Raw genomic sequence first — 55961 nt, forward strand, 5'->3', positions numbered from 1 at the left:
CTTCGCTCGCGCTGCCATGCTCGACCTCAAACCGTCAGGAAGTCCGGCGCCGCCGGGATGGATGACATTTTATTGCACCAACGCCAAATCGAAGTCGTTTCCTGGCTTTTGTCAGTTGATGAAAAGCGCCTGCATACTTTTCATGAAATATATTGCACAAATAAGGGATATCGAGCGGCAGCGGGTGAGCATCTTGATGTTCATATAGACCTGGAAACCAGGCGAGTATCACCATTCCCTGAAGATGTTCTTCAGCGCTTGCAGTCAATAGAAAAAGAGTACGCAAGGTTTCCAAGACCTGACAAGCTTGGTAGCACCATCAGGGCCCCAGTCAGGTAAGCTGTGCCGATAGTATCAACAGGTCTGACAGTACGGAGTTAAAAATGAAAATCGTCTTTCCCCTGATGTTCGCTTCAGCCCTGCTCGTTTCCGCCTGTTCAAGTGCTCCGCAGGTGAGTGGGGACGACAGGGTGCCTGCGGCGGCAGCGGCCTCAGTACATAAGTATCAGTGCAAGAGCGGTGAAATGATTGCTGCCACCTATCCATCCACCGACTCAGCTACGATCAACTACAAGGGTAGTGACTACAGCATGCAGATTGCAGTTTCTGCCAGTGGCGCGCGTTATGTTGGAGGTGGGTTTGAGTGGTGGACCAAGGGTTCTGGCGCCGGATCCGAGGCCATCCTTTTCCATCACATGGCGGATGACACCTCGGGTTCGATCGTCGAGCTTTGCTCGGAGTCCTGAGCGAGCCCCAGTCTGGCTGTTGAATACGCCCGCTTAGGATTTCGGATTCGGTGGCTCAGAGCCCGACTTCTCAGCTTTGGCTTCTTCTTCCATCTTCTTTTTTGCGTAAGAGACGACAAGATTCACCACTACAATCATCACTCCGGCAACCAGAAGTATATAAAGCATTGAAGCTCTATTGCTGGTGTCCGGCTGCGTCGCATTCGTGCTCTTGATTTCTTTCCCTGTGGTGTTTCCCTGGTTTTCAGACGCTGGCGGGCTGGCCGCTGTATTTTCCGATTGAGCGGTTGCGGCCAGGGTGACTCCACTCGAAAATAAAAAAATGAAACTCATCAACACTGCCGTCAGGTACTTCATGTAGCGCCTCGTTCTTCGGTCTTGCCATCTACGACGGCATGATTTTGCAAAGTTTTCAACACGCAGAGCCGCAGTTCGTGTCCCCAGGGCTTGGCGACATCGAGCTTTCCGTTCCTTAAACGCCGATAGCCGGGATGAAGGGCGGGGTATTGTCGGTCCCCGTGTCACCTGGGCGAGGCGGGGACGTTGTTTGGCGCAATGCCCAGAAAGCGTCCGAAGCACGCTCATTTGCGCTCAGTGCTTCTTCGACAGCCCCTGCATCGCGCGTGACAGACCGTCCAAGGTCAGCGGATACATGCGCTGGTGCATGATCTGGCGGATGAGTCCGATGGACTGGCGGTATTCCCACAGGGGCTCGGGTTCGGGGTTCAGCCAGGCCGCGGCCGGATAGGCGTCGAGCAGGCGGCGCAGCCACACGGCGCCGGCTTCGGCGTTCATGTGCTCGACCGAGCCCTGCGGGTGCAGGATCTCGTAGGGGCTCATGGTGGCGTCACCGACAAAGATCAGCTTGTAGTCGGAAGGGTATTTATGGATGACGTCGAGTAGCGGCATGCGCTCGGTGTGGCGACGGTCGTTGTCGCGCCACACGCCTTCGTAGACGCAGTTGTGGAAGTAGAAATATTCGAGGTGCTTGAATTCCAGCCGACAGGCGGAAAAGAGCTCTTCGCACACCTTGATGTGGTCGTCCATCGAGCCGCCAACGTCGAGAAACAGCAGCACCTTGACCGCGTTGTGGCGCTCGGGCCGCATCATCAGGTCCAGCCAGCCCGCGTTGCGTGCGGTGGCGGTGATGGTGCCATCGAGATCCAGTTCGTCGGCCGCACCCTGGCGCGCAAAACGGCGCAAGCGGCGCAGCGCGACCTTGATGTTGCGCGTGCCCAGCTCCACCGAATCGTCGAGATTGCGAAACTCGCGCTTGTCCCAGACCTTGATTGCGGTGCGATTGCCGGCCGAATCGCCGCCGATGCGGATGCCTTCGGGGTGGGTGCCGTGGTTGCCGAAGGGTGAGCTGCCGCCGGTGCCTATCCACTTGTTGCCGCCCTCGTGACGGCCCTTCTGTTCGGCAAGACGCTTGCGGAACTCGTCCATCAGCTTGTCCCAGCCGAGCTTTTCAAGCTTGGCGCGCTCTTCGGGCGTGAGGTGCTTCTTCGCCATTGCACGCAGCCAGTCCTCGGGCAGGTCCACGTCCAGTCCGGGGAGGGCGGTGACGCCCTTGAAGTATTCGCCGAAAGCCTGGTCGAAGCGGTCATAGAGTGATTCGTCCTTGACCAGGCAGGCGCGCGAGAACACATAGAAGTCGTCTAGCGAGGGTTCGCACACGTGCTCGCGCAGGCCTTCGAGCAAGGTCAGGAACTCGCGCGTCGACACCGGCAGCTTGCGTGCCTTCAGGTGCAGGAAAAAGTCGATCAGCATCGCGGCGATCTCCGTGAGGGTTCAAGCGCGGCGCAGGGCCTCACTGCTGCACTTCCAGGGCCCAGGACAAGGCCTGCATGTGGCTGAGGGAGGCCTGCTCGGCGCTGACCGCGCAGCGCTCGGCAGCTTGCTGCATGCGCTCCGGTTCGAGGTCGCCGCGTTCGCAGGCGATGGCGAGTTCCAGCAAAGGGTAGAGCGGGCCTTCACCTTCTTGTAATGCGGCGCGCACCTCGGTGGTCAATGCCAGCGGCGCGAGCGCCTTGTCGAGCGGCACCTGCATGATCACGTCGGCGAGCGAAAGCAGACCGAGCAGGAACAGCGACTCGCGCTCGGTCGTGCTTTTTTCTGCCGCCAGCAATTCCATCATGCGTGCGCGCACCAGCGCGGTCTCCAGCGCCGCGGCGGCGCGCCCGCTGTTGCCGTCGGTGCTGCAGGCCAGCAGCACCAGCCAGCGGTAGAGGCGCTCCTCGCCCAGCAGGGCGAAGGCGTGCTCGATGGAGGCAATCGGTTTGGTCTGGGCGTTGGCCGCCGAGTTGACGTAACGCAGCAAGCGCAGCGACAGGGCGCCGTCTTCCTTGAGCAAGGCCGCGATTTCACGTGCATCGCCGTTGCTGCGCAGGCGTCCGATCAGGGTGGCGATGCGCAGGGTGTTCGGCCCCAGATCACGCTCGCTCCAGTCCTCGCGACCAGTGATGAATGGGCCCTGGAACAGACTGGCGCCCATCTTGTAGGCGAAGCGGAAGTCCTCCAGCGAGGGCAGGTCGCGCACCAGCAGGCGTGCCTGCGGGCTGGCATCGGCAACGAAGCGCGTGAGCCGCAGGCCGAGGGCTGCGTCCAGGGCCGGCGAGCGTACGATGACCATGTCTGCCTGCGGCAGCAGGGCTGAGAAGTCGTCAATGAGCATTGGATCAAGAAGCCCGAGACGAAACCCGGCCTGGCGTAGGCGAGCCACCGTTTGTGCCAGCTCGGTTGGATCCGGGCCGCTGGCCTCGGAGTGTGGCGTCGGGATCAGCACGATATTGCGTGCCGGGAGGTTAGCGAGGCAGGGGTGAGACAGGAAGGAGTCAGGAACCTCAATGGCGGCAAAGCGATGCCCCAGCAGGCGACCGATGTCTGCGCGTACGAGATTGCGCACCAGTATTTCGGCATACAGGTGATGCACGCGACGACTGCTGTTGCGGATGCGGTTGCGCGTGCCCTCGTGCAGCATGAACTGGTAGCCGGCAATGCGCTGGTCCCGCCCCAGCACGGCTTCGCGGCACAGATAGGTGACCATCGCTGGCGTGTGGTCTGTGCCGTCGGTGCTGTCGTCCGTTGCGCTGCTTGCCGTCCTGGCGGGCAGGCCTGGAGCCGTGCCCGCGCTGCCCCCTGCGCGCAGCGGCGCATCACGGTTGAGCTGGGCGAAATCCTGCGGGTTCGTAAGCCGGGGGGACGCTGGCGGAGTCGCTTGCTGGCGCCGGAACAGCCAGTCGAAGAAGGCTTTCAACATTTTTTGTCCGTCCGTTCAGCGATGCTTGCGCGCCATCATCACCAGGCGTTCGAACAGATGCATGTCCTGTTCGTTCTTCAGCAGTGCACCGTGCAGGGGTGGCATCACCATCGTGCTGTCCTGACTACGCAGGGCCTCGGCCGGGATGTCTTCGGCCACGAGCAGCTTGAGCCAGTCCAGAAGCTCGGAGGTGGAGGGCTTCTTCTTCAGCCCCGGAACCTCGCGCAGGCCAAAGAACACCTCGAGCGCCTCGCTCAGCAACTGCTTGCGGATGCCCGGGAAGTGCACATCGACGATGCGCTGCATGGTGTCGCGATCGGGAAAGCGGATGTAGTGGAAGAAGCAGCGGCGCAGGAAGGCGTCGGGCAGTTCCTTTTCGTTGTTCGAGGTGATGAAGACGATGGGACGGTGGCGCGCACGCACGGTCTCGCGCGTCTCGTACACATGGAACTCCATGCGGTCGAGTTCGCGCAGCAGATCGTTGGGGAATTCGATGTCGGCCTTGTCGATCTCGTCGATCAGCACCACGGTCGGCTCGTCGGCCTCGAAGGCCTGCCACAGCACGCCCTTGACGATGTAGTTGGCGATGTCCTTGACGCGGTCGCTGCCCAGCTGTGAATCGCGCAGGCGCGAGACCGCGTCGTATTCGTACAGGCCTTGCTGGGCCTTGGTGGTGGACTTGATGTGCCACTGCAGCAAGGGCAGGCCGAGTGCGGCTGCGACCTCTTCGGCGAGCATGGTCTTGCCGGTGCCGGGTTCGCCCTTGATCAGCAGCGGCCGTTGCAGGCGGATGGCGGCGTTGACGGCCAGCATGAGGTCTGGGGTGGCGACGTAATCGCGTGAGCCTTCAAAGCGCGGCATGGACATGCGGGATTCCTCTGATTATTTCCAAACGATTATACGGCTAGCGTTACGGAAAACCGGCGAGGCGTCTGCGGCGCGGGCTTGTCCATGTGGTGCGGACTGCCCACTTCGAGCTGCAGGCGATCGACAAGAGTTGATGCAGCATCTCCCCCAACGGAGGACCCACCATGCAGGGACGTTTTCTGGTTTGTGGCTTGGCGCTGCTGGTGATCGCCTTGCCGGCGCGCGCGCTCGAAGGCGACGCCGAGGCGGCGAAAGCCAAGATCTCGATGTGCATTGGCTGCCACGGCATCGAAGGCTATCGCACCAGCTTCCCCGAGGTGTACCCCGTCCCCAAGCTGGGTGGCCAGTATCCCGAATACATCGTCGCCGCACTCCAGGCCTACAAGGCGGGTGAGCGCAGCCATCCCACCATGCGCAGCGTCGCCGCTGGCTTGTCCGAGCAGGACATGGCCGACCTTGCCGCCTACTATTCCGCTGCACGCTGAGGGAGACGCGCCATGAGCTCACACTCCATTGCCCCGGCCCTGCGCCTGATCGCGGTGGTCGCGGCCAGTGTCGTGCTTGTACCTGCCCAGGCTGCGGGCGACAAGCAGCGCGGCGAGGAAAAGTCGCAGATCTGCGCAGCGTGTCACGGTGCCGACGGCAACAGCCCCACGCCCGCCTTTCCACGCATCGCCGGCCAGCATCCCGATTACCTGTTGCAGGCGCTGTTCGATTACAAAGCCGGCAAGCGCAAGAACCCCATCATGGCGGCACAGGTTGAAGCCTTGTCGAAGCAGGACATGAGCGATCTTGCCGCCTGGTTTGGTGCGCAGCAGGGGCTCTACGTGAAGCGCTGACGGCGCTGCGCGTCGGTGCTAGCATGCTGGCCCCATGCGCATCGAAACTTTCCGTGCCCGCCTGCAAGACCTGGGCGCCAAACCCTGCCACGAAGACCGCCTGATGCGTGCCTGGCTGCAGCGTCTGGCGCTCGATGGCGGCCCGCGTCCGCAGCAACACTTCCTGCCCTTGGCGGTGCGCGCGGCCTTGCCCGCACTCAAGGCCGAATTCGACGCCTTGGCGCGCTTGCGCTCGCAGCACCCTGGCGAGGACGGCTCGTCCCGCCTGCTCGTCGAGCTGGCTGACGGCCAGACGGTGGAGAGCGTGCTCTTGCCGCGCGACGGCCTGTGTGTGTCCACCCAGGTGGGCTGCGCGGTGGGCTGCGTGTTCTGCATGACGGGCAAGGACGGCCTGCTGCGCCAGCTCGGCAGCGCCGAGATCGTCGCCCAGGTGGCGCTGGCGCGTAGCCTGCGCCGGGTGCACAAGGTGGTGTTCATGGGCATGGGCGAGCCCGCGCACAACCTCGACAACGTCGTCGAGGCGATCGAGACCCTGGGCACGGACGGCACCATCCCGCACAAGAACCTGGTGTTTTCCACCGTCGGCGATCGGCGCGTGTTCGAGTGCCTGCCCCAACTGCGTGTGAAGCCTGCGCTCGCCCTGTCGCTGCACACCACCCGTGCGGACTTGCGCCTGCAGTTGCTGCCACGTGCACCGCGCATCGATCCCGAGGAGCTGGTCGAGCTCGGCGAGGCCTACGCACGCGCCACCGGCTACCCCATCCAGTACCAGTGGACGCTGATCGAAGGGGTCAATGACAGCGCCGAAGAGCTCGAAGGCATCGTGCGCCTGCTGGCCGGCAAGTACGCGGTGATGAACATGATTCCGTTCAACCCGGTCGAAGGCCTGGAATTCCGCCGTCCGAGCTGGGACAAGGCGGCCGCGATTGCGCGCTGGCTGCACCAGCACCACATCCTGACCAAGCTGAGACATTCGGCCGGGCAGGATGTGGACGCGGGCTGCGGGCAGCTGCGCGCGCGTGAGATCAAGATCGGCTTCGTCGCGCGCGAACGTCGGCTCGTCGAGCGCGACGCACAGCCTGCAGGCAGCTCAGCGCCGCACCCTTGACGGCGCTCGCCAGGCGCCTGGCCTGGCGCGGACGGGAGAGTCGTGCGTTGTCCTGAGCGCTGTGACTACCCGCGCTGCGCGTGCTTTGTGGCTCAGTGGCGGGCGAAGACCGCGCGCTTGCCTGCGCTGTCGAAGCTCACGACATCGTATCGCTCGGCCGCATAGGGGCCCTCCATGCCGGGCGAACCGAGCGGCATGCCGGGTGCGGACAGGCCGGTGATTGCCGGCTTTTGCGCCAGCATGCGCTTGACGTCGGCTGCCGGTACATGGCCTTCGACGATGTAGCCACCGACCTTCGCCGTGTGACACGAAGCCAGCGCCTGCGGCACGCCGGCCTCGTGCTTGACCGCATCCATCTCGCGCGTCGCGACCTCCTTGACGCGGAAACCGTTGGCGCGCATGTGTTCGGCCCATTTGCCGCAGCAGCCACAGTTCGGGTCCTTGAACATGGTGAGCTCGTCGTCGGCGGCCAGTGCGGGGCCGAAGGTGGCCACGCTGAGCAGGCCGGCAGCGAGCAGGGTGCGCAGGGCGTTGGGGGTAGCAAACATGGAAAATCTCTCGAGAGTGGAAGAAAGGGGCTCGGGCCTGTGCGCCGCAGATGCGCCACGGCGCTCAGTCGTGAGCTGTAGATTGAAGTGCCGCCGCACAGTTCCCCATGCGACGGCTGGCCTCGATCTCTGGTGTCACCGCCTCAGCGCATCTCGAAGGCCTCACGGTGAAAGCGTACGCGCCGTCGCCACAGTTGCTTCAGACCGGCTTTGAGCTGATCGCCCAGGCTGGGCGGGCCGCAGAACCAGACTTCCGTGTGCCCGCCATCGCTCTGAGTGCTGGCCAGGGTATCCGCCGTCAGACGTGCCCCGGTCGCACTGTCATGGATGTGCAGGCGCACTGCGGGCAGCGCTGCGCATAGAGCCTGCAGGCGGCCGACGAAGGGGTCTTGCGCGGCGCTGCGCGTGCCGTAATGCAGATCCACAGGCGTTGCCGCGCAGCTTGCAGGCTCGGTGTTTGCACGCAACTCGTCCAGCCAGGCAAGGAAGGGCGTCACGCCGATGCCGCCGGCAACCCAGATCTGACGGGCCTTGCGGTTGCGGCGTTCGAGCACGAAGCGTCCGTAAGGGCCTTCGACCGTCACCGCCTGCCCGACCTGAACTTGATGCGCGACCCGGCGCGTATGGTCACCCAAGGCCTTGATCTGGAAGCTCAGCAAGCGGTCGCCGTGATCGGCACTGGCGATGGTGAAGGGATGGGCGCCTTCGAGATGATCGAGGCCGACGAAGCTGACGAAGGCGAATTGTCCGGCGCGATGGCCACGCCATTCACCGCCGAGACGACACACCACCTCGGTGATGTCCGCTGCCGGTGAAGACACGGCGGTGACCACGCCGTGCACACGACGATCGTGGCCGATGCGTCCGCTGAGCGTGATCACCGCGGCGACCACACCCGCCGCCAGCAGTACTGCCAGCAAGACTCCCACCGGCTGCGACCAGTAGTCGGGCGGTGCCAGCACCGCGGCGTGAAACGCCAGCACCAGGTAGAGCGCCGGCATGGCGCGGTGGAGCAGGCGCCAGAATTTGTACGGGAAGCGCTTCCACAGGCTCAGCACGATCATGGCCAGCACCACATAGATGGCGAACTCGCCCAGCGCCTCGCCCGCATCACGCAGGGCTTCATACACACTGCCGAACTCCATTTTCGGTGGCCGTCCAGCACGCCCATACACGGCCTTGATGAGGTCGTCGGACATCTCGATCAGCCAGTGCAGGGCGGCGAACACGGCGGCGAGAATACCCGCCCACTTATGTACGCGGAAGATGCGGTCCATGCCGCCGAGCGGGCGTTCGAGGATCACCGGCCGCGTGGCCAGCACCATGGCCAGCGACATCAGACCGATGGACAGCAGGCCGCTGAGATAGAGACCTTGTTCGCGGATCAGCCATGGCAGCGTGGTCTGGCTGGCGTCGAGGCTGACGGCGTTCACTCCCCAGGCAAGGGTGAGGACGGCGAGGAAGGCGGAGAGGAGGGGGATCACGGCGCGGGCTCCTGGGTACGATGTAAAAAAGGGGCGCCAGCGTGGCCGGCGCCCCTGCGTCAGGGCCTTACTTGTTGCGTTTGACTTCCGTCTTGAGGATGTCGCCCGTGATCGGGTCGAGGTCGAGTTCGACGCGCTGACCTTGCGCGTCGGTGGCCTTGACTTCGTACTTGTTGCGCTCGCGGTCGATTTTCTCGAAGTCGCGGTAGCCGGCGGCTTCGAGCTTGCTCAGCACCTGCTGCATCGTCAGCGTCTGCTGCTGGGATGCCTGGTTCACCGCAGCGGACTGGGCAAAGGCCGGGACGAGCGCCGCACTGGCGCCGAGGATGCCGCCGGTGAGGGCGAGGGTGGCGATGAGAGTGGTGGCACGCATGATGGTTTCTCCTTGGAAGATCCGCGGTCTGACTTGGACCGTGGTGCCATCATGCGTGGGGCTGGCTGAACGCAGGCTGAATGCAGATTGACTGCGCCCGTCGTGCTGCATCGGCCTCAGTCGAGGGTGTCGAGTGCGCGCTCCAGGTTGGCCACCGTGCGCTCGATCGCATGCAGCTTGTCGAGACCGAACAAGCCGATGCGAAAGGTCTTGAAGTCGGCGGGTTCGTCGCACTGCAGCGGCACGCCGGCTGCGGTCTGCAGGCCAGCGGCGGCGAACTTCGCGCCGCTCTTGACGCCCTCGTCCGTGGTGTAGCTGACGACCACGCCCGGTGCCTTGAAGCCTTCGGCGGCGACGCTGCGCATGCCGCGCGCTTCAAGCAAGGCACGCACGCGGCGCCCGAGTTCGAGTTGCTCCGCCTTCACCTTGTCAAAGCCGTAGGCCTCGGTCTCCTTCATCACCTCGTGCAGGCGTGCGAGCGAGTCCGTGGGCAGGGTGGCATGGTAGGCATGGCCGCCGGCCTCGTAGGCTTCCATGATCTGCAGCCATTTCTTCAGATCGGCGGCAAAGCTGGTGCTGGTGGTGGCGTTGACGCGTTCGCGCGCGGTGGCGCTCATCATCACCATCGCGGCGCCCGGCCAGCTCGTCCAGCCTTTTTGCGGCGCACTGATGAGGACGTCGATGCCGCAGGCCTGCATGTCGACCCAGATCGTGCCCGAGGCGATGCAGTCGAGCACGAACAGCCCGCCCACCTCATGCACGGCGTCGGCCACCGCGCGCAGGTAGTCGTCGGGCAGGATCATGCCGGAGGAGGTCTCGACATGGGGCGCGAACACCAGGTCGGGGCGGTGCTGGCGGATCGCTGCGATCACCTCCTCGATCGGCGCCGGGGCGAAGGGCTCCTGGGGGCCGGCCGCGAGTTGACGCGCCTTCAATACCACCGATTCGGCCGGGATGCTGCCCATGTCGAAGATCTGCGTCCAGCGGTAGCTGAACCAGCCGTTGCGCAACACCAGCGCCTTCTTGCCGGTCGCGAGCTGACGCGCCACCGCCTCCATGCCGAAGGTGCCGCCACCGGGGACGATGGCAACGGCCTGGGCGTTGTAGACCTTCTTCAGCATTGCCGAGATGTCGCGCATCACGCCCTGGAAGGCTTGCGACATGTGGTTCAGGGAGCGATCGGTGAACACCACCGAGTATTCGAGCAGGCCATCGGGGTCGACGTCGGGCAGCAGTCCGGACATGGTCATCTCCATCTTGATCGGTTGGCCGCGACGCGCGCAGTGCGCTGCTTCGCGGATGAGTGGCGGGCAAGTGGCCCCCAAGCCGGTCGATTGTAGCGGCTGCGCGGGCACGATGGGCAGCGCCGCCGAGGGGCACTGCAGGGCCACCGAGAGTGGGGCGCCGCAAGGGGGCAACTACAGCGGCAGGCGCAGGCAGACGCGCAGGCCACCCAGGGCCGCCGAGGGCGCGTAGTCGATGCTGCCGCCGTACTGCGCCACGATGTCGCCGACGATCACCAGACCGATGCCGTGGCCCGGTCGCTGTTCGTCGCTGCGCAGGCCGGCGGTGCCGAGCCGGCCGAGGAAGTCCGGCGGCACGCCGGGGCCGTCGTCCTCGATCGTGCACACCAGGGCATCCGGGGCGTCGGCCACGTCGTCGATGTGCAGCACGATGCGTGCAGCCGCCCACTTGCAGGCGTTGTCGAGCAGGTTGCCGAACAGCTCGAGCATGTCTTCGCGGTCAAGCGGGAAGCGGCGTTCGGGTACATCGAGCACGATCTCGAGCGTGCGCTCGGCATGCAGCTGGCGCAAGGCCCGGGCAAGCGTCTGTAACTGCGTGCGGGCCTCGAAGCCCTCGCGCGTGGGGCCGGCGCCGGCGAGGCGGGCGCGGCGCAGTTCGCGTTCTATCGTATTGCGCATGATGTCGATCTGGCCCTGGACGGCGCGCGCAGCGTCGCTGCTGCCCGCCTGGGCGAGCTCGTCGGCGCGGTGCTGCAGAACGGCGAGCGGGGTCTTCAGGGCATGCGACAGATTGCCGACCGCGTGGCGGATGCGACCCAGGCGCTGGGCGTGATGTCGGGCCAGACGGTCCACCGCGTCCAGCATCGGCTGCACCTCGCGTGGAGCCTGTGTGCCCAGGCTGGCGGGTTCGCCACGTTCGATCTGGCGGCAGGCGGCGACGGCGTCCTGCAGGGGCGCCAGGCCGCGCAGCAGCAGACGTCGTTGCAGCACCAGCAGCAGCAGCAGCGCGATGAACAGACCGGCCGCCATGCGCTGGCTGAAGTGGGTGATGGCGTCGGCCACGCGCGCAACGTCCTCGGTGACGACGATGACGATGCCGCCTTCAGTCGAGGGGTAGCGCTTGGCGTAGCCGAGGAGCTTTTGCCGCGCCGGGCCGTCGAGATGGAAAGTGCTCTCGCCGCGCGCATCGGGCAGCGGTACGGCGAGTTCTTCGTCCCATAGCGAGCGCGAGCGCAGCCAGGGGCCGTCGCCCATGCGGATCAGGAAGTAGTGGCCCGACAGCGGCAGATCATAGACCGTGCCCGCCGCCCCCTGCGCTGCGGCCTCGGGATCGAGCGCGTCGAGGACGCGGACGTAGATCAGATCGGCGTCGTGCTGCAGGCGCGAGACCACGTAGTCCTCGACCAGGCGTCGGGGGAAGTCCTGCAGCGCGAAGGCGAGCAGCAGACCGGCCCCGATCAGCACCAGGGCCATGGCAAGCGAGAGGCGACTGAGCAGCGATTTCATCGCTTAACCGCTGTGCGGCTTCATGCGCGATCCTGGTCGTGCCGCTTGGCTGGCCGATCCAGGGCAGACAGACTCAGGGCAGCCAGACTCAGGGCAGAAACACATAGCCTTGTCCGCGATGGGTCTCGATGTGCTGTGTGCCGATGAGCAGACGCAGGCGCCGGACATAGACTTCGATGACGTTGCTGTCGTGTTCGGCGTCGTAGTCGTAGACGTGTTCGTAGAGCTGCGTCTTCGACAGGACCTGAGCAGGGTGGCGCATGAGGTAGCGCAGCAGGCGAAATTCGGTGGCGGTGAGTGATCGTTCGCTGCCATCGTCGCCGCTCAGGCATTGCCGCGCCTCGTCCAGACGCCACGGTCCGGCGCGCAGTTCGAGCGTGGGCGTGGTGGCGCTGCGGCGCAACAGGGCTTGCAGGCGCGCGAGCAATTCCTCGACGTGAAAGGGCTTGCCGAGGTAGTCGTCGGCGCCTGCCTGCAGACCTTCCACGCGCTCGGCCCAGCCGTCGCGCGCGGTGAGGATCAGCACCGGCAGGCGGCTGCCGGCTGCGCGCCAGGTCTTCAGTACTTCCAGCCCCGGCTTGCCTGGCAGACCCAGATCGAGCACGACGGCGTCGTAAGGCTCGGTGCTGCCCAGATGGCCGCCGTCGATGCCGTTGGCGGCGACATCCACGGCGTAGCCTTCCTGCTCGAGCCGTGTGCGCAGGCGCTCGCTCAGCTCCGAATCGTCTTCGACGACGAGTATGCGCATGGCCTTACTTCACCTTGCGCCGCAGGATCTCGCCGCTGGCGGCGTCGATCTCGAGCTTGTGCACCGCGTCGGCGGCGTCGATGATCTTGACCTCGTACACGTATTTTCCACCTTCGCGATCAAGTTCGACCTCGACGACCTGGCCGGGCTGTGCAGCCTGGCTGCGCTTGAGGATGTCTTCCATGGCCAGGATCTGGCCGCTTTCGCGTAGCTGGCGTACTTCGCTGCTGCGGGCGCGGTCGTCGCTTGCGTGTGCGCTCAGGGGCTGCAGGCTGAGGCCGGCGATCGTCGCGATGCTGAGACCGAGAACTGCGGCGGTGATGGCTTGGCGGGTCTTCATGATGAGTTCCTCGACTGTTTCTGGAGTCCGTTGGGGACGTGTGCAGTATCGCGCCCCGCGCCTGAATCGAAACTGAAAACCCGCGCCGTCCTCAGCCGATACCGGCCTTCCGCTTCAGACAGCCCACATAAGCGAGGGCGTCGGGCGGGGTGCCATTGCGCTGGGCGTTGAACATCATCTCGCCCAGGCATTCCAGCGCATCGTGCAAGGCGGCGTGGCGCTCGCCGCGCTGCGCGCAGGCGGCCTCGAAGGCGGCGCGGATGCCCGGCGGCTGGTTGATCGACAACTGCTCCTCGATGGCCAGATGCAGGGACAGATGCAGGAAGGGGTTGATGGCGCCATCCTCGGGGCTGAAGTCACGCTCCAGCGAGTCGGGGTTCTCGACGATGGCATGGTATTCGGGGTGCTGGCTGATGATGTCGGCGGCGATGGATTCCATCGCGCTCAGCAGCTCGCGCGCCCTATGCTTGCGCCAGGTGTCGATGAAAAAGCTGCGCACCTGCTCGCGGCTGGGATTGAACATGTCGGCTTCCACCAAGGGGTGAGGGTTGTAAGGGTCTCAGTATGCTGGGGCGAAGGCTCGTCGGGCGTTCGGTCTTGGACCTTGACCCTCGGGCGGCGGCGGCTCTCAGTCGGTCTTGTCGCGGGACAGGCACAGGTCACGCACGCTGCAGATGCCGCATTTGGGACTGCGCGCGGTGCACACATAGCGGCCGTGCAGGATCAGCCAATGATGGGCGTCGAGCAGGTAGTCCTTGGGCACGCGACGCATGAGCCTCTTTTCCACCTCGAGGACGTCCTTGCCCGGTGCGAGCCCGGTGCGATTGCCAACGCGGAAGATGTGCGTGTCGACCGCCATCACCGGCTGGCGGAAAACGGTGTTGAGCACCACATTGGCGGTCTTGCGGCCGACGCCGGGCAGGGCCTCGAGTGCTTCGCGATTGGCCGGTACTTCGCCGCCGTGGCGTTCGAGCAGCAGGCGTGAGAGCGCGAGGGTGTTCCTTGCCTTGTTGCGGAACAGGCCGATGGTCTTGATGTGCTCGGCGATGCCCTCTTCGCCGAGTGTCACCATGGCCTCGGGCGTGGGTGCCGCGGCGAAGAGCTTGCGCGTGGCGATGTTGACACTGCGATCAGTGGCCTGGGCCGACAGCACGACCGCCACCAGCAGCTGGTAGGGCGAGTCGTACTCGAGTTCGGTCTGTGGATGGGGGTTGGCTTCGTGCAGGCGGCGGAAGAACTCCCTGATCGCCTCACGCGTCATCATCGCCATCGCTTCAGCCTGCCGGAGCGGGCTCGGCGGGCTCAGCGCGCTCAGCGGGGGTGGTCTGTGACGTCGTCGTTGCTGCGGCCGGCGGGCGCTTGTGGGTGCGCGCAGCCAGATGGGTGTTGATGGCGTTGAAGGCCGCAATCAGGCAGCCGAGCGCAAAGAATGCGCCCGGTGGCAGGATGGCGATCAGGAAGCCGGGGTAATCCTCACCGAACACGTTCCATGCCGACAGGCTGGGGAAAATCATCTCGATGCCGGAGAACAAGGTGCCTGCACCCAGCAGTTCGCGGATGGCGCCGAGCAGACCGAGCACCCACACCAGGCCCAGGCCCATCATCACGCCGTCGAAGGTGGAGCTCAGGGGGTCGTTCTTGGCCGCGTAGGCCTCGACGCGAGCGAGCACGATGCAGTTGGTGACGATGAGCGGAATGAAGATGCCGAGCACCAGATAGAGATCGTGGAAGTAGGCGTTGAACGAAAGATCGACCACGGTCACGAGCGCGGCGATGATGAGGACGAAGACAGGGATGCGGATTTCGTAAGGGATGAAATTGCGTAGCGCAGACACCGCCAGGTTGGCCAGTGCCATCACCAGGATGGTGGCCAGGCCCAGACTGACGGCGTTGACCATGCTGGTGCTGATGGCGAGGATGGGACACAGGCCGAGCAACTGCGCGAGGCCAGCGTTCTGCTTCCACAGGCCGTTATAGGAGATGTCGCGAAACTGTTGCGGGCTCATGGTTGTACTCCCAGGGTGCTGCCGGCGGGGGCGGAGAACAAGTCATCCTGGCGCGCGCTCGCCCAGGCCGTGGCGCGACCCACGGCGCCGACCACGGCGCGCGCGCTGATCGTCGCGCCGGTGCGGTAGCCGAAGCTGCCGCCGTCCTTGCGCAAGGCCCATTCGGCGGTGTTGACGTCCTTCCAGCTGGCGATGGAGAACTGGCCGATCCAGGGCATGTCCTTGCGGCGGTCCTTCTTGGGGTCGATGTAGTCGCCCAGGCCAGGCGTTTCCTTGTGTGCGGTGACGCGTACGCCGGACAGCAGGCCATTGGTATTGATCGCCACCACCATCGCGATACGGCCTGCGTAGCCATCGGTGGTTGCGGTTTCGACGATGAGGGCGACCGGTTGATTGCCGAGGCGGGCGCGCCAGATGCGGCCGCCGTCATCGAGGCCGAGGGCCGGTGTGGGGCCGATGCGCACGAGGTCTTCAAGGAGCTCGTTGTCGTAGCTGCCCGGCGCCAGCACCTCGTCGATCAGGCGCATCTGCGCCTCCTGCATCGAGGCTTCGATCGCCGGGCGCGTGAAGCGGTAGGTGGACGCCATCATGGCGGTAAACACCAGTGTGAACACCAGCATGATGCCGGCGGCGCGCAGCGCGGTGCGCAGTGCACTGTAGCGCGCGCTCATCGCCAGCCTCCTTCATCCCGACGGCGGTGACCGAAGACGCGAGGCTGTGTCTTCTTGTCGATCAGCGGTACGCAGATGTTCATCAGCAGCACGCCGAACGCGATGCCCTCTGGATAGGCACCAAAACTGCGGATGAGCCAGGCGATGAGGGCGATGCCGGCTGCGAAGATGAGCTTGCCGCGCGGCGTGGTGGCGCCCGACACGGGATCGGTGACGATGAAGAAGGCGGCGAGCATGGCGCCGCCGCTGGCGAGGTGAAACAGCGGTGAGGCGAAGCGGGTGGGGTCGAACAGCCAGAACGTGCCTGAAATCAGCGACAGCGCAGCGATGAAGGCGGCGGGCATGTGCCAGGTGATGATGCGGGTGGCGAGCAGGAGAAGACCGCCGCCAAGGTAGCCAAGCGAAACCCACTCCCAGCCGCGGCCGCCGAAAAAGCCGAAGGCCGAGCCCTGCAGGACGGCCTCGACCGAACTTGCCCCGCTGCGCAGGCCGGTGCGCAGGGCGTCGAGTGCGGTGGCGCCGGTCATGCCGTCGAGGTCGCGTGCGCCACCCAGGATGAGTCCGAGCTGGGTATCGAAGCTCAGGGAGCCGGCAGCTGGCCACTGCGACATCAGCGCCGGGTAGGCGACGATCATCGAGCAGTAGGCCACCATCGCCGGGTTGAAGGGGTTCTGGCCAAGCCCGCCGTAGAGGTGTTTGGCGACGATGATGGCGACCAGCACCGCGAGCATCGTCAGCCACCACGGCACGATGGGCGGAAAGCACAGCGCCACCAGCCAGGCGGTGACGATCGCCGACAGGTCGGTGACCGCGATCGCTATCGGGCGCTTGCGCAGCGCCAGCATCAGCGCCTCGGCGGCGACGGCGGTGAGGCTGGCGAGCGCGAGATTGACCAGGATGCCCGCACTGACCTTGAGCGCGTAGGCGGTGATGCCTGGCACCAGGGCGAGCAACACCAGGCCCATGACACGCTGGACGCTCGCGGGTTTGCGGATGTAGGGGGAGTGGATCATGGGTTCACGATTGGGGTGAGCCTTCGGCTTCGACTGCCGGAGCCTCGTCAGGCCGGGGGTCGCCAGCCTTGGGTGCGAGCGCAGGGGGCGGGGCTGCGGTCAGGTTGAGGGCTTTTCGCCTGGCCTCGATCTCAGCGATGTCGGCTTTGGTTTCGGCGCTCAAGTCTTCGGTGTTGCGCACCTCAGTGCTGGCCTTCTGCGCCTGGGCACGAGCGAGCGCGGCGGCGATCAAGGCCTTCTTGGGGTCTTCGGCAGTGGCAGTGCTGGCTTCCGCTTTGACCGCAGTGGTGTCGGTGGCGAGCTTGGCGCGCGTTTCGGCCGCCTTGGCGGCGAGCTTGGCGGCTTTTTCTTCCTTTTCGCGTTCCTGACGGTAGTTGCGAAACTCGAAGCGTTCGCGGGCCTGGTCGGCTGCAGTGTTGTCACGTTCGCGCGCCCAGATTTCACTCTTGGCGAAACGGAAGTAATCGACGAGCGGGATGTGTGACGGACACACATAGGCACAGCAGCCGCATTCGATGCAGTCGAAGAGCTTGTATTCCTGCGCCTTGCCGAAATTGCGTGCGCGGCTGTGCCAATACAGCTCGAAGGGCTGGAGCTCCGCAGGGCAGGCGCGTGCGCATTCTCCACAGCGGATGCAGGGCTGTTCGGGCGGAGGGGGCGGCAGCAGCGTCGGTGAGCTGGCAATGATGCAGTTGCTGCCTTTGACGATCGGGACATCGAGCCGCGGCAGGGCAAAGCCCATCATCGGGCCACCCATCAGGTAACGGTTGGTGTCCGCCTTTGGCTGCGCCAGCGGCAGGAGCTCGTCGATCGGTGTGCCGATCAACACTTCCCAGTTGCCGGGGCGGGCGACGTTGCCGGTGAGGGTGACGATACGGCTCAGCACCGGTTCACCGTGGGCGATGGCGCGATACACCGCGTAGGCGGTGCCGACATTGAAGCACTGCACGGCGTAGTCGGCGCTGAGCTTGCCGTAGGGAATCTCGATGCCGGTGAGCACGCGGATGAGTTGCTTTTCGCCGCCCGCGGGATAGAGCGAGGGCACAGGCTGGATGCGCACCGGATCATCCACGCGCTGCGCCGCGGCGCGCATGGCGGCGATGGCTTCGGGCTTGTTGTCCTCGATGCCGATCACGAGCTCGCGTGCGCCAATGAGGCGGAACAGGATGCGCGCGCCCGCCAGGATGCCGTCGGCGCGCTCGCGCATCAGGCGATCGTCGCAGGTGATCCAGGGTTCGCATTCGGCGCCGTTGAGGATCAGGGTGTCGACGCCCGAGCCCTTGCCGAGCTTCACATGGCTGGGGAAGGTGGCGCCGCCCAGACCGACCAGGCCGCAGTCGCGCAGCCAGGCCAGCGACGCGTCGCGACCGGCGCGCTCGGCATCGAACGCGGCGTGTTCCACCCAGCGCTCCTCGCCATCGGGTTCGATGACGACGCAGCGCGTCTCCAGCCCCGAGGCGTGCGCCATCGTGTAGCGCCCGAAGTCGATCACCGTGCCGGAGGTGGGGGCGTGCACCGCAGTGCCGAGCATGCCTTCGGGCTCGCCGATGCGCTGCCCCTTGAGCACTTTCTGGCCGACCTCGACGATGCAGCGTGCGCTGGCGCGGGTGCTCTGGCGCAAGGGCACGACAAGCCGCGAGGGTAGCGGTGCGCGCTCTATGGCTACGCTGGCCGATTCATGCTTGTGGGCGTCGGGTTTGATGCCACCGTGGAACTTGAACAGGCGTCCGATCATGACACTTCCCTGATTTCAACCACCGGGTATTTCCACTTCCAGGTCTGGACGGTGTCGGCGACCACCTCCATCGTGATGCAATCGACCGGGCAGGGCGCGACGCACAACTCACAGCCGGTGCATAGCGGCTCGACCACGGTGTGCATCTGCTTGGCGGCGCCGACGATGGCGTCGACCGGGCAGGCCTGAATGCACAGGGTGCAGCCGATGCAGGTGTTCTCGTCGATGACGGCGACCGACTTCGGCTTCTCCACGCCGTGCTCTTCGGACAGTGGCTTGAACTCGCGACCGAGCAGGTCGGCGAGCTTGCGGATGCCCTCCTCGCCACCCGGGGGGCACTGGTTGATCTCGGCCTCGCCCTTGGCGATGGCTTCGGCATAGGGCTTGCAGCCGGGATAGCCGCACTGGCCGCACTGCGTCTGCGGCAAGATGGCGTCGATCTTCTCGACCAGCGGATCGCCTTCGACCTTGAAGCGGATCGCGGCATAGCCCAGTGCCGCGCCGAGCACGAGGGCGATGCCGGTCATGACGAGAAGGGCGGTCAGCATGCGTGGGGTCTTTTGAGTACGGGGCGGGGGCTGTGGTGTTGAGGCATCAGTGGAAGCGATCAAGCCCGGCGAAGCCCATGAAGGCCAGGCTCATCAGCCCGGCGGTGATCATGGCGATGGCCGTACCCTTGAAGGGCAGCGGAACGTCTGCCCCTTCAAGGCGTTCGCGGATGCCGGCAAACAGCACCAGCGCAAGCGTGAAGCCAAGGGAGGAGCCGAAGCCGAACAGCAAGGATTCGAGCAGGTTGTGCTTCATGCCGACGTTGAGCAGGGGCACGCCGAGGACCGCGCAGTTGGTGGTGATGAGTGGCAGGTAAATACCCAGCACCTGATGCAGCAAGGGGCTGGTCTTCTGGATGACGAGCTCGGTGAGCTGTACGATTGCAGCGATGACGACGATGAATGACAGCGTGCGCAGGTAGGCGAGGTCGAAAGGCTGGAGCAGGTAGTGGTCGATCAGGTAGCTCGAGCCTGAACCGAGCGTGAGCACGAAGGTCGTCGCCGCGCCCATGCCGATCGCGGTCTCGAGCTTCTTCGACACACCCATGAACGGGCACAGGCCCAGGATGCGGACGAAGACGACGTTGTTCACCAGGACCGCGCCGATGACGACGAAAAGGTAGCTGCTCATGATCCGCCGAACGGGGGAATAATCGGACGATTATCGCCCGCAGCGCCGGCCCACTCAACCCTGATGCGCTTATAGGCTTATCTTGCGCACGCCATGATAGGCGCCGCAGCGCTTCAGGGGGCGGGCGGTGGAAGCGCCAGGCTGGTGCAGTGAAACGGCCAGTTGCCACGGCGGCGATCTTCGAAGAAGTAGCGCAAGGTCATGCCGATGGTGCGAAAGGCGATCTGGTCCCAGGGGATTTCATCTTCGCGCAGGAGGGCGACTTCGAGTGACTCTTCGCCGGCACTGAAGTCCAGGTCGAGCAGGCGGGCACGATATACGAGGTGTACCTGGCTGATGTAGGGCACGTCGATCATCGTGTACAGCTCGCCCACCTCGATGCGCGCACGCGCCTCTTCGGCGGTTTCCCGCGCTGCGGCCTGGGCGGTGGTTTCGTCGTTTTCCATGAAGCCGGCAGGCAGCGTCCAGAAGCCGTGACGTGGCTCGATGGCACGACGGCAAAGGAGAATGCGGTCTTCCCACTGCGCCAGCGCGCCCACCACCAGTTTCGGGTTCTGGTAATGAACGGTGGTGCACTGACGACAGACATAGCGCGGAAGCGTGTCGCCGGGCGGAATGCGAAGTTCGACAGCGGCGCCGCAATTAGAGCAAAAATTCATGAAATAAGTCTTGAGGAGCGTTTTCTGGATTCTAACGTGCTTTCTGACTCGGGTTCAGGCGTACAGGCAAGCTACCCTTTTACGTGAAATCCCTTCTGTATAATTCATGGGCACACCCTGAGCAGCCGTGCCAGCACGGCGTGGAGCTGTGCGCGATTGTGCCGAATGGACGGTCGAACATCTTTCGAGGAAGCCATGCCGCAGCCGATTGACATGAAGCGTTTCGAGCAACTCAAGGCGGCGAGTGAGTTGCCATCACCGCGCGGCGTGGCGATCGCGATCATTCGACTTGCGCAGTCTCCCGATGTGTCGATGGGTGAGCTTGGCCGCGTGATCAAGGGCGACCCTGCTTTCGTCGGGCGTCTGATCAAGGCGGCCAACGGCGTGGTGGGGGAGAACGGCCGCTCGGTGGTATCGGTGCAGGATGCGCTCATGGTGCTGGGCTTGCCGGCCGTGCGCGCCATGGCGCTGGGCTTTTCCCTGTTATCCAACTATCGCAAGGGGGCCTGCGCGGCCTTCGATTACGCGCGCTTCTGGACTTCATCCGTGTTGATGGCCTTGTCCATGCAGGCATTGGCTCGACGTTTGCGCGTGATCCCCGCCGACGATGCCTTCAGTGTCGGTCTGCTGGCGCGCATCGGCGAGCTTGCGCTGGCGACCATTTATCCTGCCGATTTCGGGCTGGTGTTGCGCAAGGTCGCCGCCTCCCCCGACGCACGCCAGCTCGACCTCGAGCAGGCGGCCTTTGCGCTGACCCACTGTGAGCTGGGCGCGGCGATGCTGTCGGACTGGGGCATCCCGGCGCAGCTGTACAATCCAGTGCGCTTTTTTGAAATGCCCGAGTACGCCGGCTTCGCCGAGGGCTCGCGCGAGGCGGGCTTGATGCAGTGCCTGGTCCTGTCACGCGCGATCGCGCAGCTGTGTCTCGCCCCCGAGTCCGAGCATGCCCGCTTGATCGTGCCGATGTTGAGGCTTTCAAGTCGGCTCGGTCTGGAGCGTGGCGAATTCGTGATGTTGTGTGAGCGCGTTGGGCGTGACTGGGGTGAATGGGCCAAATTGCTGCAGCTCGATGGCGGGCGGCTGCCCACGTTTACCGCCCTTGTTGCCGAGGAAGAAACGGTGCCTGCGGTCCTGGCAGCTGAAGGCGAGACCCGACAAGGGGCTGGTGCGACTCCAGCGCCCTTGCCTGCCATGCCCTTGGCGGGCACTGCACAGGGCGCGCCTGCGGACGAGCCGATGCGCTTGTTGGTCGTCGGCGTCACCGGCGCGGAGCGGGCGCTTGTCTGCGAGGCGCTTGATCCAAGTGAGTTTGTCGTTCTGGAAGAGCCGGACTGCAGCCTGGCCGTCGACCGCGTGATCGACTTGCAGCCGCAGTTGATGGTGCTCAATTGGGGCTGTGAGCACTGCGGGCAAACTTTTATCCAGGCTTTGCGCAGCGCTCGTTTCGGGCGTTCCATTTACGTGCTCGGGCTGCTCGACCGCGACGACGAGGGGCTTTTGCTGGAGGCAACAGCTGCAGGCGTCGATGATGTCCTCGTCCGCCCCCTGCAGCGCAACGCCGTGACCGTACGCCTGCGCGCCGGGCGACGAACGCTAGGCCTGCAGCGCCAGCTGGAGTACGAGCGCGAGGAGTTGCGACATTTCGCCGCCGAACTGTCGATCTCGAATCGACGCCTGGCGGAAGCGGCCATGACCGACCCTTTGACGGGGCTGCCGAATCGTCGTTATGCGATGGATCGCATGGAGATGGAGTGGGCCGCGTGCAAGCGCCACGATCGGCCCTTGTCGGTGATGGTTGTCGACCTGGACAATTTCAAGGTCGTCAATGACTTGCACGGGCATGACATTGGCGACATGGTGTTGCGCCAGCTTGCCGATGCGTTGCGCAAGGTCTTGCGTGCGCAGGATGTCGTTTGCCGTACGGGCGGCGACGAGTTTCTGGTCATTTGCCCCGACTCCGATCTGCCCCAAGCGATTGCCTGCGCTGAGCGCCTGCGCGCAGCGGCAGACGAGTTGAGGGTCGAAACGGGTGGCCCTGAGCTCGATGTTTCGGTCAGCGTCGGGGTCGCGACCTACGATCCATCGCTCACCACCATGGCCGAGCTGATCAAGCTTGCCGATCGTGCCGCCTTCCTGGCCAAGGGACAGGGACGCAATCGCGTGGTGGCTTCGCAGTGACGCAGTCCGGCTGCCTGATCATTGCCGCCTGTTGTTTTACGGCAACGCCGGAGCGGGCCCTGGCCGGCCACAATGTGACTTTGTAACTTGCTGCTACTGAGGATTTACTTTAACTTTGGGCGCGTTAGTCCCTGAAAGGGATTGGAAATCATGGATCGACCCGACTTTCAGGCCGAAATACGTGAACTGAACCTTGCCTACCTGATGCTGGCGCAAAACATGCTGCGTCATGATCGGGCGACCGCGATGTTCCGGCTTGGTGTGGGTGATGAGCTGGCCGATGTGATCGAGGCCCTGACTGCGGCCAAGCTCGTGAGAATGGCCGGCAGCCAGATGTTGATACCCTGTTTCCGTTTTGATGATGCCCAGCTCGCGCGCCTGATGGCAGGCGAGGGCCGCGATGTCGTCAGTGCCGGTCTGCACGCGGCAATCCTCGCGGCGGGCAAGGCGGGCGGGGGTGAGGTCTGAGGAGCTTGAGATGAAAGTTAAAAGCGTCATTGCCGAGGCGGATGATATTCGTCGTGCGGTGGAGATGGTCCAGCTCGGTGCGCGCATGCAGATGCTTGAGGTCGAGACCAGCCTGAGCCGCGAGAAGCTGCTGCGCATCTACAAGGAAGTGCGCGGAGTGTCGCCGCCCAAGGGCATGCTGCCGTTCTCGACCGACTGGTTCATGACCTGGCAGCCCAACGTGCACTCCTCGCTGTTCATGGGCTTGTACCGTTTTTACATGCAGCGCGCCGCACTCACCGGGCTTGAGGCGATCATCAAGGCTTATCACCTCTATCTGGATCACATCGAGACGAGCACGGTCGAGCCGGCCCTGAGTCTGACGCGAGCGTGGACGTTGGTGCGTTTTTTTGATGCGGACCTGCTGCAGATGACGGCGTGCACCTCGTGCGGCGGGCAGTTCGTCACGCATGCGCATGATCCCGTGCAAGGCTATGTCTGCGGCTTGTGCAACATGCCTTCGCGAGCTGGCAAGACGCGCACGACCAAGGCGCGCGTGGCAAAGCCGCGCGCGGTGGCGAAGCGCAAGTCGGTTGCCAAGTCGATTGCTGTAACTGCCTGACCAGGGCGTCGGCCCGCCCTGTCCGGGCGTGCGTCGCGTGACAAGGGCTGCCCGCAGGCTGGGGCAGCCCTTGTTTTTGCGTTTTTGCTGTAGCCATCCCTTTGATTCAAGTTTTTCCGGGGAGGGCCGATAAAAGTCACGCGCTGCATATTCTCTTGCGGTTAGGCTCTGTTGCAGCCCCCTTTCTCCTGGAGTGACCAGTGTTTCTCATCATTGGCTACGTCATCATCCTTGCGGCCTCGCTCGGTACCTATGCAGTGCATGGCAGTCTTGCCGCGCTATGGGTGCCGATGGAGTACCTCGCCATTTTCGGTCTGACGATCGGTGGCTTCGTGGCGGGCAATGGGCCCAAGGCCATCAAGGCGACGATCGCTGCCTTGCCGGGGATCTTCAAGGCCTCGAGGTACAACAAGGCCATGTATGTGGATCTGCTGTCCCTGCTCTACGAGATCCTCGCCAAGGTGCGCAAGGAAGGCTTGATGTCGATCGAAGGCGACATCGAGAACCCGGATTCAAGCCCGATCTTCTCCAAGTATCCCAGCGTCGCGGCCGACCACCACGCGGTGGAGTTCATGACCGATTACCTGCGCATGATGGTGGGAGGCAATCTGAACGCATTCGAAATCGAGAACCTGATGGACATGGAGATCGAAACCCATCACACCGAGGCCCATCAGGCACCGCACGTCGTCGCCAAGGTGGCCGATGCGGTGCCGGCCTTCGGTATCGTGGTGGCGGTGATGGGCGTGGTGAACGTGATGGGTTCGGTGGGTCAGCCTCCCGCAGTGCTGGGCAAGATGATTGGTGGCGCGCTCGTCGGCACCTTCCTCGGTATTCTGGTGTCCTATGGTTTCGTTGCGCCGGTCGCTGGCCAGCTCGAGCAGAAGGTCGAGGAGAGTGGCAAGATCTATCAGTGCATGAAGGTGGTGCTGCTGGCGAGCATGAACGGCTATGCGCCACAGGTTGCGATCGAGTTCGGGCGCAAGGTCCTGTATTCCACCGATCGCCCGGGCTTTGCCGAGCTCGAGCAGGAAATCAAGAACCGCAAGGGCTGAGCGATGCGAACGCAGGCTAGCGAACGATTCGAGTGGAGCGCGGCGTGAGCGACGACAGCCAGCAGCCCATCGTCGTCAAGCGCATCAAGAAGGGCGGGGGTGGCCACCACGGCGGCGCGTGGAAGATCGCTTACGCGGACTTCGTCACCGCCATGATGGCCTTCTTTCTGTTGATGTGGCTGCTCGGATCAACCGCCCAGGGCGACCTCGAAGGCATCTCCGACTACTTCCAGAATCCGATCAAGGTGTCGATGGCCGGGGGTGAGGGTTCGGGCGATAGTTCGAGCGTCATTCCCGGCGGTGGCCAGGACCTCACGCGCTCGGTGGGCCAGGTCAAGCGCGGGGATGTGGAGAGCACGCGCTCGCTCAACATGGATGCAGCAGGCGGAAAGCGCAAGAGCGACGCCGAGCTCAGTGCCGAGAAGCTCGCTGCGCGCAAGGAGCGCTCGAAGTTGATCGACCTCAAGGGGCGGCTGGAGGCAGTGATAGAGGCGAGTCCGACCCTGCGTCAGTTCAAGAATCAGATCCTGATGGACATCACCACCGAGGGTCTGCGCATCCAGCTCGTCGATGAGCAGAACCGGCCGATGTTCCAGTCCTCCAGCGCCGAGCTGCGGCCCTATACGCGCGACTTGCTGCGCGAGATCGCGCGTGCGCTTAATGATGTCGATAACCGCCTCAGCCTGTCAGGCCACACGGACGCGTCGCAGTATGGCGGTGGTGAGCGTGGCTTCTCGAACTGGGAGTTGTCGTCGAATCGGGCCAATGCGTCGCGACGTGAGCTGGTCGCGGGCGGGCTGGAGGCGGGGAAGATGGTGCGGGTGGTGGGGCTTGCCGACACCATTCCGCTCGATGGCGACGACCCCTTCAATCCGATCAATCGCCGCATCAGCATCATCGTGCTGAATAAATCGACGGAGGAGGCAATTCGCAGCCAGAGCAGCACTGCCGGGGTCGAGGTGCAAGCCGGCGACAGCAGTACGGAGATCGGCGCACAGCTTCAGGGCAATGCTTCGGTTGCGCCTCCAGCGCTGCCATCGCCCGCCTTTGGTGGGGTGGGAGGCGTGATCCAGGGCCTGCCGCTTCCGCCCCCGCGCTGAGGGGCTGGCTCAAGTCTGCGCAGCGCGCGCCGATATCCCTTTCGAGCCCTCGCCTTCGCGACGGGCGCTTCTTTACCCCAGGTAGGGGAAAAAATGTCCGATCTTTTCAACACCATTGATGCACGCACCCGGCTCGCCGGTACCAACAAGCTCGAGATCCTGCTGTTTACGCTCGGTGTCGATCCGCACACGGGTCGGCGCGAAGCCTTCGGTATCAACGTCTTCAAGGTGCGCGAGGTGATGCGCACGCCGAAGATCACCGCTGCACCGGAAATGCCGCCCTCGGTCGTCGGCATGGTCAGCCTGCGCGGCGCATTGGTGCCGGTGGTCGATCTCGCATCCTATGTCGGCATAGGCACCGACACGCCGCGCGACATCATGATCGTCACCGAGTACAACGGCCACACGCAGGGCTTTCTGGTCGAGGCGGTCGATACGATTCTGCGTCTGGACTGGGCGCAGATGCGCGTGCCGCCGGAAATGCTCACCGCCAACATGGGCGGACTGGTCACCGCGGTCACCGAGTTACCCGGTGACAAGCTGGTGATGATGCTCGACGTTGAAAAAGTGTTGTCCGAGACCACGCGTTATGACAACGATTTTCTTTTCAAGGATATCGTCCAGCTGCCAGCCGCCGACGAGCATGTGGTGTATTTCGCTGACGACTCCTCGGTGGCGCGCAAGCAGATCCAGCAAACGCTCGAAGCCATGGGTGTGCGCTATGTGGCGGCGGTCAATGGGCGTCAGGCCTGGGAAGAGCTGAAAAAGGTCGCCGCACATGCCGAGGCGAGCAAGCGCAAGCTCAGCGATCTGGTCAGCCTCGTGCTCACCGATGTGGAGATGCCGGAAATGGACGGCTACATCCTGACCAAGCACATCAAGTCCGACCGTCGTTTTGCGGGCATCCCGGTGATCATGCATTCCTCCTTGTCGGGGAACTCCAACCAGCAGCTAGGCCTGTCGGTCGGGGTGGATGAATACGTGCCCAAGTTTGAACCCCAGCGTCTGGCGCAGACGCTGAGCCGCCTGTTGCTGGAAGGCCCGGCTGCGCGCGCTCAGGATTGAGGACACATCATGCTCGAACGTGCACTGGGCGATTCCGACCTGCCCGACTCCATCGATAATCACACCCAGCTCGCGGGCTCCAACTGCATGGAGATCCTGCTCTTTTCCCTGGGCACGGCCGAACACTTCGGCATCAATGTGTTCAAGGTGCGCGAGGTCTCGAAAACCCCTTTCATCACACGCACGCCCAACATGCCCACCGGCGTCGAGGGTTTGATCTCCCTGCGTGGGAACGTGATCCCTGTGCTCTCCCTGGCCAGCATTCTTGGCATCGCCCCGCCCGGGACGCACAAGGAGGGCGCGATGATGGTCACCGAGTACAGCAAGCGCACGCTCGGCTTCCTGGTTCAGGAGGTCGATCGCATCATCCGGGTTGACTGGGAAAAGGTGCGTACCCCCGAGAACCTGGCCGGTGGCAGCCACGCCTACATCAGCGCCATCACCCAGCTCCGCGATGGTCGTCTGGTGTCGATCCTCGACGTCGAGAGCATTCTGGCCAACACCTTCGGCGAGGCCGTGATCGGCCAGATCAATCCCATCGGCAATGGCCATGAGGTGAACGTCTTCTTTGCCGACGATTCTGCCGTTGCTCGCCGCAAGATCACCGAGGTGCTGGACAAGCTCGGGGTGCGGCACAAATACGCACAGAACGGCCTGGAGGCCTGGACCCGTCTGGCCAGCATCGCCGATCACGCCGAGCAGGCGGGCCGCCCCCTTGCAGAGGACATCGACCTCATCATGGTCGATGCGGAAATGCCCGAGATGGACGGCTACGTGCTGACCCGCAACATCAAGAGCGACCCCCGCTTTGGCGGCATCCCGGTGGTGATGCACTCCTCGCTGTCGTCCGAGGCGAACCGTGCGATGGGCAAGCAGGTGGGTGTGGACGCCTACGTGGCAAAATTCGACGCTGACGTACTTGCTGAAACCCTGCGCCCGCTGCTCGAGCGCGCTCGCCGTGTGGCTTGAACGCGTCGAGCAGGAATAAAAAGGAGAGCCCTGAATGTCCGACCCCAAACTCAAATTTCTCGTGGTGGATGACTTTTCCACCATGCGCCGGATTGTCCGCAATCTGCTCAAGGAGTTGGGCTACACCAATGTCGATGAGGCTGAAGACGGTGCGATTGCCTTGCAGAAGCTGAACTCCGGAAGCTTCGATTTCGTCGTCACCGACTGGAACATGCCGAACATGGACGGCTTGACCTTGTTGCAGACCATCCGGCGTACGCCCCAGCTCAAGCACCTGCCGGTGCTGATGATCACCGCCGAGGCCAAGAAGGAGAACATCATCGCGGCGGCGCAGGCGGGCGCGAGCGGCTATGTGGTCAAGCCCTTCACCGCGGTGACGCTGGCCGAGAAGTTGCAGAAGATTTTCGAGAAGATGGGACGCACCGCCTGAGCGCTGGAGTCCCCACAAGCACGGAGCCTGAACATGAGTAAACGGCCGAAAGCAGACGAGTCTGCCGACTCGGATGACCTGCAGGCGCTGTTCGACAGCATTGCGTCACAGCCGGCTGCGGAAGCGTCGCCCGCTGGTGCAGTGCCAGCGGAGCTCGTCAACGCCGCCGCCGATGAGAATGCAGACAATGATGAGTTGCAGGCATTGTTTGACGCTGTCGCCGCCGAGATGGAGCCCGTCGCGCATGAGCACAGTACGGCTCCCGCCCCGACCGTGACCCCTGCCCCGACTGCCGCCGCGGCTAGTCCGGCCGCCGAGTTGGACGAGGGTGCTGCGATGTACAACCGCCTGGGGCAGATGACGCGCCAGCTCCATGACACCTTGCGCGAACTCGGGCTCGATGCGGCGCTGCAGGACGCGGTGCAGGCGATGCCTGACGCGCGTGAGCGCCTCGACTATGTCGCGCTCATGACCGAACAGGCGGCCAGCCGTGTCCTCAATGCCACCGATATCGCCCGTCCCTTGCAGGACAGGGTGCAGCACGGCGCGCAGGCCCTGCGCGCGCGTTGGGACCAGCTGTTCGCCGGAGAGGTCTCGGTCGATGAATTTCGGCTGTTGAGTGCCGAGACGCGTGATTTTCTCGCGCAGACCGAGGGCGACAGTCGTGCCATCAACGCGCAGCTGATGGCGATCATGATGGCGCAGGATTTCCAGGATCTGACCGGCCAGGTCATCAAGCGCCTGCTGAGTGCAGCGCAGTCGCTGGAGGCGCAGCTGCTTCAAGTCCTGCTCGAGACAGCGCCTCCAGGCGTCAGGGCGGAGCGTGCAGGCAGTCTGATGAACGGGCCGGTCATTGACGGCAAGGCCCGTGACGACGTCGTCACCAGCCAGGGGCAGGTCGACGACTTGCTTGAAAGTCTGGGGTTCTGATCCCGATCGGCGTAGTGCCGCCTGGCGCGATGCGAGCATCCTTTGGGGCGTGCAGATGAAAACTAGGGAGCTGGAAAGTCATGAGTGAGTTCGGGGGGATGGAAGACCTGCTGCAGGATTTCCTCGTCGAAGCCGGGGATATGCTGTCCGGGGTGGACAACAAGCTTGTCGATCTGGAGCGCTCGCCCGACGACCGCGGTCTGCTCAACGACATTTTCCGTGGCTTTCATACGATCAAGGGTGGGGCGGGATTTCTCAATGCCACCGAACTCGTCACCCTGTGCCATCTGACCGAGAGCTTGTTCGACAAGCTGCGCAATGGTGAGCTTTCGATCAGCGCCGAGGCCATGGACGTGATCCTGGGCGCCACCTCCGCGGTGCGTGAAATGTTTGGCTATCTCGAGCACCGCACTCAGCCGCCTGCGGCTGATCCGGCCTTGATCGAGGGCTTGCGGGCAACGCTCGCAGGTGCGCCAGTGGCGCCCTCGGCTGTTGCAGGCTCAGGTGTTCAACTGCCGCGCCCGGGCGAGCCCGACTGGGAGCTGCTCCACGCTGCGGTGACAGGCAAGCCGGTGAGCACTTCACCGGCGCCCCGCGTTCATGGTGCGGCAAATGCAGCGCAGGCCTCGTCGCCCATTCCGGTGCCGGCCGCGCCCGCGCCAGGCTCGCCGGAGGCCCTCATCAAGGCGGCAGTCGGCCGTCGTTCGATCGATGCGCCGGGAGGGAACGGACCGATCGGGCGGCGCGAGGGTGAGCGTCAGCGCGACAACTCGATTCGCGTCGATACCGCCCGCCTGGATCAGGTGCTCAATCTCTCCGGCGAGATCGGGCTCACCAAGAATCGTCTCAATGCGCTGCGCAGCGATATTCTCAGCGGCCGCAATGACACCGAGACCCTGCATGCACTGGATCTGGCAGTGAGCCAGCTCGATCTGCTCGTTTCCGATCTGCAGAACGCGGTGATGAAAACCCGCATGCAGCCGATCGGCCGCCTGTTCCAGAAATACCCTCGCATTGCGCGTGATCTCGCCCGCAACCTCGGCAAGGACGTCGAGCTGGTGCTGGTGGGTGAGGACACCGAGATCGACAAGACGATGATCGAGGACCTGTCCGATCCCATCATCCATCTGATTCGCAACGCGGTGGACCATGGGGTGGAGGACAGGGCTGGACGCCTGGCAGCCGGCAAGCCGGAAAAATCGAATGTTCGCCTTGAGGCCCGCCAGGAGGGTGATCACATCGTCATCCTCGTGGCTGATGACGGCCGTGGCATGGACGCCGAGCGACTGCGCAGCAAGGCGGTGGCCAAGGGCCTCATCAGCGATGAGGAGGCCAGCACCATGGACGACAGGCAGAGCTACAACCTGATCTTCCACCCTGGCTTTTCGATGGCAGAGCAGGTTTCGGACGTGTCGGGGCGCGGCGTGGGCATGGATGTGGTGCGGACCAACATCCAGAAGCTCAATGGTACGATCGATATCCGCTCGCAACAGGGCAAGGGCACGACCCTCATCATCAGCCTGCCGCTGACGCTCGCCATCCTGCCCGTGCTGCTGGTGCGCCTGGGAGAGCAGCCGTTCGCGGTGCCGCTGTCGATGGTGCGCGAGATCCTGCCCATCGACCCCGCCCTGATTCAGGAGGTCGGCGGCAAGGCGACCATGGTCGTGCGCGGTGAGGTGCTGCAGATTCTGCCCCTGTCCTCCCTGCTGGGCTGGCCACAGGAGAGGGAGCCGCAGTACGGCGTGCTGATGCAGGCGGCAGAGCTGTCATTCATCCTCGCCATCGACAGCTTTGCAGGTCGCGAAGACGCGGTGATCAAGTCACTCGATGATTTCCGTCCCAAGGGGGTGGCCGGCGTGACCACGCTGTCGAACGGCCAGATCGTGCTCATTCTCGACATGAAGGAGCTGCTCGGCGGCCTCGGCGAGCAGCGTGGCGTGTCGCGTGCATCGCTGATGCGCAAGACCGAAGTTCTTGCGCTGAGCTGATTTCCGCGCACAATTCGCCGCAGCAGCCCTCGCCGCCGATCCAGGCGCCGAGGGCTGCTGCGTTTCAAGGGTATCCCGCTTTCAGGCGGTCAGCTGCAGGAGGGCGGCAAAGGCCTGCTCGAACTGCTGCAGGCCTTCGTGCTGCAGACGCTCGCCGACGCGCTCAAGATCAATTCCATGGCGCTCCAGCGCTGCGTATTGCGCCGCCGCCTTGTCGACATCGGCGGCCAGACTGGCTTCCACGCGGCCGTGATCGCGCAAGGCGTCCAGCGTTCCATCAGGCAGGGTGTTGATGGTCTCCGTGCCGATCAGCGCTTCCACGTAAAGCAGGTCGCTGTAGGCTGGGTTCTTGGTGCCGGTGCTGGCCCACAGCAGGAACTGCGGGCGTGCCCCGAGGTCGCGCAAGGTCGCGAATTCCTCTCCATGAAAGCGCTCGCAATAGCGCTGATAGGCGAGTTTGGCGGTGGCGACGGCGCTCTTGCCACGCAAGCTCAGCGCCTCGCCGCCCAGTTCCTCGAGCTGGGTATCGATCAAGGTGTCGAGGCGCGACAGGAACAGGCTGGCGACCGACATGATCGGCCTCACGTCGCCGCCGGCGGCATGCCGGCGCTCGAGACCGCGCAGGTAGGCCTGGGCCACGGCATCGGCCTGGGCGAGGGAGAAGATGAGTGTGACGTTGACGCTGACCCCGGCCTCGATGAGCTGCGCGATCGCGTCGATGCCGGCGCCAGTGGCCGGCACCTTGATGAGCACATTGGGCCTGTCCACCGCCGCTTTCAGTCGCAGACCCGCGGCGAGCGTGCCTGCCGCGTCGTGCGCCAGTGCGGGCGAGACCTCCAGGCTGACGTAGCCCGTGCGGCCGCCGCTTTGCCGGTACTGCGGCAACAGCAGATCGCAGGCCTGCTGGACGTCGGGAATGACCAGGGCTTCGTAGCGTGCTTCGGCGCTCAGCGGGGTCTTTTTCAGCGCGGCGAGCTCGTCCTCGTAGTAGCGCCCGCCCGCGATCGCCTTGTGAAAGATCGCCGGGTTGGTGGTGACCCCGGCGACGCCGTCCTCAGCGATAAAACGCGCGAGATGGCCATCCCTGAGCAGGGTGCGGGAAAGGTTGTCGAGCCAGATTTGCTGGCCGTGCTGGCTGACCTGGAGCAACGGATTCATCGATAGTCCTGGTGTGCATGAGGGGTGGAAAGGGGGGGTGAAAAAGGCTGCTTCGCCGGGCTGCTTCGCGGCCGTGGGCGCTTTCGGACAGTGCGTGCCGATTGTGCCCTGAAAACCTCGCTCGAGGCCAGAGGACCTCAGTCCAGTACGTTGTCATGCCAGCCCAGGGCCTGCATCACCAGGCGAAAATCCCTGGACGGGGGCGCGTGCAGCGTCAAGGGGCTGCGAGTGACCGGATGCGTGAGGCTCAGCTGCGTGCACGCCAGGAGCAGGCGCTGGCTGCCGAACAGGGTCTGGAAGAGTCGGTTGTGACGGCCCTTGCCATAGGTTGCGTCGCCGATGATGGGGTGTGAGATGTGTTTCAGATGGCGGCGCAGCTGGTGGCGGCGTCCGCTTTCCGGGTGCAGTGCGACGAGCGCATAGCGGCTGCTGGGGTAGCGATCCACCGCGTGCGGCAGCTCAACCGTCGCCAGGCGGCGAAAGTGGGTGAGGGCGGGCTGGGCGGCTTGCGTTGCGCTCACCGCGGCGGCTTCGGCGTCGTTGTGAGCGAGGCCGTCATGCAGGCCGTCGTGATCGTGATCGGACTCGGGGTCCAGGTCCTCGTCCCTGTCCTCACTGTCGGCTGTGGCGTCGCGCCTGCCCGCGCCGCGTCCGCGACTGCGCTCGATGGGATCGAGCCGGCGCACGAGCGCATGCTCGATGCTGCCGCTCTCTGCGGGGTGGCCGCGGACGATGGCCAGGTAGCGTTTGTCCACCGCTCGCGATTCGAACTGTCCACCGAGTGTGGCGGCCGTGTGGCGATCAAGCGCGAACAGCAGCACACCGGAGGTGCCGCGGTCGAGGCGATGGGCCGGATAGACGCGCTGGCCGATCTGGTCGCGCAGCAGTTGGACGGCAAAGCGTTCGTCCTGTGCCGCGATCAGGCTGCGATGTACAAGCAGGCCGGACGGCTTTGCGACCGCAATCAGCCACGGATCGCGATAAAGGATGTCGAGCATGGAGGTCGGCCTGGTGGGTGAGCCTGCAGCGCATGGCGGGAGTTGCAGCGAGCATGAGGCATGCAGAAAAAACGAAAGCGACCCTCAAGGTCGCTTTCGTGATCTGCCTTGCCCGGCCTGAGCCGGGCCGTCAGCATCAGGCGAAGTTCTGTGCGGCAAAATCCCAGTTTGCCAGCTTGTCGAGGAAGGTGGCGACAAAGTCCGGACGACGGTTGCGGTAATCGATGTAATAGGCGTGCTCCCACACGTCCACACAGAGCAGTGCGGTGTCGCCGGTGGTCAGCGGGGTGCCGGCTGCGCCCATGTTCACGATGTCCACCGAGCCGTCGGCCTTCTTCACCAGCCAGGTCCAGCCCGAGCCGAAGTTGCCGACTGCAGATGCCTGGAAGGCTTTCTTGAAGTCGTCGAAGGAGCCCCACTTGGCCTTGATGGCGTCAGCCAGCGCGCCGGTGGCCTCGCCGCCGCCGTTGGGTTTCATGCTGCTCCAGAAGAAGGTGTGGTTCCAGACCTGGGCGGAGTTGTTATACACACCACCTGCTGGTGCCTTCTTGATGATGGCTTCAAGGTCGAGGTTCTCGTACTCGGTGCCCTTGATCAGGTTGTTCAGGTTGGTGACATAGGCCTGATGGTGCTTGCCGTGGTGGAACTCCAGCGTCTCGGCCGAAATGTGCGGAGCCAGGGCGTCCTTGGCGTAGGGCAGGGCGGGAAGGGTATGTTCCATGCGTGTCTCTCCTTGTTGCAGGTTCTTGGAAATTGTCATCAAAGCCGGACTATTTTAGTCAGGATTGCGGCTCGATGACAATCCCCGCAGCCGACATGATAAGCGCTCCACGCGCGCGGCGTAAGCCGAATGATGCCGACGGCCCTTGTTGTCGGGCGTCGGCCTGGGGTCTGGCCTGTGTGTTCAGGCCTCGGGCAGCAAGCGCGCGGTGACCTGCGTCTGCAGCCTGCCCGCGGCGAGCTGGACCTCGACCACCGCCTCTGTCGTGACTTCTGCGGCCGAGCGTAGAACACGGCCGTGTGCGTCGCGGGCGATGGCGTAGCCGCGTGCGAGCACGGCGTCAGGCCCCAGATGCTGAAGGTGGGCGGCCAGCGTGTCGAGCTGCAGTTGGCGCTGGCTGATGTGGGCGACGCTCGCTTGTTGCAGGCGGCGACCGAGCTCGCTGACACGCAGCCGTGCTGCGCCCAGGTCCGGCCGCAGGCGGGCGATATGGGCGTCGAGCGTGGCCTGACGCAAGTGTGCGCGCTCGAGCTGGCGCTGCATGGCGCGCTGCAGTCGGCTGCCGCTCGCATCCAGGTCTGCGCGTGCCTGGCGCAGGCGCGCGCGCGGGTGGACGAGCCGTAGCGAGGCGCGGTCAAGGCGCTGGGCGAGGGCTTCGAGCCGGCGCTGAAAGCTGCGCTCCAGCTGCGGACCCAGGCTGGCGAGCTCGTGGCGTGCGGCGTACCAGCCCGCGCTGACCAACTCGGCCGCACCGGTGGGCGTCGGTGCGCGCAGGTCGGCGGCGAAGTCGGCGATGGTGAAGTCGGTTTCGTGCCCCACCCCACTGATCACCGGCACGCTGCAGTGGCGCAGCGCACGGGCGAGCGCCTCATCGTTGAAGGACCACAGGTCTTCCAGGCTGCCACCGCCGCGCACCAGCACCAGCGCCTCGATGCCGTCCTGGTGCGCCCGAGCGCTCGCGCGGCGGACCGCGTCGGTGAGGCGTGCCGCCGCGTCTGCGCCTTGCACCGGCACCGGGTAGAGCACGATGGAGAGCTGTGGTGCGCGACGCTCCAGGGTGACCAGCACGTCGCGCAGGGCGGCGGCGGCCGGCGAGGTGATGAGGCCGATGGCACGCGGGAAACGCGGTAGGGCGCGCTTTGCTTCGGCATCGAACAGCCCTTCGGCGGCCAGCTTGTCCTTGAGGCGCTTGAAGGCCTCGAACAGGTCACCCATGCCGGCCGGGCGCACCGCCTCGACGCTGAGCTGGAAGTCGCCACGCGCCTCATACAGGGTGACGAGCGCGCGCGCCTCCACCTGCATGCCATTTTGTGGTCGAAAGGCGAGCAGCTGTGCGCGATTGCGCCACATGGTGCAACGCACCTGAGCGCTGCCGTCCTTGAGGGTGAAGTAGAGGTGTCCGGAAGCGGCGCGGGTGAGGTTGGAGATCTCGCCGCCTATCCACATCAGGGGCAGGGCTGCCTCCAGGGTCTCGCGCGCGAGACGGTTGAGTGCGGACACCGTAAGTATCGGAGCAAGCTGCATTGTGCTGGGGGCCGGCCTCGGGTCGGCGCCAGGAAACGGGGTGTTGGGCATGGGTGGATTGTAACGGAATCCACAGTGCGAACGACCTGTCAAGAGGCCTTCTCGCAAGTCCTTGATCTGCAAGGGGTGAATTGTTAAGTCATTGTTATTGTTAAGTAAATCATGTTGCACAATTTTGCATCGGAGTGTCTGAAGCCTTGCTGTCAGCGGGCTTGGAGCCGACATCCCAAAACAACCCACAAACTTATCCACAGCTTTTGTGGATTGCTTGGTACGCCTGAGAGGCCAGCGGCTTAGCAGTCGCCCTCTCAGGCGTAAACGATCTGCATCCTGCTTGCCAGGTTTTCATCCACGAAACCTGGCACCAGAGCGGCCGTGAGCGGCTTCGAGAACAGGAAGCCCTGTACGAGGTCGCATCCATGCGCTTTCAGCAGATTGTGTTGTGCGGTGGTTTCCACGCCTTCGCCGACCACCTTGAGTCCGAGACTGTGCGCGAGCGCGATGGTGGTGGTGCAGATGATCACGTTATTGACGTCGGTCTCGATGTCACGCACAAAGCTGCGGTCGAGTTTCAAGGTTTGAATCGGCAGCAGCTTGAGATAGCTGAGTGAGGAATAACCCGTGCCGAAGTCATCGATCGAAAGCCGTAGCCCAAGGTTGCGCAAGGCTTGCAGCTGCTTGATGCTCGCCTCCGGATTGTGCATCGCCACCGACTCCGTGATCTCGAGCTCTATATCTGCCCCCTGCAGACGGTGCTTTTCCAGGGTTGCTGCCACATGGCTCACCAGCTTTGGCGAGCGCAATTGATGGGCAGAGAGGTTGATCGCCATCGTCACCCCGTTCATCCCGGCATCCTGCCACTCGCGCAATTGCCGGCAGGCCTCGTCCAGCACCCATTCACCCAGAGGCAGGATCAGGCTCGTGTCCTCCGCGACCGGAATGAATTCCTGCGGTGAAATCAAGCCCTCGACTGGGTGTCGCCAGCGTATCAAGGCCTCGAAGCCGACCACGGCCCTGGAGCGCGTATCCAGTTGAGCCTGGTAATGCAGTTCGAACTGGCCTTCGTCCAGGGCTACGCGCAAGGCCTGGCTCATTCGCGAACGCTCCATGGCCGCCTGGTTCATCTGCGGGTTGAAGAACTGGATGTTGTTGCGGCCCTGCGCCTTGGCGTGATACATCGCGACATCCGCATTTTTCACCAGCGTTTCGCAGTCGCCGCCGTCACTGGGGTAAACCGCCAGGCCTATGCTTGGTGTGATGTGCAGCACTTCGGTGTCGATGAAGTAGGGCTGCGCCAGGGCGCGCCTGATCTTGTCGGCCACGCGTAAGGCTGCACTTGCACTTGCGCCGCCCAGGTCGGTGAGCACGATGACGAATTCATCGCCACCAAGACGGGACACGATGTCGCTGTCGCGCACGCTGTCGTGCAGACGCTGCGCCACCAGTTTCAGCAGCTTGTCGCCCATGGCATGACCCAGGGTATCGTTGATGCTCTTGAACTGATCCAGATCCAGTAACAGAACGGCCAGCATCTGCTGCTCGCGGCGAACCGTGGACAAGGCTTGTTCCAGCCGGCTTTGCAGGCTGTAGCGATTGAGCAGGCCGGTCAACACATCATGGTGAGCCAGGTGACGGATCTCCGACTCAGCGGCCTTGCGCTCGCTGATGTCGGTGAAGGCGGCGATGAAGTGACTGAGCTTGCCCTTATCGTTGCGTACCACCGAGATGTTCAACCACTCGGGTAGCAAGGTGCCGTCCTTGCGGCGGTTCAAGACCTCGCCCTGCCAGTAGTCGTCCCGCTTTATGGATGACCAGAGCTCCCGGTAGGTGTCGCGTGGGGTTTCCCCGGAGGCGAGCACGCTGGGGTTCTTGCCCTGCAAGTCGTCGATGCAATAACCCGTAAGGCGAGTAAAGCCAGAGTTGATGGCTACGATCCGGTTTTTCGAATCGCAGATCATGATGCCCTCGCCGCTGTGCTCGAAAACTTTGGCGTACAGGTCGAGCTGCTCCTCACGGTCGCGGATCGTCGCCTCGGCTCGCTTGCGTTCCGAGATGTCGCGGATGATCGCCAGATGGTAGCGCTGTCCATCGAGCGCAACGACGCGCCCGCTCACTTCCACCGCGAAGGCTTTGCCGCTGCGGTGGCGCTGCACCGTTTCGTAGGTACTGCCTGCGGTCGTCCAGTAATTCCGGTCGTCCTCAAAGCGCCCGCGAGCCGTCGCATCGCGCAACTCTATTGTGTGCATGCCGCGCAATTCGGCCAGCGCATAGCCGTAGGCCTCGACCGCGCGCTCGTTGGCTTCGACGATGTGGTGGTGCTCATCGAGCAGCAGAATTATATCGTTGGCATATTTGGTGATGTTTTCCAGGCGCTGCCGCGATGCCTGTTCCTGCCACCGCGCGCGGTACACGTCGGCCAGTAGCGAGCTGCGCTGATTGCGCCACCAGATCGTCGTCGCCGCCCCCGCGCCCCCTATGAAAAGCAGTGTCACCACGCTGACCAGCCAGGCGATACGCCGGATCGGTTCTTCGATCTCCGCCTTGTCGATCTTGGAGACGATGATCCAGCTCGTGTCGGGAATGCTCCGTGATGCACCGAACACCCGCACTTCACGGTAGTCAGTGCCCTCCAGGAAGCCTTCCGCTCCGCGTGCGGTCTGGGCGGAGAGCAGCTCCTTTTCCTGCATCGAAAACTGAAGCGCTGCGCCATTGGCGCTCGGCTGTCGTACCGCGCTCAGATAGGTGATCACCTCGCCATCGCGCCGGGCGAGAAAGGTCTCGCCGCTTTCGCTCGGCATGGGCCAGGTGCTCAGCGTGGCAAACAGCTTCAGGGTCGGGTCGGCGCGCAGCAGCACCAGGCCGATCGCCGCGCCGGCCTGCGTTCCCGGGGGGCGGACCGGCGCCAGGATGTTGATGCGCGCATGCTCGCGGCTGCCGCTGCGCAGGTAGGTGATGTCCGAGTATTCGATGGCGCCGCTGTGCAGCACTTCGGCGGCCTGCTTCATGGCCTCGGCGGCGGGCGGCGCGGCGTCCCGGCGGGTGCTGAGCACTTGTCGCAGCTCGCCATCGAACAGCAGAATGTCCTCGTAGGCGTAAGCGTCGCGTATTGCCAGCAGGCGTTGCCGAAGGCGCTCCTCCTCCGCCTTGTCGGTCGCACCAGCTGCGATCCAGCGTTGAAACTCGGCGCGGAAGCCCGGATCATTCACCAGCGCCTTGCCATTCTCGCGGCGCTCCTCGCGCCAGGCGAGAAAGTGGTTCACCTTCGCCTCAGTGATGCTCAGCAGGTTCTGCTGCACGGCGCGCTGTACGTCGAGCTGATACCAGCGGAAGCCCGCGATGCTCACCAGCGCGATCGCGACCGTGAGCGCAAGAAAAATCATCCACGGCACTTTGCTTGAAGCTTGCACGTCCTCCGCGCACGGCGCGTCGCGCGTCGCGCGCGCCAAAACAGGGGCGGGCGGGCGGTGGTCGGTGGGCGGCGGTGGGCTGTGCCGGTGGATCATCAGCTGCTGGCTGCCATCTCGCCACCAGCATGTAGTCCGACCGTCGCCAGTGTCGGCCTCAAGTCGATGACCGGCACCGCCACAGTGTGCGGCTTGATCACGCTGCGGACGGAGGCAGGCATCATAGGGGCTTCGGTGAGACGGCTGATTTCGATGATTTTATGGATACTGAAAATGCTATAAACATATATTCTGCCGCCTGACACAAAGCCTGGATATTGATCGGCTCCACCCGCTGAGATCAGCTGACGGGCGGCAACAAGCGTTTGTTGTGGGGGCTGCTGACGGCGCGCTCGTGACATGACGGATGTCTGCATTTGATCTGTCATGATGAATCGTGCTCAGAAACGCTCGAACGCCAATTCCGCGTATTTTCCATCAGGGCCAGTTTTTCCTCTGGGCCGGCTCGATGGTAAGAGAAACGCTGATGGCGCAATATCAGAGCTTGCCGATAATGCGTCGTGGTGCAATCGGAAGCGGCCTGTAGTGCGAGCCCTACAGGGGCGCGAGTACGCCGGTGCTGGCGCGCTCAGCGTAGATCTGACAGTCCGTGCCTGATTGCGTAGCGGACCAGATCGCTGGTCGTACCCAGTTGCATCTTTTCCAGAACGCGCGCCTTGTAGGTGCTGACCGTTCGGCTGCTCAGGCTGAGCTTGTCGGCGATTTCGCCAATGCCATGACCATCGACCAATAATCTGAAGATCTGGAATTCACGTTCAGAAAGCAGGCTGTGAGGCTCGGTGCTCTGGTTCGCTGGTCTTCCCACTTCCAGCGCCAGGCGCTCGGCGACGGTGGCGGTAATGTAGGGCTGGCCAGCGAAGACCTTTTCGATGGCGCGCACCAGTTCTTCCGATTCGCAGCCCTTGCTCAGATAGCCGAGTGCACCGGCCCGGATGGCGCGCACCGCGAACTGCTCCTCGCTGTGCATGCTCAGCACCAGGATGGGCAGCCTGGGTGACTCACGCTTGATCAGGCTGATGAGTTCGATGCCACTGCGGCCAGGCATCGACATGTCAAGGATGAGTACATCAAGGTTCCCGGCCTGCAACATCTTCAGTGCTTCATGGCCGTCGGCGGCCTCGCCGACAAGCTCGAGCCTGGCTTCGTTGTCAATGATCCTCTTGAGTCCCTCGCGTACCACCGCGTGATCGTCAGCAATTGCGACGCGGATCATCGAGCTGGCCCTCCCTCAGTGTCGTTGCGTTCAAGCGGTATGCGTACCTCCACCAATACGCCTTCGCCCGGTGGGTTGTATAGAGTGAAGCTTCCCCCCAGGGCACGGGCGCGCTCGGCCATTCCCGTCAATCCAAATCTGCCTTCCTGTTCCTCGGTAGATATGCCGGTCCCGTTGTCCTGGACTCGAATCAGGAGCCAATCGTCGTTGCTGCAGACGATTGAAATGCTGACCTGGTCAGCACTTGAGTGTCGCGCCACATTGGTCAGGCATTCCTGAATGATGCGGTAGGTTGCAATTGAAATCTCCGGGTGGAGGCGATCGTCCTCGAAATCCAGCCAAAGCATGCACGAAATCTCGCCATGGCGTTTTTCGAATTCTTCCGACATCCATTCAAGCGCCGCTTTCAGTCCAAGCTCATCGAGCATGATGGGGCGCAAGTCCGCAGAGATTCGGCGCACGGAGCGCAGCACTTCGTCAATCAGTCGATTCATGCCCAGGATGTTTGTCGTGACGCGCTCTGAGGGCGGAGAAGTGCGCAGCAGGGAGGAGAGCTCCATCTTCAGCCCGGTGAGCATCTGACCAAGTTCGTCATGGAGCTCACGGGCAATACGCTTGCGCTCGATCTCGCGGACGTCCAGCTCATGGATCGCCATTTTTCGCAGCTTCTCGCGTGAGCTGCGCAATTCCTGTTCAATGCGCTTGGTTTCGGAAACATCCTGCATGACGACAATGGCGCCGATGATTGATCCAGCGGCATCGCGCAATGGGAGCGCAGAGTTCAGTAAGGTCTTGGTGACACCGTCGAAGTCTTCGATGCTGATCACTTCGTCGAGGGTGGTTTCGCCCTTGGTGATTGCGCGCGCGAGTGCCCATTGTTGCGGTGCGATGGCTTGCTCGTCCGCGACCCGCCATCCCCTGTACTCGCCGAACTCATTCGGGCCGACGTAGCGGATGCCAGCCCATATCCTTTTGCCTGCTGGATTGCCATGCACGATGACGCCATCCTGGTTCGCGATAAAAACACCGACCGGCAGCATCTCCAGGACATGATGCAGGAGCGCCTCGTGCTCACGCAAGGCGGTTTTCGCTCTCTCCTGCGCGGCACGAAGACGCAGGGATTCAATGCCTGAGCCCAGGTCAACGCTTATCTTTTCCAGTAAAGGAATCTCTTCGCCGGCAAAAGAGGTGGTGTTCATGGAATAGATCATCAACACCCCGAGCACACTCTGATTGCTTTTCAGGGGCAGGGCGATGGCGGAATGATAAGCACGCTGGGCTCGTATGGCCTCCTTCCATGGCGCCATGGCGGGATGGGTTCTGAGGTCCTGGGCGACCTGCGTGCTTCCTTCTCTTATCGCAGTGCTGGCGAGGCCACAGCCGAGTTCGTTGTCAGCCCACGTCAGCCGCACGCCACTCAAGTCGTCGTGCTCGTCGCCGAAGCTGCAGGCGACCCGTATCGACTTGTCGGCGTCGTCCTCGGGAAGCCCTATCCAGGCCATCGGGTAGTTGCCGGTTTCGACGATGTGGCGGCAGACCGTCTGGAGCAAAGCGGACTCCTCGTCAGCACGTAGCGTTTCAGTGTGGCACGCATTCCACAGCCGCCATGCGCGATCGAGCCGCTGCTTCTTGTTTTGCGCGCGCTTGCGCTCTGTAATGTCGGTGACCACGGCCCGGCTCATCACATAACGACCATCCTTGTCCCGGACTGCGGTCGCAGTGACGTGGACGGGGACGACTTCTCCATCCTTGCGCAGGAACTCAAGCTCGGTCTCGGTGACCACCCCTTCGCTCATGAAGCGTGGGCAGTTTTCCTGGAGCCTGAGCTGGCTCGCCACGGTCAACAATTCATGCAGTTTCTTCTTGCTGACGACTTCATCGCGCTCGTAACCGAGCAGTTTCAACTCGGTGTCGTTGATCTGGGTGATGAGACCGCTTCGGCTCAGCGAGTGGTATCCGCAGGGTGCGTTCTGATAGAGGTCTTCGGCCTCGGCCAAGGCGGTTCGCAAGGCCTCATCCGCTCGCCGGCGCTCGATCAACCACCAGGCGCAGATCATCCACAGCACGCCGAGCAGGACGGCGCAAAGCACTGCGGATTGATCGAGGACGTGAAAGACTTCGCTGCAGTCGATCTTGGCAATGAGGTACCAGGGCGTTCCCGGAATCGGAAGGCCATGGGCAAAGGACGGCACGCCACGGTAATCATTGGCTTCGAAAAAACCTTCTCCTTCCCGCAGCAGTCGCGCGGCGATGAGGTTTTCGCTGCTCCGTGGCAGACGCAGCGCCAAGGGCGGCTGAGCGGCATGGCGCAGAGGGTTGAGGAAGACCAGCGCCTCACCTTCCACCCGGACGACCTGGGTTTCTGCGGATGGGCTGCTGCCCGGCCACATCTGCAGAAGCGGGAACAGGCGCTCGCCCGGATCGAACGAAAGCTGGATTACGGCCAGTGATCTGTCCCGATCTGTACTGCCTGGATCGCACACCGGCCCGAACAGGCCGACTTCAAATCCCGATGAAGTCTTGCCCTCGGCGACGTGAATGTCCTCCAGCGTCAGCTCGCAACGGCTGGCAGCTTCAAGCGCGAGTGCGCGCACCTGCGGCAGGTCCTGATAGGGCGTGGTGCCCAGCAGTTGGCGACCATCCGTAGCCGAGCGCAGGACCAGCGCGCGCTCAGCCTGGCTGCCTAGATAGACCAGGTGATTGTGCAGGCCGGCGCGCAGCTTCTCGTCGTGCATGCCGCCGTCCAGCCATTGCTTCAGTCCAAGCGCGAGCTGCGAGGTGATGATCAGGCGCAGCTCGTCCTGACGCTCATGCAGCCATTGTTCGATCTGGGCTTGCTTGAGTCTGGCGATCGAGCGCATTTCCATGGCCGCCGACTGCGTCACCGCTTGCCGGGCGACGCCGTAGGCAAGCGCACCGATGAGGGCAAACGCGAAGGCGAGCAGCAGCAGTGGCAATATCACCGTGCGCCACTGGCTGCCGGGCGCGCTGATCGAGCTTCTTGCGTGCTGCTTGGTTTCGCTGTCCGAACTCATGCTTGCCCCAGATTCATCCGGAAAAAATGGCCTGCGCTGACCGTCGCCACCTGCGCTCAGAGCCCCGGGGTGCCGAGCAAGTTGGTAGCTGCAGGCTATCGCTTTCCATTATGACCACAGATCGAGCAGAACACAGGCCAGGCATCAGTGTGGCGCTGTGTCCCTTGTCTCAGGCGGATCAATATTTCGGCTGAAATGACGTCGATGTGCGATGGAGGCGTCGCCGCAGCCGGGCGACGAGATCCAGGCTGGTGTGGGGCTGTGCTTCCACATTCGTTGCATGTCGCTTGTCGATGCCGGCTTGCGGGCGCTACAGTTCGGCCTTTACCGATGGGAGACCCTTCAGCGTGTTCGCGATCATCCAGGCAGTGGGTTGGCCAATCTGGCCTTTGATTCTGGCTTCGGTCGTGGCGCTGGCGCTGGTCATCGAGCGCTCGATCTCCTTGCGTCGGGCACGCGTGGTGCCCGCCGGCCTGCTCGACAAGGTGCTTGACGATCTGCGTCAGCATGGGGTGTCGTTGGCGATGATAGAGCGCGTGGGTGCGCACTCGCCCTTCGGCCGGGTGCTGGCCGCGGGCTTGCGCAACGTCAGCAGTCCGCGCGAGATCATGAAGGAGTCGATCGAGGAAACCGGCCGCGCCGTCGTGCACGAGCTTGAACGCTTCCTGACCACGCTTGGCACCATTGCGGCCATCAGCCCCCTGATGGGTCTGCTTGGCACCATCATCGGCATGATCGACATCTTCGCCTCGCAAGGGGTTGATGGTGCCAATCCGGCGCAGCTTGCGCAGGGCATCTCGATTGCGCTGTATACAACCGGGCTGGGCCTGATCATCGCGATCCCGTCGATGATCTTCTGGCGCCATTTCCGTGCGCTGATCGACAGCTTCGTCATCGACATGGAGCAACAGGCGATCAAGCTCGTCGAGGTGGCACACGGCGAGCGTCGCGACTGAGCCATGAACTTTCGTCGCGACAACCGCAGTGAAGAGCCCGAGATCAATCTCATCCCCTTGATCGATGTGGTCCTGGTCATCATCATTTTCCTGATGCTGACGACCACCTTTTCCAAGGTGTCCGGGCTTGAGATCAACCTGCCTGCGGCCGAGTCCGAGGGCGCAGAGGCGATGGCGAACGAGATCGTCGTCGCCGTCACCGCCACCGGCGAGGTGCTGGTCAACAATCAGGTGCTGGCCGAGCGCAACATCGACGCGCTCGCCGCGGCGCTGGGCAAGGCCGCGCCCAGTGGCGGGGGCGAGCCCGTCATCGTCATCAATGCCGACGCCAAGGCCGCGCATCAGAGCGTGATCGACGTGATGCAGGCGGCGCAGCGCGCCGGTTTCAATCACGTCACCTTCGCGACCCAGGCGCCCGCGCCGGCGCAGTGAGGGCCTGAGATGTCAGCCCAGGCGCCAGCCTTCTGGCGCAAGCGCGGGCTGCCGGCCAGGCTGCTGTTTCCGCTCGCGCTGTTGTTCGGGGTGCTGGCCCGACGCCGGCGGCGGCGCGCGCGCGTCCAGACCCTGCCGGTGCCGGTCATCGTCGTCGGCAACATCGCGGTGGGGGGCAGCGGCAAGACGCCGGTGGTGCAGTGGCTGGTGGCGCAGCTGCGCGCCGCGGGCTACTGCCCCGGCATCGTCAGCCGTGGCCACGGTGCGCGGATCAAGGGTGTGGCCACTGTGCCTGGCAATGGGGATGCGGCGCTGTATGGCGACGAACCCGTGCTGCTTGCTGCCTCCTGTGCCTGTCCGCTCGTCATCGGTCGCGATCGGCCGGCGGCGGCGCGCGAGCTGCTGCGTCAGCACCCCGAGTGCGACGTGATTGTCGCCGATGACGGCATGCAGCATTACCGCCTGGGGCGTGAGCTGGAGATCGCGGTGCTCGATCCGCTCACCCTGGGCAATGGCTGGCTGTTGCCGGCCGGACCGCTGCGCGAACCGCTGGCGCGACTGCGCGAGGTGGACCTGGTGCTGGCGCACGGCGCGCTGGATGCTGGGCTGCAGGCGGCGATCGGCAGCGTGCCGGTGTTTTCGATGCGCTTGCGAGGTGAGATTCTGCGCTCGCTGCGCGATCCGCAGCACAGCGTGACGCTCGAATCCTGGCGTGGTCGGCGCGTGCATGCGGTGGCCGGTATCGGTCGCCCGCAGCGCTTCTTTGCGCAGCTCGAGGCGGCGGGGCTTGAGGTCCTGCGTCATCCCTTTCCCGATCATCACGATTTCAAGGCGCAGGATCTGGTGTTTTCCGAGCCTGCGCCCATTCTGATGACGGCAAAGGATGCGGTAAAATGCAGCGCTTTTGCGCCTGACGACAGTTGGGAGTTCCCGGTCCAGGCGCAGATCGGTTCGGGCGCCGCCGAACGCATCCTGGAGAAACTGAGAAATGGACGCACGACTGCTTGAAATCCTCGTCTGCCCGCTGTGCAAGGGGCCGTTGAACTACTTGAAGGACAAGCAGGAGTTGGTGTGCAAGGGCGATCGGCTGGCCTTTCCGGTGCGGGACGGTATTCCGGTGATGCTGGACGAGGAGGCGCGCACCATGAGCGCCGAAGAAGTCGATGCCCTGCGCACGTGACCGCGCCCGTGGCTGACAGCGGCGTGGCATTTCGCATCGTGATCCCGGCGCGCCATGCCTCCGTGCGCTTGCCGGGCAAGCCGCTGGCCGATATCTGTGGCAAGCCGATGATCGTCCGAGTGCTCGAGCGCGTGCGCGCCGCCGCTGCGCTGGAGGTGTGCGTGGCGACCGATCACGAGGGGGTGCGCGATGTCGTGCTTGGGGCCGGGGGCGAAGTGGTGATGACGCGCGCCGACCATCCGAGCGGTACCGATCGGCTGGCCGAAGTCGCGATCGCGCGCGGATGGGCCGATGAGGACATCGTGGTCAATGTTCAAGGCGATGAACCCCTGATCGACCCGGAGATCATCACCGCGGTGGCGGCGGCGCTGGCGGCCGACCCCGAGGCCGCGATTGCCACGGCGGCGCACGCGCTGACCAGCGTGGACGAAGCCTTCAATCCGAACGTGGTGAAGGTGGTGTGCGACGCGGCCGGTCGTGCGCTGTACTTCTCGCGCGCGCCGATTCCCTGGGCGCGCGACGCCTTTGGCGCGTGCCGCGACCTGCTGCCTGCGGGCCTGGCGATGCGTCGTCATGTTGGTCTTTATGCTTATCGGGTGAGCTTCCTGCGTCGCTACGCCGAGCTTGCGCCGTCGCCGCTGGAACACTGGGAGGCGCTCGAGCAGTTGCGTGCGCTGTGGCACGGTTATCGCATCCAGGTGCTCGACCTGGCCAGTGCGCCGGCGGCCGGCGTGGATACGCCCGAAGATCTCGAACGCGTCAGGCAGTCGTTTTGCATCAAAGGCGTTTGACCGCCAGCCTCGCGTCGGTTAAGTTCCACAAAATTTTGCACAAACAAACGGTCATGCTTCACGGCCGAAATTCATCGGGAGGATGTATGCGACTGATTCTGTTGGGGCCGCCGGGCGCGGGCAAGGGCACGCAGGCCAACTTCATCAAGGAGAAATTCGGCATTCCGCAGATCTCGACCGGCGACATGTTGCGCTCCGCGGTCAAGGCCGGCACTCCGCTCGGCATCGAAGCCAAGAAGGTGATGGATGCCGGTGGCCTGGTGTCGGACGACATCATCATCGGCCTGGTCAGGGACAGGCTGCAGCAGGACGATTGCAGGAGCGGCTACATGTTCGACGGCTTCCCGCGCACCATCCCGCAGGCCGATGCGATGAAGGAGGCCGGCGTGGCGCTCGACTTCGTGCTCGAGATCGACGTGCCCGACAGCGAGATCGTCGAGCGCATGAGTGGTCGGCGTGCCCATCTGCCTTCGGGTCGGACTTATCACGTCAAATACAACCCGCCCAAGGTCGAAGGCAAGGACGATCTTACCGGTGAAGATCTGGTGCAGCGCGATGATGACAAGGAAGAGACGGTCAAGAAGCGTCTCGACGTCTATCATTCGCAGACCAAGCCCTTGGTCGAGTATTACAGTTCCTGGGCGGCATCCGGCGATGCGAAGGCGCCCAAGGTACGCAAGATCGCCGGTCTCGGTGCAGTCGAAGAGATCACCGCACGCGCGTTCGATGCGCTGAAGTAAGCTCACGCTTCGCGCCTGTGCGGCCGACCCTGGAAAGGGCTCGGCCGCTTTGCTTTCTGTCGCATGCTGTGTCCTGGCAGACCTTCCACGATCAAGATCAAGTCAGCACGAGGCCTTGAATACACACATGACGCAAGCCAACCTTCTCTACGCTCACTCAGGTGGGGTCACCGCTGTCATCAACGCCACGGCGGTGGCGGTCATCCAGGCCGCGCGTGCGCGCCCGGATCGGATCGGGAAGGTCTTCGCCGCCCACCGTGGCATCCTCGGCGTGCTGGCTGAAGACCTGATCGATACCTCCGTGCTTGACGAGGCGGCGCTGCAGCGGCTGTCGCTAAGGCCGGGCGGAGTGTTCGGCTCGTGCCGCTTCGATCTGCCGCCAAGCGAGGCCAGGCGGGTGATGGACCGCTTGTTCGAGGTCTTTGCCGCACACCGGATCGGCTACTTCGCCTATAACGGCGGCAATGGCTCGATGGATGCGGTGGCCCGCATGGGCGAGGCCGCGGCTGAGCGTGGCTATCCACTGGTTTGCGTGGGGGTTCCGAAGACGGTGGACAACGACATCGTGGGCACCGACTGCTGTCCGGGCTTTGGTTCTGCGGCCAAGTATCTTGCCACCTCGATGCTGGAGGCTGGCCTGGACATCGCGTCGATGGTCGGCAGCCGGGGCAGCGTGTTCGTGATGGAGGTGATGGGACGCAACACGGGCTGGCTGGCGGCAGCGACCGCGCTGGCCGCGGGCGGCAATGCCGATGCCCCGCCCCACATCGTGCTGGTGCCGGAGGCGAAATTCGATGAGACCGCCTTCCTCGCTGAAGTCCGACGCGTCACCGAGCGCCTGGGCTATTGCGCGATCACGGTGGGTGAGGGCATCAAGCGGCCCGACGGTGGCCTGATCATGGAGAAATCCCGTGATGGCGGCTACGTTCAGCTTGGCGGCGCCGGGTCGGCGATCGCACGCATGATCCACGAAAACCTGGGCTACAAGCATCACTGGGCCATCCCCGATTACCTGCAGCGCGCCGGCGGACATTGGCTGTCCGCGACCGATCACGCGCAGGCGATCGCAGTCGGCGAGGCCGCAGTTGATCTGGCGCTCGCGGGGCGCAACGCGTGTTTTCCGACCATCCGTCGCCTGGCTGAGGCCCCTTATCGCTGGGATGTCGGCATCGAGGATGCCGCCCGCGTCGCCAACCTGGAGCGCACGCTGCCGCCTGAGTTCGTGCGCGAGGATGGTCTGCATGTGAGCTCCCTGGCGTGCGACTACATTCGGCCCCTGATCGAGGGCGAGATCGTGCAGCCGACCAAGGGGGGGCTTCCGGATTACGGCGCCTTTCCCCTGCACTTGATCGAGCGCCGCCTGCCCGCCTGGCTGAAGTGAGGGGCATGCGCGCGCTGCCGTCTGCTCCCCGCGCCAAGGGAGCGCGTCCGTCGTGCTAGCCAGCATCAAGCTGCTGATCGCGGCAGGTCTTTATTTCAGCATCACGCAGGTATTCGGCGATGAGCTCGGCGACGCCGCTGCCGGGCTGGCAGTGCTGGCGACGATTGCCTGGCTGTGGATCTCGGAGGCGCTGCATGTCAGCGTGACGGCCTTGCTTGTGCCCTTGCTCGCCGGGCTTGGCGGCGTCATGGCCTTCAATCAGGCGCTGCTGAATTTTGCCGATCCGGTCATCTTCCTTTTCGTCGGTGGTTTCGCGCTTGCGGCCGGGCTGCAGCGACAGGGGCTGGATCGATGGATGGCGAATCAGGTGCTGCGGCGCGCCGGCAGTGATTTTCGTCGTGCGGTGCTGTAGCTGTTCTGGCTGACGGCTTTCCTGTCGATGTGGATCAGCAACACGGCGACGGCGGCGATGATGCTGCCGCTGGCGCTGGGCCTGCTGAGTTCGGTGTCGATCGAGCGCAATCGCGCGACCTACACCTATGTCCTGCTCGGCATCGCGTTTTCGGCCAATATCGGCGGCATCGGCACCCTGGTAGGCAGTCCGCCCAATGCAATCGCGGCAAGCAACGTGGGTATCAGCTTTGCTGGCTGGCTGCTGTGGGGGATTCCGCTTGTGCTGGTGTTGATGCCGCTGATGGAGATCGCCTTGCGCCGGGCGCTGAAGCCGCAGCTGGACTTTGCCGTATTGCCGGCGCAAGGCGTCGTGAGCTGGGGTGCGGGACAGACGCGAATGATCGTGCTGTTTTGCGGCGTCGTGTTGCTGTGGGTGTTTGGCGCACCCTTCGGTGCTGCCCTGGGTTTCAAGACCGGCTATGACGCCGCCGTCGCGGTGCTTGCGCTGGTGTTGCTGCATGCCTTGCGCCTGGCAAGCTGGCGAGATATCGAGAAAGGCACGGACTGGGGTGTGTTGCTGTTGTTTGGCGGCGGCCTGACCCTGAGCGATGTCCTGGCCCAGAGCGGCGCGGCAGCATGGCTCGCCGCCCAGCTCGGTGGGCCACTGGCGACCCTGCCAGTGGTGGTGTGTCTGGGGCTGATGGTCTTGTTTGCCCTCATCCTGACCGAATTCACCAGCAACACCGCGAGCGCGGCCTTGCTCATTCCGCTCTTCCTGGGCCTTGCGCCGCAGATCAACGGCACACCACTGGCGGTGCTGGTCGCTGTCGGTACCTCCTGCGCCTTCCTGCTGCCCGTGGCGACACCGCCCAATGCGATCGTCTTCGGCTCGGGGCGCGTGCCGCAACGGGCCATGATCTATGGTGGAGCATGGGTGACGATGTTCGTCTATCCCGTGCTGTTTGCCGCCGGCGCGCTGGCCTTGGCTTTCCATTGAGCCAGCTGCAGCCGTGATGCCATGAGTTCGGGCTCAGGCGCTGACGGGCAGTGCCTCCTCGCTGCCAAGCGCCTCCGGGCGCTCGGGCATGTAGGCCGCGACCTGGCACAGGATGGCGGCGACGTAGGGGATGCACTGCAGGCACAGAATGCCAACCCACAGCTGTGTTTCCAGATTGTCGGCGCCGCGTTGGGCCACGAGGGTGATCGCGCCCATGAGCAAGGCGATCAGCATGCCGACCTCTTCACGGATCGGGTTGAAGAAGGCCAGTGCGCCACCGCTGTGCCAGCCTTTCGGTGTGACCACGAACACGCCTTTCTTCTTCACCAGGCCGGCAAACACGCCGCGTGCGATGGCGTGTGCGAGGCCGACCGACAGGATGGAGGCGCCCAGGATGTCCTTCCACGGACAGTCCATGGTGCGCCGATAGAGGATGGGTCCGAGCGCTGCCTTGAACGCCATGAAGCCGAGGATGGGGAGCGCGAGCGCCGTTACCGGCAGGCCGAATGCCTTGGGAAACAGCAAGATGCCCAGGGTCCAGGCCAGGCTGCCAAAGGCAAATACGAGTTGCAAGGCGTCGCCCAGCCAGGCGAACCAGCCGGTCAGGAAGTGATAGCGCTGGGCGAGATTGAGATTGCTGCGCCCTATCATCTGCGGCAGGTGCGCTTTCAGGATCTGCATGGCACCGAAGGCCCAGCGAAAACGCTGGCTCTTGATCGCGGCAAAACCTGAAGGGGTCAGGCCGCGGCCGAGGATGTGGTCGACATAGCGCGTGTCGTAGCCTTTTTCGATCAGGCGCAGGCCGAGTTCGGTATCTTCACAGATGCACCACTCCGACCAGCCGCCGACCTCTTCGAGTGCGAGGCGGCGCACCAGCGTCATGGTGCCGTGCTGGATGAGGGCATTGCGTTCATTGCGGTGGTGCATGCCGATGCGGAAGAAACCATCGAACTCCCAGTTGCACATGCGCTTGAAGGGCTGTCGCTCCCAGTCGCGATGGGCCTGTGGCGCCTGCACGACGGCGACGTCGGCTTTGTCGAAGTGGGGGATGAGGCCGGAGAGCCACTCAGGGTCGACGACATAGTCGGCGTCCACCACGCCCACGACCTCGGCGCGGGGGTCGGTGACCTTGAGCCCGTAGTTCAAGGCGCCGGCCTTGAAGCCGGGCCAGTTGGCGAGGTGGAAGAAGCGGAAACGCGGACCGAGCTCGGCGCAGCGCTTCTCCAGCGGCTTCCACAGGGCTTCGTCACGGGTGTTGTTGTCGAGAATGAGTACCTCGAAGTTCTGGTAGTTCATCTTCGCCAGGCTGTCGATGGTGGCGATGACCATCTCCGGCGGTTCGTTGTAGCAGGCCAGGTGCACCGAGACGAAGGGCTGCTGCTCAGCGGCATGGGGTGGCAGCGGCAGGAAGCGGCGGCGCCACTTCTTCTTGAACAGCATTTCGCCAAATTCGAAGCCGTGCGACAGCAGCACCGCCGCGGTGAGCATGGTGGCGCCGATGAGCAGGCCGAGGCCGACCAGGTCGCGCTGGGTGAGGTAGTAATCGACCGGCACGTTGAGGCCGACGATCAGCGTGGATACGCAGGCCTGGATCAGGCCGGCAAGGAATACGCGGCCCGAGACGCTCCAGTCGGAGAGGAAGAACGCCATCAGCAGCATCGGCAGGAAGGCCAGCGCCGCCGCGTTGATGGCTTTTTTCGACCAGTGCGGATCACGTTCGATGATGCCTTCGAGGGCAAATTTCTGCTCGCGATCGGCGTTGTACATGCCCCAGTAGGGTCCGGCCCAGCCTTCCACGTCCACTTTCCAGGGCTGGTCGATCGCTTCCATGAGGAAATAGTCGATGCGCGCGGTGCGCGGGTTGGACAGGAACTCGCGGATGAAGCGCGCTTCGTTGTCCAGCGAGGGCACGGCCGCGCCCAGGGTCGGGCCCTTGCTCGGCCAGCCGATTTCACCCACCACGATCTTCTTGCGCGGGAAGGCTTTGACGAGCTCGTCATAGCGCTGGAAGGCATAATCAACAGCGGCTTCGACCGGCACGCCTTCGTGATAAGGCAGGAGATGGACGGTGATGTAATCGACGTGCTGGGCGAGCTCCGGATAGCGCAGCCAGACGTGCCAGGGCTCGGCGCTCGACACCGGTTTGCGCACCGCCTTGCGCACGCGGTCGAGATAGACGATGAGCTCGTCAGGCTTGAGGTCGCCGCGCAGGATGGCTTCGTTGCCGACCATCAGGCGCTCGACGTGACGCATCTTGCGTGCTGCATCGATCACCGCGGTGATTTCGCGCTCGTTCTTCTCCACGTCAGGGTCCAGCCAGGCGCCGGCGGTGACGTTCATCTCGCGCTCGCCAGCCAGATCGAGCAACTCGGGCATGTCGGTCATGCCGTAGGTGCGCAGGCCGTCGGAGATGCGCGCCAGCAGATCGAGATCGCCTGCGAGCTGTTCGCGTGTCGGGTAGCTCTGCTTGAGCGGGCTTTGGTCACGCTGAAAGCCGTTATAGGCGAAACCCTTGATGCTCTGGTTGGTGCTGATGAATTCCGCACCGTGATTGAATTGTTGCCAGATCCAGTACTGGATGAACGCGACCCCCGCAGCGATGGCGAGCGCGATCGCGAGACGGTAGATGAGCGTGGCGGCCTGTTTCATGTCGAATCCTGAGAGGCGTGGCGGATAGGTGCCGAAGAGCGGGAGAAGCTGCCCAGCGTGTGCCAGTGCGTGGTTTTACCAGCATGCGCTTGATATTGCATTGCGCAAATTCCTGCGCTGATGGCGATGTGACACAATCGCGCGCTCGGGCGCAGGACCTGCAGTCCGGCATTCTATGCACGATTTCAGCTGCTTACGAGCCACATTCCGTGCCAATTTGCAACACTGTCTGCGATGCTGGCTGAAGTGCTGATTTACAAGGGAAAGGCGAAATGAGGCGAAATAGTTCGGGCAAATATGGCGTCGCGGCAATCATCGTTTCAGCAATCGTCGTGCTGGGTGCGGCCTTTGCAGTGCGTCATGGCTTGCTCGAAAGCGGCGTGCTGCCGCGTGATTGCAGCCTGGCCGAGGCGCACCGCGGGCTGTGTGTGTTCAAGACGGTGCTGGTGGAAAGCTTCCTGCAGCAAAGAGTGGGTTGGTTCAGCCTGGCCTGCGGGCTGTGTGCGTTTGCCTTGGGCTGCCGCCGACTGGCGTGGGCGGGCTGGCTGAGTGGCCTGGCGGGGCTGGTGTTCTACAGTTACGACCCGGCGGCGGTGGGTGGTCTGTTGTCACTTTTCGTGCTTGCGCGCCCGCGCAAGCAGCACGGGCAGGGCGAGGACCAGACCGGTGAGCAGCCAGGCGATGGCTTGCGGGTTCGCGGGCTCGGGTAGGTAGCGCCCGAGCACTGCCATGGCGATCAGGGCTGCGCAGATGCGCTCGGCGCGACCCCGCGTCGCCTCCATCCAGCCCAGCACGCCGAGCACTACCGCCGGGCTGAGGTAGAGCAGGACGGGGAAGTCGCGGTAGCGCGAGTCGACCAGCAGCAGCACGGCTGCGATTGCAGCGGCGAACAGGATGAGTCCGCGCAGCAAGCCCAGAACTTGGGCCATGCTGAGCTGTGCATCGCGCTTGCGCAGCTCTGACCACGCGCTTGCCGCGTCAGGGATCGGCTCTCCGCGCCAGAGTGCAAAACCGACTGCCAGCAGTACGCTGAGTACGGCGACCGAGCCGAGCACGCTCCATTCGAGGGCGTTGCGGTAGGCGAGCTGGGCGTGTTCGGCGTGGAGCACGGCGATCAGGCCGCTGCTGGCGCCAAGCATGACGAGTGCGGCCCGTCGCAGCAGGCCGCCGCTGGCGCGGCGCATGCCAAGGACCAGGCCCAGCAATGCGCCGACGACGGCGCCGACGACCAGCCCTCGCAGGTTTGTGCGTTCGGCGACCGGCCCTGCGAGCGCAAACTTGGGCGCCAGGGTGCTGGCGTCGAGCATGCCCCAGAACCCGCCTACCGTGCCTTCGAGGGCGCGCTTCCAGGGCTGATCGATCGCTTCGATGAGGTTGTAATCCCAGCCGCGGGCGTGCGCCTGATGCACGAACTCCCTGACGTAGCGCGCCTGATTGACCAGCGCCGGGCGCGAAGCCTGACGTTGCCGTCCTGCGCTCGGCCAGCCGGTTTCGCCGATCAGGATGGGCTTGCCGGCGAAGTGCTCGCCGACATGGCTGCGGGTGGCGATGACGTGCTCGAGCGCGTGTTCGATGTCGACCGGGTCGTCTTCCCAGAACGGCAGGATGTGCACGGTGACGAAGTCGACTTCCTGTGCCAGGCTGTCGTGCCGGGTCCAGAATTCCCACACGTCGGCATAGGTGACCGGTACCGTGGTGCGCGCCTTCGCGCTGCGGATCAGGGCGCGCATCTCGTCCTCGGTGCGCTCGCGTCGCAGCAGCACTTCGTTGCCGACGATGAGCGCGCGCACCACATCGGCGTTGGCGTTGGCCAGTGCGATGGCGCGATCGAGTTCGGCGGCGTTCTTGTCGACGTCGTAGCCGATCCAGGCACCGAGCAGCACCTTGATGCCGACGCTGCGCGCGATCTCCGGCACCTGTTCGAGCCCCTGGTCTACTGAATACAGGCGCACGCAATCGGTGATCCTGGCCAGGGCACGGAGGTCGGTGCTGATCTGTTCGGGCGAGATGCGCAGTTGTGCGTCGAAGGGCGTCTGGCCGGGGTGGTGGTAGGGTGCGTAGGAGACGCATTTGAGCTTTTCACCTGCCGACAGTTGCAGGTCATGCATGTATACCGGGCGCATCTCCCCCGCGAGCCATACGAAGAGGCCGATCAAAAGCGCCAGTTGGCTGAGCAGCACGCTGAGCCAGAGCGGCCTGGATTTGTCGCGAAGCGTGGACATCTAGCGTGCTCTTGTAGACTTGTAGGGCTTGCCCGGCAGATACCGGGCCGCAAAAAAGAAGCCACGCCGTATCGACGTGGCTTCACTGTGAAGCGGACGAATTCTAGCGGACTCAGGCTTCGTAGTCGCTCATCGGTACACAACCGCAGAACAGCTTGCGGTCGCCGTGAACATCATCGACGCGATTGACGCTCGGCCAGAACTTGTTTTCGGCCACCCAGGGTAGCGGAAACGCCGCCTGCGCACGTGTGTAGGGACGTGACCAGTCGCCAAGGAAGTCGGCCTGGGTATGAGGGGCGTTCTTGAGCGGATTGTCGTCAGCCGGCCAGTTGCCGTTCTCGATCTCGTGGATCTCGTTGCGGATGGCGATCATCGCGCCGACAAAACGCTCGAGTTCGGCGAGGTCTTCCGACTCGGTGGGCTCGACCATGATCGTGCCAGGCACAGGGAAGGACATCGTCGGTGCATGAAAGCCGTAATCCATCAGGCGCTTGGCGATATCGACCTCGGAGACGCCCGTCGCCGCCTTGATCGGGCGGATGTCGAGGATGCACTCGTGGGCGACGCGCCCCTGCTTGCCTGTGTACAGCACCGGGTAGTGCTCGTGCAGGCGTTGGGCGAGGAAGTTGGCGTTGAGGATGGCCACTTCGGTCGCACGCTTGAGCCCATCGCCGCCCATCATCGTGATGTACATCCACGAGATCGGCAGGATGCTGGCCGAGCCGAAGGGTGCGGCCGCGACCGCGCCCTGGCCGCGGTTGGGACGATCGGCGTCGCCGGTCGGCTGGACGACGTGGTCGGCCATGAAGGGCGCGAGGTGGGCGGCAAGACCAATCGGGCCCATGCCGGGACCGCCGCCGCCGTGTGGGATGCAGAAGGTCTTGTGCAGGTTCATGTGCGAGACGTCGGCGCCGATGCGCGCAGGCGAGCTCAGGCCGACCTGGGCGTTGAGGTTGGCGCCATCCATGTACACCTGGCCGCCGTGTGCATGCACGATT

General features: G+C 64.0%; 55 protein-coding genes and 1 pseudogene (1 of these 56 running past the window's edge). 25 read left to right on the forward strand and 31 right to left on the reverse strand.

The genetic code is table 11. The annotated features are described in order from the left end of the window. The 3 genes from M622_RS40535 to M622_RS29530 form a co-directional block, all read left to right on the forward strand. On the forward strand, positions 1–208 hold a 208-nt coding region (locus M622_RS40535), incomplete at its 5' end, for a hypothetical protein (RefSeq protein WP_040830740.1). Beyond that, positions 109–339, forward strand: coding sequence for a thioesterase family protein (locus M622_RS40810; protein WP_370696038.1), 231 nt, complete (start codon positions 109–111; stop codon positions 337–339). The genes M622_RS40535 and M622_RS40810, both read left to right, overlap by 100 nt. A gap of 44 nt (positions 340–383) precedes the next feature. Beyond that, positions 384–746: an MliC family protein gene (locus M622_RS29530; RefSeq protein WP_021249246.1), complete on the forward strand. Its 363-nt coding sequence runs from the start codon at positions 384–386 to the stop codon at positions 744–746. A 33-nt stretch (positions 747–779) separates the two neighbouring features. Here the strand turns inward: M622_RS29530 and M622_RS29535 are convergent, their stop codons facing one another. From M622_RS29535 to M622_RS29550, 4 genes are all read right to left on the reverse strand, one after another. Continuing rightward, positions 780–1103: a hypothetical protein gene (locus M622_RS29535; protein ID WP_021249247.1), complete on the reverse strand. Its 324-nt coding sequence runs from the start codon at positions 1101–1103 to the stop codon at positions 780–782. A gap of 234 nt (positions 1104–1337) precedes the next feature. Next, positions 1338–2516: a vWA domain-containing protein gene (locus M622_RS29540; RefSeq protein WP_021249248.1), complete on the reverse strand. Its 1179-nt coding sequence runs from the start codon at positions 2514–2516 to the stop codon at positions 1338–1340. A 40-nt stretch (positions 2517–2556) separates the two neighbouring features. Beyond that, on the reverse strand, positions 2557–4005 hold the full coding sequence (locus M622_RS29545; RefSeq protein WP_021249249.1) for an EAL and HDOD domain-containing protein: 1449 nt from the start codon (positions 4003–4005) through the stop codon (positions 2557–2559). Positions 4006–4020: 15 nt separating this feature from the next. Beyond that, positions 4021–4872: an AAA family ATPase gene (locus M622_RS29550; RefSeq protein WP_021249250.1), complete on the reverse strand. Its 852-nt coding sequence runs from the start codon at positions 4870–4872 to the stop codon at positions 4021–4023. Positions 4873–5036: 164 nt separating this feature from the next. Here M622_RS29550 and M622_RS29555 point away from each other — a divergent pair, with 164 nt between their 5' ends. The 3 genes from M622_RS29555 to M622_RS29565 are packed head-to-tail and all read left to right on the forward strand — an operon-like array spanning position 5037 to position 6819. After that, positions 5037–5357 (forward strand): c-type cytochrome, encoded by a 321-nt coding sequence (locus tag M622_RS29555; protein ID WP_021249251.1) that lies wholly within the window; start codon positions 5037–5039, stop codon positions 5355–5357. Positions 5358–5369: 12 nt separating this feature from the next. Next, complete coding sequence (locus M622_RS29560) at positions 5370–5711, forward strand: c-type cytochrome (RefSeq protein WP_021249252.1); 342 nt, start codon at positions 5370–5372, stop codon at positions 5709–5711. 34 nt (positions 5712–5745) lie between these two features. After that, positions 5746–6819, forward strand: coding sequence for an RNA methyltransferase (locus M622_RS29565; RefSeq protein WP_021249253.1), 1074 nt, complete (start codon positions 5746–5748; stop codon positions 6817–6819). Between the two features lie 92 nt (positions 6820–6911). Here M622_RS29565 and M622_RS29570 read toward each other — a convergent pair whose 3' ends face one another. The 16 genes from M622_RS29570 to M622_RS29645 all read right to left on the reverse strand — a co-directional run bounded on the left by M622_RS29570 (position 6912) and on the right by M622_RS29645 (position 20325). Beyond that, positions 6912–7367 (reverse strand): DUF411 domain-containing protein, encoded by a 456-nt coding sequence (locus tag M622_RS29570; RefSeq protein ID WP_021249254.1) that lies wholly within the window; start codon positions 7365–7367, stop codon positions 6912–6914. Between the two features lie 143 nt (positions 7368–7510). Next, positions 7511–8851, reverse strand: coding sequence for a ferredoxin reductase family protein (locus M622_RS29575; protein ID WP_021249255.1), 1341 nt, complete (start codon positions 8849–8851; stop codon positions 7511–7513). Positions 8852–8918: 67 nt separating this feature from the next. Next, positions 8919–9224: a PepSY domain-containing protein gene (locus tag M622_RS29580; RefSeq protein WP_021249256.1), complete on the reverse strand. Its 306-nt coding sequence runs from the start codon at positions 9222–9224 to the stop codon at positions 8919–8921. Positions 9225–9340: 116 nt separating this feature from the next. Then, positions 9341–10468, reverse strand: a complete 1128-nt coding sequence (locus tag M622_RS29585; protein WP_031346800.1) for an aminotransferase class V-fold PLP-dependent enzyme — start codon at positions 10466–10468, stop codon at positions 9341–9343. Positions 10469–10642: 174 nt separating this feature from the next. After that, complete coding sequence (locus M622_RS29590; protein WP_021249258.1) at positions 10643–11974, reverse strand: sensor histidine kinase; 1332 nt, start codon at positions 11972–11974, stop codon at positions 10643–10645. Positions 11975–12062: 88 nt separating this feature from the next. Then, positions 12063–12722, reverse strand: a complete 660-nt coding sequence (locus tag M622_RS29595) for a response regulator transcription factor (protein ID WP_021249259.1) — start codon at positions 12720–12722, stop codon at positions 12063–12065. A gap of 4 nt (positions 12723–12726) precedes the next feature. Continuing rightward, positions 12727–13062 (reverse strand): PepSY domain-containing protein, encoded by a 336-nt coding sequence (locus tag M622_RS29600; RefSeq protein WP_021249260.1) that lies wholly within the window; start codon positions 13060–13062, stop codon positions 12727–12729. Positions 13063–13153: 91 nt separating this feature from the next. Next, entirely contained in the window at positions 13154–13585 is a 432-nt protein-coding gene (locus M622_RS29605) for a DUF1841 family protein (protein ID WP_031346801.1), read from the reverse strand. Positions 13586–13690: 105 nt separating this feature from the next. Beyond that, a complete protein-coding gene (gene nth / locus M622_RS29610; RefSeq protein ID WP_031346802.1) occupies positions 13691–14323 on the reverse strand; it encodes an endonuclease III in 633 nt (210 codons plus the stop codon). Between the two features lie 13 nt (positions 14324–14336). Further along, on the reverse strand, positions 14337–15068 hold the full coding sequence (locus tag M622_RS29615) for an electron transport complex subunit E (RefSeq protein WP_021249263.1): 732 nt from the start codon (positions 15066–15068) through the stop codon (positions 14337–14339). Beyond that, the gene (locus M622_RS29620; protein ID WP_021249264.1) at positions 15065–15739 is read right to left on the reverse strand and encodes an RnfABCDGE type electron transport complex subunit G; all 675 of its coding nucleotides are present in this window, start codon (positions 15737–15739) and stop codon (positions 15065–15067) included. The genes M622_RS29615 and M622_RS29620 overlap by 4 nt, the downstream gene beginning before the upstream one ends. After that, positions 15736–16752 carry an RnfABCDGE type electron transport complex subunit D gene (locus M622_RS29625; protein ID WP_021249265.1) on the reverse strand — a complete coding sequence of 339 codons (1017 nt, stop codon included), beginning with the start codon at positions 16750–16752 and terminating at the stop codon, positions 15736–15738. The genes M622_RS29620 and M622_RS29625 overlap by 4 nt, the downstream gene beginning before the upstream one ends. Before the next feature lie 4 nt (positions 16753–16756). After that, a complete protein-coding gene (rsxC, locus tag M622_RS29630) occupies positions 16757–18487 on the reverse strand; it encodes an electron transport complex subunit RsxC (protein ID WP_021249266.1) in 1731 nt (576 codons plus the stop codon). Beyond that, on the reverse strand, positions 18484–19035 hold the full coding sequence (rsxB, locus tag M622_RS29635; RefSeq protein WP_021249267.1) for an electron transport complex subunit RsxB: 552 nt from the start codon (positions 19033–19035) through the stop codon (positions 18484–18486). The genes rsxC and rsxB overlap by 4 nt, the downstream gene beginning before the upstream one ends. Positions 19036–19081: 46 nt before the next feature. Further along, positions 19082–19666 (reverse strand): electron transport complex subunit RsxA, encoded by a 585-nt coding sequence (gene rsxA, locus M622_RS29640; protein WP_021249268.1) that lies wholly within the window; start codon positions 19664–19666, stop codon positions 19082–19084. Between the two features lie 113 nt (positions 19667–19779). Further along, a complete protein-coding gene (locus M622_RS29645) occupies positions 19780–20325 on the reverse strand; it encodes an NUDIX hydrolase (protein ID WP_021249269.1) in 546 nt (181 codons plus the stop codon). 195 nt (positions 20326–20520) lie between these two features. On the opposite strand from M622_RS29645, the gene M622_RS29650 reads away from it, so the two are divergent. From M622_RS29650 to M622_RS29695, 10 genes are all read left to right on the forward strand, one after another. Beyond that, positions 20521–22503 (forward strand): sensor domain-containing diguanylate cyclase, encoded by a 1983-nt coding sequence (locus tag M622_RS29650; RefSeq protein ID WP_021249270.1) that lies wholly within the window; start codon positions 20521–20523, stop codon positions 22501–22503. Positions 22504–22653: 150 nt separating this feature from the next. Then, entirely contained in the window at positions 22654–22971 is a 318-nt protein-coding gene (flhD, locus tag M622_RS29655) for a flagellar transcriptional regulator FlhD (RefSeq protein WP_031346805.1), read from the forward strand. A 10-nt stretch (positions 22972–22981) separates the two neighbouring features. After that, entirely contained in the window at positions 22982–23572 is a 591-nt protein-coding gene (gene flhC, locus M622_RS29660; protein ID WP_021249272.1) for a flagellar transcriptional regulator FlhC, read from the forward strand. A 200-nt stretch (positions 23573–23772) separates the two neighbouring features. Next, positions 23773–24627, forward strand: coding sequence for a flagellar motor stator protein MotA (gene motA, locus M622_RS29665; RefSeq protein ID WP_021249273.1), 855 nt, complete (start codon positions 23773–23775; stop codon positions 24625–24627). 44 nt (positions 24628–24671) lie between these two features. Beyond that, entirely contained in the window at positions 24672–25727 is a 1056-nt protein-coding gene (gene motB / locus M622_RS29670; protein ID WP_031346806.1) for a flagellar motor protein MotB, read from the forward strand. 93 nt (positions 25728–25820) lie between these two features. Further along, positions 25821–26792 (forward strand): chemotaxis protein, encoded by a 972-nt coding sequence (locus tag M622_RS29675; protein ID WP_021249275.1) that lies wholly within the window; start codon positions 25821–25823, stop codon positions 26790–26792. A gap of 9 nt (positions 26793–26801) precedes the next feature. After that, positions 26802–27761: a chemotaxis protein gene (locus tag M622_RS29680; RefSeq protein WP_021249276.1), complete on the forward strand. Its 960-nt coding sequence runs from the start codon at positions 26802–26804 to the stop codon at positions 27759–27761. 34 nt (positions 27762–27795) lie between these two features. Next, on the forward strand, positions 27796–28191 hold the full coding sequence (gene cheY, locus M622_RS29685) for a chemotaxis response regulator CheY (protein WP_021249277.1): 396 nt from the start codon (positions 27796–27798) through the stop codon (positions 28189–28191). Positions 28192–28224: 33 nt separating this feature from the next. Further along, entirely contained in the window at positions 28225–29121 is an 897-nt protein-coding gene (gene cheZ, locus M622_RS29690; RefSeq protein WP_021249278.1) for a protein phosphatase CheZ, read from the forward strand. Positions 29122–29201: 80 nt separating this feature from the next. After that, complete coding sequence (locus tag M622_RS29695; protein WP_031346808.1) at positions 29202–31109, forward strand: chemotaxis protein CheA; 1908 nt, start codon at positions 29202–29204, stop codon at positions 31107–31109. Between the two features lie 81 nt (positions 31110–31190). Here M622_RS29695 and tal read toward each other — a convergent pair whose 3' ends face one another. The 8 genes from tal to M622_RS39355 all read right to left on the reverse strand — a co-directional run bounded on the left by tal (position 31191) and on the right by M622_RS39355 (position 43048). Then, positions 31191–32267, reverse strand: a complete 1077-nt coding sequence (gene tal, locus M622_RS29700) for a transaldolase (protein WP_021249280.1) — start codon at positions 32265–32267, stop codon at positions 31191–31193. A 137-nt stretch (positions 32268–32404) separates the two neighbouring features. Beyond that, positions 32405–33265 (reverse strand): pseudouridine synthase, encoded by an 861-nt coding sequence (locus tag M622_RS29705; protein WP_021249281.1) that lies wholly within the window; start codon positions 33263–33265, stop codon positions 32405–32407. A gap of 136 nt (positions 33266–33401) precedes the next feature. Further along, positions 33402–33986 (reverse strand): superoxide dismutase, encoded by a 585-nt coding sequence (locus M622_RS29710; RefSeq protein WP_021249282.1) that lies wholly within the window; start codon positions 33984–33986, stop codon positions 33402–33404. A gap of 183 nt (positions 33987–34169) precedes the next feature. Beyond that, the gene (gene xseA / locus M622_RS29715) at positions 34170–35561 is read right to left on the reverse strand and encodes an exodeoxyribonuclease VII large subunit (protein WP_370696037.1); all 1392 of its coding nucleotides are present in this window, start codon (positions 35559–35561) and stop codon (positions 34170–34172) included. Between the two features lie 257 nt (positions 35562–35818). After that, a complete protein-coding gene (locus tag M622_RS39350; protein ID WP_021249284.1) occupies positions 35819–38890 on the reverse strand; it encodes a bifunctional diguanylate cyclase/phosphodiesterase in 3072 nt (1023 codons plus the stop codon). A gap of 122 nt (positions 38891–39012) precedes the next feature. After that, positions 39013–39330 carry a chemotaxis protein CheW gene (locus tag M622_RS40140; RefSeq protein ID WP_157282005.1) on the reverse strand — a complete coding sequence of 106 codons (318 nt, stop codon included), beginning with the start codon at positions 39328–39330 and terminating at the stop codon, positions 39013–39015. Between the two features lie 212 nt (positions 39331–39542). Continuing rightward, entirely contained in the window at positions 39543–40187 is a 645-nt protein-coding gene (locus M622_RS29720) for a response regulator (RefSeq protein ID WP_021249286.1), read from the reverse strand. After that, entirely contained in the window at positions 40184–43048 is a 2865-nt protein-coding gene (locus tag M622_RS39355; protein ID WP_169375129.1) for a PAS domain S-box protein, read from the reverse strand. Before M622_RS39355 ends, M622_RS29720 begins: the two co-directional genes overlap by 4 nt. Before the next feature lie 521 nt (positions 43049–43569). Here M622_RS39355 and M622_RS29725 point away from each other — a divergent pair. The 8 genes and pseudogenes from M622_RS29725 to M622_RS29760 all read left to right on the forward strand — a co-directional run bounded on the left by M622_RS29725 (position 43570) and on the right by M622_RS29760 (position 50092). Beyond that, the gene (locus M622_RS29725) at positions 43570–44178 is read left to right on the forward strand and encodes a MotA/TolQ/ExbB proton channel family protein (protein WP_021249287.1); all 609 of its coding nucleotides are present in this window, start codon (positions 43570–43572) and stop codon (positions 44176–44178) included. Between the two features lie 3 nt (positions 44179–44181). Continuing rightward, positions 44182–44610: an ExbD/TolR family protein gene (locus M622_RS29730; protein WP_021249288.1), complete on the forward strand. Its 429-nt coding sequence runs from the start codon at positions 44182–44184 to the stop codon at positions 44608–44610. 9 nt (positions 44611–44619) lie between these two features. Beyond that, positions 44620–45618: a tetraacyldisaccharide 4'-kinase gene (gene lpxK / locus M622_RS29735; protein WP_021249289.1), complete on the forward strand. Its 999-nt coding sequence runs from the start codon at positions 44620–44622 to the stop codon at positions 45616–45618. Next, positions 45599–45790, forward strand: coding sequence for a Trm112 family protein (locus tag M622_RS29740; protein ID WP_021249290.1), 192 nt, complete (start codon positions 45599–45601; stop codon positions 45788–45790). The genes lpxK and M622_RS29740 overlap by 20 nt, the downstream gene beginning before the upstream one ends. Before the next feature lie 23 nt (positions 45791–45813). Then, a complete protein-coding gene (gene kdsB, locus M622_RS29745; protein ID WP_217995309.1) occupies positions 45814–46581 on the forward strand; it encodes a 3-deoxy-manno-octulosonate cytidylyltransferase in 768 nt (255 codons plus the stop codon). Between the two features lie 86 nt (positions 46582–46667). Beyond that, a complete protein-coding gene (gene adk / locus M622_RS29750) occupies positions 46668–47321 on the forward strand; it encodes an adenylate kinase (RefSeq protein ID WP_021249292.1) in 654 nt (217 codons plus the stop codon). Between the two features lie 127 nt (positions 47322–47448). Beyond that, the gene (locus M622_RS29755) at positions 47449–48702 is read left to right on the forward strand and encodes a 6-phosphofructokinase (RefSeq protein WP_021249293.1); all 1254 of its coding nucleotides are present in this window, start codon (positions 47449–47451) and stop codon (positions 48700–48702) included. Between the two features lie 151 nt (positions 48703–48853). Then, positions 48854–50092 (forward strand): annotated as a pseudogene (locus tag M622_RS29760) (SLC13 family permease). A gap of 33 nt (positions 50093–50125) precedes the next feature. Here M622_RS29760 and M622_RS29765 read toward each other — a convergent pair. Further along, complete coding sequence (locus M622_RS29765) at positions 50126–52741, reverse strand: glycosyltransferase (protein WP_021249296.1); 2616 nt, start codon at positions 52739–52741, stop codon at positions 50126–50128. Between the two features lie 272 nt (positions 52742–53013). On the opposite strand from M622_RS29765, the gene M622_RS0120220 reads away from it, so the two are divergent. Continuing rightward, the gene (locus M622_RS0120220; RefSeq protein WP_031346815.1) at positions 53014–53451 is read left to right on the forward strand and encodes a hypothetical protein; all 438 of its coding nucleotides are present in this window, start codon (positions 53014–53016) and stop codon (positions 53449–53451) included. On the opposite strand, the gene M622_RS29770 is transcribed toward M622_RS0120220, so the two are convergent. Both M622_RS29770 and gcvP read right to left on the reverse strand, forming a co-directional pair. Beyond that, entirely contained in the window at positions 53350–54963 is a 1614-nt protein-coding gene (locus M622_RS29770) for a glycoside hydrolase family 17 protein (RefSeq protein WP_021249298.1), read from the reverse strand. The genes M622_RS0120220 and M622_RS29770 overlap by 102 nt on opposite strands. A gap of 112 nt (positions 54964–55075) precedes the next feature. Further along, positions 55076–55961, reverse strand: partial view of an aminomethyl-transferring glycine dehydrogenase gene (gcvP, locus tag M622_RS29775; RefSeq protein WP_021249299.1) — the final stretch only. Its footprint extends 2009 nt past the window's final position; the window shows 886 of its 2895 coding nt (coding positions 2010–2895); its start codon lies off the right edge, out of view; the stop codon is at positions 55076–55078.

Source organism: Thauera terpenica 58Eu, assembly GCF_000443165.1.
Lineage (GTDB): Bacteria > Pseudomonadota > Gammaproteobacteria > Burkholderiales > Rhodocyclaceae > Thauera > Thauera terpenica.

What these genes read in the sequence shown, in the direction of transcription:
- M622_RS29530 (WP_021249246.1), top strand. Translation starts at nt 384, where the DNA reads ATGAAAATCGTCTTTCCCCTGATGTTCGCTTCAGCCCTGCTCGTTTCC.
- M622_RS29535 (WP_021249247.1), bottom strand. Translation starts at nt 1,103, where the DNA reads ATGAAGTACCTGACGGCAGTGTTGATGAGTTTCATTTTTTTATTTTCG.
- M622_RS29540 (WP_021249248.1), bottom strand. Translation starts at nt 2,516, where the DNA reads ATGCTGATCGACTTTTTCCTGCACCTGAAGGCACGCAAGCTGCCGGTG.
- M622_RS29545 (WP_021249249.1), bottom strand. Translation starts at nt 4,005, where the DNA reads ATGTTGAAAGCCTTCTTCGACTGGCTGTTCCGGCGCCAGCAAGCGACT.
- M622_RS29550 (WP_021249250.1), bottom strand. Translation starts at nt 4,872, where the DNA reads ATGTCCATGCCGCGCTTTGAAGGCTCACGCGATTACGTCGCCACCCCA.
- M622_RS29555 (WP_021249251.1), top strand. Translation starts at nt 5,037, where the DNA reads ATGCAGGGACGTTTTCTGGTTTGTGGCTTGGCGCTGCTGGTGATCGCC.
- M622_RS29560 (WP_021249252.1), top strand. Translation starts at nt 5,370, where the DNA reads ATGAGCTCACACTCCATTGCCCCGGCCCTGCGCCTGATCGCGGTGGTC.
- M622_RS29565 (WP_021249253.1), top strand. Translation starts at nt 5,746, where the DNA reads ATGCGCATCGAAACTTTCCGTGCCCGCCTGCAAGACCTGGGCGCCAAA.
- M622_RS29570 (WP_021249254.1), bottom strand. Translation starts at nt 7,367, where the DNA reads ATGTTTGCTACCCCCAACGCCCTGCGCACCCTGCTCGCTGCCGGCCTG.
- M622_RS29580 (WP_021249256.1), bottom strand. Translation starts at nt 9,224, where the DNA reads ATGCGTGCCACCACTCTCATCGCCACCCTCGCCCTCACCGGCGGCATC.
- M622_RS29585 (WP_031346800.1), bottom strand. Translation starts at nt 10,468, where the DNA reads ATGTCCGGACTGCTGCCCGACGTCGACCCCGATGGCCTGCTCGAATAC.
- M622_RS29590 (WP_021249258.1), bottom strand. Translation starts at nt 11,974, where the DNA reads ATGAAATCGCTGCTCAGTCGCCTCTCGCTTGCCATGGCCCTGGTGCTG.
- M622_RS29595 (WP_021249259.1), bottom strand. Translation starts at nt 12,722, where the DNA reads ATGCGCATACTCGTCGTCGAAGACGATTCGGAGCTGAGCGAGCGCCTG.
- M622_RS29600 (WP_021249260.1), bottom strand. Translation starts at nt 13,062, where the DNA reads ATGAAGACCCGCCAAGCCATCACCGCCGCAGTTCTCGGTCTCAGCATC.
- M622_RS29605 (WP_031346801.1), bottom strand. Translation starts at nt 13,585, where the DNA reads ATGTTCAATCCCAGCCGCGAGCAGGTGCGCAGCTTTTTCATCGACACC.
- nth (WP_031346802.1), bottom strand. Translation starts at nt 14,323, where the DNA reads ATGACGCGTGAGGCGATCAGGGAGTTCTTCCGCCGCCTGCACGAAGCC.
- M622_RS29615 (WP_021249263.1), bottom strand. Translation starts at nt 15,068, where the DNA reads ATGAGCCCGCAACAGTTTCGCGACATCTCCTATAACGGCCTGTGGAAG.
- M622_RS29620 (WP_021249264.1), bottom strand. Translation starts at nt 15,739, where the DNA reads ATGAGCGCGCGCTACAGTGCACTGCGCACCGCGCTGCGCGCCGCCGGC.
- M622_RS29625 (WP_021249265.1), bottom strand. Translation starts at nt 16,752, where the DNA reads ATGATCCACTCCCCCTACATCCGCAAACCCGCGAGCGTCCAGCGTGTC.
- rsxC (WP_021249266.1), bottom strand. Translation starts at nt 18,487, where the DNA reads ATGATCGGACGCCTGTTCAAGTTCCACGGTGGCATCAAACCCGACGCC.
- rsxB (WP_021249267.1), bottom strand. Translation starts at nt 19,035, where the DNA reads ATGCTGACCGCCCTTCTCGTCATGACCGGCATCGCCCTCGTGCTCGGC.
- rsxA (WP_021249268.1), bottom strand. Translation starts at nt 19,666, where the DNA reads ATGAGCAGCTACCTTTTCGTCGTCATCGGCGCGGTCCTGGTGAACAAC.
- M622_RS29645 (WP_021249269.1), bottom strand. Translation starts at nt 20,325, where the DNA reads ATGAATTTTTGCTCTAATTGCGGCGCCGCTGTCGAACTTCGCATTCCG.
- M622_RS29650 (WP_021249270.1), top strand. Translation starts at nt 20,521, where the DNA reads ATGCCGCAGCCGATTGACATGAAGCGTTTCGAGCAACTCAAGGCGGCG.
- flhD (WP_031346805.1), top strand. Translation starts at nt 22,654, where the DNA reads ATGGATCGACCCGACTTTCAGGCCGAAATACGTGAACTGAACCTTGCC.
- flhC (WP_021249272.1), top strand. Translation starts at nt 22,982, where the DNA reads ATGAAAGTTAAAAGCGTCATTGCCGAGGCGGATGATATTCGTCGTGCG.
- M622_RS29675 (WP_021249275.1), top strand. Translation starts at nt 25,821, where the DNA reads ATGTCCGATCTTTTCAACACCATTGATGCACGCACCCGGCTCGCCGGT.
- M622_RS29680 (WP_021249276.1), top strand. Translation starts at nt 26,802, where the DNA reads ATGCTCGAACGTGCACTGGGCGATTCCGACCTGCCCGACTCCATCGAT.
- cheY (WP_021249277.1), top strand. Translation starts at nt 27,796, where the DNA reads ATGTCCGACCCCAAACTCAAATTTCTCGTGGTGGATGACTTTTCCACC.
- cheZ (WP_021249278.1), top strand. Translation starts at nt 28,225, where the DNA reads ATGAGTAAACGGCCGAAAGCAGACGAGTCTGCCGACTCGGATGACCTG.
- M622_RS29695 (WP_031346808.1), top strand. Translation starts at nt 29,202, where the DNA reads ATGAGTGAGTTCGGGGGGATGGAAGACCTGCTGCAGGATTTCCTCGTC.
- tal (WP_021249280.1), bottom strand. Translation starts at nt 32,267, where the DNA reads ATGAATCCGTTGCTCCAGGTCAGCCAGCACGGCCAGCAAATCTGGCTC.
- M622_RS29705 (WP_021249281.1), bottom strand. Translation starts at nt 33,265, where the DNA reads ATGCTCGACATCCTTTATCGCGATCCGTGGCTGATTGCGGTCGCAAAG.
- M622_RS29710 (WP_021249282.1), bottom strand. Translation starts at nt 33,986, where the DNA reads ATGGAACATACCCTTCCCGCCCTGCCCTACGCCAAGGACGCCCTGGCT.
- xseA (WP_370696037.1), bottom strand. Translation starts at nt 35,561, where the DNA reads ATGCCCAACACCCCGTTTCCTGGCGCCGACCCGAGGCCGGCCCCCAGC.
- M622_RS39350 (WP_021249284.1), bottom strand. Translation starts at nt 38,890, where the DNA reads ATGATTTTTCTTGCGCTCACGGTCGCGATCGCGCTGGTGAGCATCGCG.
- M622_RS40140 (WP_157282005.1), bottom strand. Translation starts at nt 39,330, where the DNA reads ATGCAGACATCCGTCATGTCACGAGCGCGCCGTCAGCAGCCCCCACAA.
- M622_RS29720 (WP_021249286.1), bottom strand. Translation starts at nt 40,187, where the DNA reads ATGATCCGCGTCGCAATTGCTGACGATCACGCGGTGGTACGCGAGGGA.
- M622_RS39355 (WP_169375129.1), bottom strand. Translation starts at nt 43,048, where the DNA reads ATGCGCTCGATCGCCAGACTCAAGCAAGCCCAGATCGAACAATGGCTG.
- M622_RS29730 (WP_021249288.1), top strand. Translation starts at nt 44,182, where the DNA reads ATGAACTTTCGTCGCGACAACCGCAGTGAAGAGCCCGAGATCAATCTC.
- lpxK (WP_021249289.1), top strand. Translation starts at nt 44,620, where the DNA reads ATGTCAGCCCAGGCGCCAGCCTTCTGGCGCAAGCGCGGGCTGCCGGCC.
- M622_RS29740 (WP_021249290.1), top strand. Translation starts at nt 45,599, where the DNA reads ATGGACGCACGACTGCTTGAAATCCTCGTCTGCCCGCTGTGCAAGGGG.
- adk (WP_021249292.1), top strand. Translation starts at nt 46,668, where the DNA reads ATGCGACTGATTCTGTTGGGGCCGCCGGGCGCGGGCAAGGGCACGCAG.
- M622_RS29755 (WP_021249293.1), top strand. Translation starts at nt 47,449, where the DNA reads ATGACGCAAGCCAACCTTCTCTACGCTCACTCAGGTGGGGTCACCGCT.
- M622_RS29765 (WP_021249296.1), bottom strand. Translation starts at nt 52,741, where the DNA reads ATGAAACAGGCCGCCACGCTCATCTACCGTCTCGCGATCGCGCTCGCC.
- M622_RS0120220 (WP_031346815.1), top strand. Translation starts at nt 53,014, where the DNA reads ATGAGGCGAAATAGTTCGGGCAAATATGGCGTCGCGGCAATCATCGTT.
- M622_RS29770 (WP_021249298.1), bottom strand. Translation starts at nt 54,963, where the DNA reads ATGTCCACGCTTCGCGACAAATCCAGGCCGCTCTGGCTCAGCGTGCTG.